The organism is Bradyrhizobium sp. (genome assembly GCF_027307225.1).
Classification (GTDB): Bacteria; Pseudomonadota; Alphaproteobacteria; order Rhizobiales; family Xanthobacteraceae; genus Bradyrhizobium.
Map to the genome: position 1 here is coordinate 1 of NZ_DAHUXJ010000101.1, position 54,411 is coordinate 54,411.

Consider the following 54,411-nt stretch of genomic DNA (forward strand, 5'->3'; position numbering starts at 1 on the left):
GTGATGGTGCCGGCCACCAGGCTCAGCAGCGAGGAATTGTTCGACCCGTTCGGGTCGTAGACCATCTCGTTCAGCACCATGCGCGCATTCGACGACAGGCCGAACACGGTGCCGTCGATGAAGGTGATGCCGAGCGTCGAAGCCGATCCGGAACTGACCACGTCGCCTTTTTCGACGTTATCGCCGTTGTTGAGGATGATCGAGACGCCGTTGCGGATCGCGGTCGCCGTCCCGACCAGCTTGGTCACATGGCCGATGACCTTGTGGACGTCGGCATTGCCGTCGGCCTGCGCAACCTGGACTTCGCCGGCAAGCGCGGTGACGATGTTACCGGTGAGGTGCGCACCGTCGGGCGAGGCCAGCGGCGCGTGCTTTTCGCCCTTGAAGTAGTCGTGCACAACGAACTCCCGGCCATCGCCGGAGAGAACCAGGTCAACGCCGGTGCGCTTGAATTCCGCGCTGAAAAGCAATTGCGCGTCGGGAACGACGATGGCGTCGGAGGGGACGTGGTGTACGTGGACGGTTTCGGAATAAAGATGCGCGCTCGGATGCTGGCCAAGCGCGTCGGAAACCTTGGCACCCAATTTGCCGAAGTAATTCACCCCGGTCACCGCAATGGTTAATAAAAATATAAACTTAAATGTCTAAGCTCCTTATCATCGGCGGGTGGTTCGCGGAACCATCTGCTGCTTGCAAATATTCTTTTCGAACCCCACCGATGTGGATTTTATTTGCGAATTCGGGGCGGTCTCGTCGTATAAAATGATGTAAAAAGCCAGACCAGTTGCGTGTTTATAATGTAATAAATGTTATAATTGACCAATACTTTTGCCAAACTAGGTATATATTATTGAAGATATACGATCTATAGCCTCGTCCGATCTCGTCCCTAGAGATAGAGCGTCAATTTCTTCGTTGAGACTGCGAGCTGGATTGCAAAACGGGCAACTTTCGACAAAAAGTTGACCGGGCACGCCGCGGGCACGATTTCCTCAGCATTTTCACGAAAGCGGTAAGGCGTCCTTCAGCCTGTTCGGGACATTCCCGCTGCGGATGCCCACCCTTAAGCAGAATAAAAGCACCCCCTCCCATCATCCCCACAAAACGACCCGATCACGCGCACCTGAGAGGTGTGGCGATGCCCGGGCGAAAAGGGGCGTCGGATGGGTTACTTCAGCAACGGGCATGCTTGGCGTGCCGTCATTCTTGCGTGGGCCTTGGTCGGAATGGGACCTGCGGCCAATGCCGGCAGTTTGATTTCACCGGGCTCGCTGGATTTGATCCGGAAATCGGCCGAACCTTTCGGGCTGTTTGCGACCAAGCTGTCCGGCGGCGGTTTGCTGGACAAATGGAACGGCGTCGAGCGCAAGCTCGAAGACGACATGGTGCAGCTTGCGCTTTGCGATGGCGACCGCGAGCGTTGCGTATCGCCGGCCGCCCTGAAGCTTCTTGCCATCGTTGATACCGCGCGAGCCCGCGAAGGCCGCGCCCGGTTTGGCGAGATCAATCGTGCGATCAACCTGGCGATCAGGGCGATGAGCGATATGGCCCAATATGGCCAGATCGACGTCTGGAGCCCGCCGCTCGACACCTTTGCAACCGGCGCAGGCGATTGCGAGGATTATGCCATCGCCAAGTTCGCCGCCTTGCGCATGGCCGGCGTCTCGCCTGAAGACATCAGGATCGTCGTCCTGCGCGATCAGACGCGTGGCGAGGATCATGCGGCGGTGATGGCGCGGCTCGAAGGCCATTGGTTGATGCTGGACAACCGGCGCATGGCAATGGTCGAAGACGTTGATGTCCGCCATCACCGGCCGCTATTCGTCATCGATGACAGCGGCATCATGCGTTACGACCCGGCGCCTTCTTTGGCGAGCACGACGCCTCAGGACTCGACGCCTGTCATCGCGGTTCATCTCGCCACTTCGGCGGATCCTCTGTCCCACTGATCGCCGGCAATCCGCAACGTCCGGTCGCAGACAAATGCAGGCTCCGGCCCGTGATTCGGGCAGGCTAGCCTCGCTTGTCGAGAAACATCACTTGTCGAGGCACGCATTGACATAGGCGGCGTGATCCCTGTGATTCACTTTCGCCTCGTCGGCTTTCTTCGAGCACTGGAGCTGCTTGAGCTGTTCTGCGCGGCGCTTCTCGGCCGCGGCTCGATATTCCGGCGCTACCGTGTTTGGATCGACGAGCTTCTGGGCACGCGCGTCCGACACCAGCGCAAAGGCTGACAGGAGACCGAGTTGCAAGATACAACCGACGAGCAATCCGCGCGGCAATGCACCAGGCCAGAACGTCATAATTTCAAATCTCATTCTCAAAAAAAGCGGATCCAGACCTGGGCAATGCGGGAATACCGGTCCCACAACTCGACAATTTTGCCACGGTATCATTGGCGGCGGCCGACATCAAATTCGCACCGAATACAACGGCTGGCGGCCGACAATTTTGATTTCGCTGCAACGGCCGACAAGCTACGATAGTCGGGGTAATCGTCGTGCTTTTCCGTTCGGGGATCGGGATGTGGGCTTTGGGGCTGACAATTGTGGCCATCGGGATCGGCCTGGCGCAGCCGGCGCATGCCGATGATCCGGAGACTTCCAACCGGCCGATCACCGACATCCTGCCGCTATTCGCCAAGAACCACTGCGACCAAATCAACGCGCCGGCAGACCAGATTTTCTGCGGCGACGCTGCGCTCAGCGCCATTGGCGACAAGCTCAGCCGCGCAATCGCCGAACGCCTGAGCAGGCTTCCCAACCGCCGCCTCGCCATCGAGGATAATGCCGAATGGATCCGGGACCGCAATTCCAGTTGCGGCATTCTCGGACGGCAGCCGATCAGAGCGGAGAACATCGGCTCGGTCAGGGACTGCCTGTCGCAGGAGACCGAAGAGCGGATCGCAATCCTGACCGACCCGAATTTCGACTGTCTCGCGGTCCATACGGCAGCCGGCGCCTTGATCTGCAGCGATCCGACGCTGGCGCTCGCCAAGGAAGATCTCAACGAGAAGGCGGTGCGGCTGATCACCAAACTCGGGGATGACGAAACGCGGGATGCGTCTGAGGAATTCGAGCGCTGGACCAGGGAGCGCGACCGCAAATGCGGGCTTGACAACAAGGAGAACGTTCCGCTGAAGGAGCTTCCTTCTTCCGAGGGCTGCCTGTCGGAATATTTCGATCGCAAGATCGCAGAAGTCGTTGCAGCCGGCGGTGATCCGAAAAAGCTGTTCGGAAGACAGCATGCCTCGCCGGCACCGAATGCGGACGCGGTCGACCTCTGCGTCTCGCAGATCCATTTGGCCGGCGCGTGCGGCAATTTCGTCGCGGTGAACCGCGTCTTTCAGATCGACGGCAAGAAGAGCGAGGACAGTGCGGAGGTCACCAGCGCCATCGAGATGGTTGTTCTCTCGCCTTTCACCGCTTGTAGTCGGATCGCATCGGGATGTACCGGCACCTGCTGGGATTTGAAGTCAGGCAGACCGAAGGCCACGCCCGGAAGCCGCGAGCAATTCCGGGTCGGCTATCGTTTGCGCATCGAAAAGTCGTTCGCCTTCCAAAAGAAGGAAGACGGCTGGCGCTGCAGCTCGACGGCCATGCAGCCCGTGGAAGTCGGCTTCGCGACCAGCGGGCCGTGAGCGCCACTTGTTTGGCGTGACAATTTCGGTTCCCCGATTCACCGCGCCGAAACGGTTTCCGGTCCATGGTCGTCGATAGTTGTATCAGCAACCAGGATTGCCGACATCATGGCTTCCGACCAATCGGCCCTCGCACTGCGAGGGTTAACAAAGCGTTTTGACCGTCCGGCGGTCGATGCGCTCGATCTCACCGTCAGATCTGGCGAATTCTATGCCCTGCTCGGTCCCAACGGCGCCGGCAAGACGACGACGCTGTGCATGGTGGCCGGTCTGTTGCAGCCCGATGCAGGGTCGATCTCCATCGCGGGCATCGATGCGCTGAGGGATCCGGTCGCGGCCAAGCAGATCACGGCGTGGGTCTCTGACGAGCCGATGATCTACGACAAGCTGACGCCGGTCGAATATCTCGAATTCGTCGCAGGCCTCTGGGGCATCGACCCGGCCGCCGCCGAACGTTCGGCGCGCGAACTGCTTGTCTCGCTTGGCCTCGAGGCCAACATGAACGAACGCTGCGAGGGATTCTCCAAAGGCATGCGCCAGAAGGTCGCGCTCGCGGGCGCGCTGGTGCACGATCCGCGCTTGATCATTCTCGACGAGCCCTTGACCGGCCTCGATGCCCTTTCCGCCCGCCACGTCAAGGGCCTGCTCGGCGAACGCGTGCGCGGCGGATGCACCGTCATCATGACGACGCATATTCTGGAAGTCGCCGAACGCATGGCCGATCGCATCGGCGTGATCTCTGCGGGAAGACTTGTCGCGGAAGGGACGCTGGCCGAACTTCGCCAGCAGAACGGCAGAACCGACACCAGCCTCGAAGACATGTTCATCGCGTTGGTCGACCACGAGGCCGCGGCGGCATGACAACCGCATTGGCGAACGTCAAAACCGTCCCACTCAGCTGGTTCGCCAGCCACGAAATCCGCCTGGCATGGCGCGAATGGCTGGCGATGATGACGGGCGGCCGCCAGCGCAGGCGGCGCGCCGCGATCATTGGCCTTCTGGTTTTCGGCGCGCTCCTGCACATCCCGGCCTACGCCGTGATCGGGCGGTACGCCACGCTTCGCTCGCCGCTCGACAAATCGGCAATGATCGTCATCACTGCCTCGACCTTCCTCGCCTGGGCCTTGATGTTGTCGCAGGCGGTCGAATCGGTGACACGGGTGTTCTACTCACGCGCCGATCTCGATCTGATCATGTCGTCGCCGGTCGCGCTCGACCATGTCTTCTCGATACGGCTCGCGGCCATCGCGCTGACGGTCACCGCGATGGCGATGTTGCTCGCGACGCCCTTTATCGACGTCCTGATGCTCGGCGGGGGGCTGCGCTGGCTCGCGGTCTATGGGGTGGTCATCGCGATCGGCCTTTCCGCCGCGGCCGTCGCAATTGCCGTCACCATCTTGCTGTTCCGCACAATCGGTCCGCGCCGGACCCGGTTCGTCGCCCAGATTCTCGCCGCCGTGATCGGCGCCGGTTTTGTCATCGCGCTGCAGATTGCCGCGATCCTGTCTTACGGCACGCTGTCGCGCTTTGCGGTCCTTACCTCGGACGCCGCCGCAGCCTATGCGCCAGGCCCCGACAGTGTCGTCTGGTGGCCTGTCCGCGCAGCGTTCGGCGATGGCGAAGCCCTCTTGCTCCTGCTCGCATCCGCGTTTCTTCTGCTGGGCGCGGTGATGGTGAGCTTTTCGGCCAGCTTTGCGGATACGGCCGCTCGCGCCTCGGCCAGTGGCGCCTCGGCCCGCCGCGGCTCACGCGCACGATCGTTCCGAACCGGATCTCGGCAACAGGCGCTACGACGGAAGGAACTCACGCTGCTGCGCCGCGACCCATGGCTTCTGTCGCAAAGCCTGATGCAGTTGCTGTATCTGGCGCCACCCGCCGTATTGTTGTGGCGAAGTTTCAGCGATAGCTCGCTGGCCATTGTCTTGATCACGCCCGTGATCGTGATGGCGGCGGGACAACTCGCCGGCGGTCTCGGCTGGTTGACCATCTCCGGCGAGGATGCGCCCGATCTCGTGAAGACCGCGCCGCTGCCGCCGTCGCGGTTGATCCGCGCCAAGATCGAGGTGGTGCTGCTCGTGATTGCCGTTCTGTTCGCGCCGCTCGTCATCGCCCTGATGTTTGCTTCGCCACGACAGGCGGCCGTTACAGCGATCGGCGTCATGATCGCGGCCGTCTCCGCCACGGCGATCCAGCTCTGGTTCCGCGTCCAGGCCCGCCGCAGCCAATTCCGCCGCCGCCAGACATCGTCACGATTGGCCACCTTTGCGGAAGCTTTCTCTTCGATCGGATGGGCGGCGACCTCGGCGCTGGCGCTCTCGCTTCCCGTCGCCGCGCTGGTTACGGGATTGATGACCACAAGTCTTCTCGCGGCGACCTGGAAATTCAGCCCGCGGCGCGATTAGGTAAATTTTCCTTCCGCTCACGCCTTGATCACGTCCATCACGGCGGCGGCAAAGGCTTCCGGCTCTTCCTGCGGAAGGTTGTGCCCGGCGTGCGGGATCACGCGATGGGCAAGGCGCCGGCCGAATTTTTTGGCGTGTGCCGAGCCATCGGTCGCCGGATTGACGCCGTCCGCATCGCCATCGAGCGTGACGGCGGGGGCTGCGATCGCCGGCTGCGCTGCGAGGCGGCGTTCCAGTGCCGCGTAACGCGGATCGCCCTCGGCGAGGCCATAGCGGTGGCGATAGCTGTGAATCACGACATCGACGTAATCCGGGTTATCGAACGCAGACGCGGTCCGCGCGAAGGTCGCGTCGTCGAAGTGCCAGTTTGGCGACCATTGCCGCCACAGGATGTGCGCGATCTCGCGCCGGTTGACGGAAAGACCCGCGCGGCCACGCTCGATCTGGAAATAATACTGATACCAATACGCGACTTCCCGCTGCGGCGTTGCCGGCACCATCGCGCGCGCAATGTCCTGGATCAGATAACCGTTTACACTCACTAGGCCCGCGCAACGCTCCGGCCACAGCGCCGCAGCGACGCAGGCTGCGCGGCCGCCCCAATCGTAGCCCGCGAAGATCGCACGCTGGATTTTGAGTGCATCGATCAGTGCGATCAGATCGTCGCCGACGGCCGCCTGTTCGCCCGAACGCGGCGTTCTGGGGTCGAGAAACCGCGTCGGACCGTAACCGCGCAAATAAGGCACGATGACGCGACAGCCTTTGGCGGCCAGTTGCGGGGCGACATCGACATAGCAGTGAATGTCATAGGGAAAGCCGTGCAAGAGAACGACCACAGGGCCGTCGACGGGACCTGCTTCATAATAGGAGATATTGAGGACACCGGCATCGACCGAACGGAGCGGCTCCAGCCGATGCGATGAGGTTGCGCGTTGCGGGGCCGCGGTCTGTGCAACGCTATCTGCTGGGCGGGGTTGGCTAAACTCCATCGCAAATCCTCCCGTCGCGACCGCGCCGAACATCAGCATATGACGGCGATAGCGGTCGATGGGTTCTGGCATGGAACTCCGGGATCGTCTTGTGACCGTGGCGTTCCCATCGACTCTAACCAGAAAGTGCGACAAGCGGTAATTCAAATCACCGCGTCACATCTGCGCCATCAGCCCAGACATGCGCGATCACGACCGTGACCTCGCTCGACTTCGAAGATAAGATAGCGCGTCGCCAATGTCCCGGTTCTGACCCCCTTCATGATGCGGGTTGCTGCGCTCGTCCTCAGTTTCTTTGGCCTTTCGGTCTCGCCCGCGTTCGCGCAGGAAGCTCCGCGCAACAGCGAATGCCTTGCCATGGCGCAGACGCCGCCTCGCGTGACGCCGGTGTCGTTGCGCCGGACGACGGCCAAGATCGAGGACGTCACGATCACCTATGCCGGCCACTCAACCTATTATATCGACTCGCCCGACGGTGTGCGGATCGCCACCGACTTCAGCGGCGCCTACACCACCGGCCGCTTGCCCGACGTCGTCACCATGAACCGGGCGCACAGCACCCACTACACGCTATTCCCCGACCCCCGCATTCCCCATGTCCTGCACGGCTGGAACGACGACGGCAGTCCGGCCCGGATCAACGAGCGTATCGGCGACGTCCTCATTCGCAACGTGACCACCGATATTCGCCGCTATTTCATGGGCGACTCCAGCAGCGAGATGATCAAGGACGGCAACTCCATCTTCATCTTCGAGGTCGCCGGCCTCTGCATCGGCCATCTCGGTCATCTGCACCAGAAGCTCGATGACAGCCGCTTCGCCGCGATCGGCCGGCTCGACATCGTGATGGTGCCGATCGACGGCACCTTCACCGTGTCGCTCGACGGCATCTCCGAAATCACGCGACGGTTGCGCGCTTCGGTGGTGCTGCCGATGCACCGTTTCGCGACGCCGCTCGACGAATTCATGCGCCGGATCGGGCGGCAATTCGCGATTGACGAGCGAAACGAGCGCAGCCTGACGATATCGCGTGACAGCTTGCCTGCGACGCCGACGGTCATAATCCTTCGCGGCGTCTAGGCTAAATTCCGGGAGACAAGACGAATGGCCGACGGTACATTGCCCCCCACGAGAAGCGGCCTTTACGCCGATCCGCGGCCCGACTGGCTTGCCTTGCGAGAAGAGGCAGTGCTCGACCCGGCTCGCTTGATTGTCGATCCTCACCATCATCTATGGGATCGCGGCGGCCAGCGCTACCTTGTCGACGACATCACTTCCGATATCGCCTCCGGCCACAATGTTATCGCAACCGTCTACGTCGAAGCGCGTTCGATGTACCGCGCGAAAGGACCGGAAGCGTTTCGTCCCGTCGGCGAGATCGAGTTCGCCAATGGCACTGCTGCGATGAGCGCGAGCGGCGGCTATGGACCCGCCGCGGTTTGCGCCGGCATCGTCGGGCACGTAAATCTGCTCCTGGGCGATGATGCGCGCCCGGTGCTGGAAGCGGAGATATCCGCGGCCCAGGGCCGCCTTCGCGGCATCCGGCATTCGTCGGCCTGGGATTCCGATCCGGACGTGGCGCACATGTATGCGACACGGCCGGAGAGGCTCCTGCTGGATTGGACGTTCCGCAAGGGCTTTGCGCATCTGGCGCCGCTCGGCCTGAGCTACGATGCGTGGTTATTCCATCCGCAGATCGGCGAACTCACCCATCTCGCCCGGGCCTTTCCGGAGACGCGGATCGTACTCGACCATTGCGGCGGGCCCGCCGGCACCGGCCGATATGCCAACCGCCGTCAGGAAATTTTCACAACCTGGAAGGCTTCGATCCGCGAGATCGCAAAGTGTCCGAATGTCGCGGTGAAGCTCGGCGGGCTGGCGATGTGCCTGCTCGGCTATGATTTTCATGAGCGGCCGATACCGCCCTCGTCGGAGGAACTGGCCGCGGCATGGCGCCCCTATGTCGAGACCTGCATCGAGGCGTTCGGACCTCAGCGCGCGATGTTCGAGAGCAATTTTCCGCCCGACAAGGGACAGTGCAGCTATCAGGTGATCTTCAATGCGTTCAAACGCATTTCCGCCTCCATGACTGAAGCGGAAAAGAATGCGCTTTTTTCGGGGACGGCAACGAACGTCTATCGGCTGAAGCTCGACCGAGGATAAGGCATCGCTGAAGGCGAATCGGCGTCAGGTAGCGGCGAGGCTCGCCCCGCCGCGCTTCTCTGACAGAAACATGATGCGCTTGATCTTGTTGAACGCGCGCAAGGCGAAGCCTAGCACGTAGGGCTGGGTCGTCGGCAGAAGGCGAGCTTGCGAACGCGCCCTTCGACGTGCCACCTCGCGTGCGCACCGTGGCGGAAGAAAACCACGTCGCCGGGACCGTAACGGGTCGGAGGCATCGTTTCGTTTTCGAGCACGATCGACCCTTCCAGGATCAGGATCGTTTCGTCGAAATCGTAGGACCAGTTGAACTTGCCTTCACTGCATTCCCACACGATGGTGGAAGCAAGCCCATCGGCGCTTTGCGAAAGCACGCAGGACTGGGCGACCGGATTGCCTTCGATGATCCAGGACGGCTCGATCGGCCTCGACGCCAGGTTGACGACGAGGTTGGTCGTTTCAATCAATGCCATCTCTGCCCCTCAAAAACGCCGAAAAACTTGCCTAAAATGCAACACGCATCAGCCCGGCGACATCGGCCGCCAAGCTAATAACAATCTTTTAAGCTTTCCTTAGCGGCTTCGATAACAATCGCCCGTTGCAACTTTAGCAGCGGGCGTTATCGGATCGTTCAGGCCCACTCGCCCTTGCGGAACACCGGTACCCGGCGGCCGTCGGCGTAAAGACCGTCAATGTCGATCTTGTCCGAACCGATCATCCAGTCGATGTGAATCAGGCTGGAATTGCCGCCTTGCGCCGCGATCTGGTCCGGCGGCAGTTGCGTCCCGTCGACAAAGCATTTCGAGTAGCACTGTCCGAGTGCAATGTGACAGGCGGCATTTTCGTCGAACAAGGTGTTGAAGAACAGCAATCCGCTCTTCGAGATCGGCGAAGAATGCGGCACCAGGGCGACCTCGCCGAGACGGCGCGCGCCTTCGTCGGTATCGAGCACCTTGTTGAGAACTTGCTCGCCGCGCGTTGCCTTGGCCTCGATAATGCGCCCTTCCTCGAAGCGCACCGCGATGTTCTCGATCAGCGAGCCCTGGTACGATAGCGGCTTGGTGCTGACGACATGGCCGTCGACCCGCCGGGCATGCGGCGTGGTAAAGACCTCTTCGGTCGGAATATTGGCGTTGCAGGTGATTCCGTTCTTTGCCGTGGAACCGCCGCCCTGCCACTCATGTCCGTCCGCAAGCCCAACCGTGAGATCGGTGCCGGGTCCCGAGAAGTGCAGCGCCCCGAATCTCTGTGCGTTCAGCCACGCCCTCCGGCCGCGCAAGATCTCGTTGTGCGCGTGCCAGGCTGCAACGGCGTCATCCCTGTCGACCCGGGATGCCGAGAAGATGGCGTCCGCGAGCTTTTCGACCGCCACATTTTCCTCGTCCTTGGGAAAGACGAGCTTGGCCCATGACGGCGACGGATAGGCGACGATGTTCCAGTTGATATCAAAATTGACGATGCGCTCCAGGGCCGGCTTGTAGGCAATGGAGTTGGCTTTGTTGGCGCGCGCCACCTTCGCCGGATCCTCGCCCGACAGGAGCATCGGGTTGTCGGCAACGATGGCAAGCCGCGCGGTGTTGGTGGCAAATGCCTTCGACATTCCTTCATAGAGCCAATTGGCGGCGCGGTCGAAGCTCTCGTCCGGCGCGAACCGGTAACGCATCAGGGTGATGGCCTCATCCGACAGAATCGGAGTCACGAGACCCGCACCGGCCTTGTAAGCATGCTCGGCGATCTTGCGGACCAAAGGCAGTGCGACCGTCGGCGCCGTCACCAGAAGATTCTGTCCGCGATCGAGTCTCAAGCCGACCTTGATGGCGACTTCCGCCAGCCGGTCGAGCTTGACGGGATCGATTAGCGCAGCAGAGTTCCGTTCGGAAGCATTCATATTGAATCGCCTGTTTGGTCGCCTGTGTCATTGTCTCGCGACGATTATATCAGTTTTGCAGGCGGCACAGCGAAACAATGCCGCATGCATCAGCGTCGCACGCACAGAATATTTATCAATTGTCAGAGATCGAATGACGATCAGTTGAACAGAATCAGCGCGAGATTTCTTCCAGGGGCAAATTTCGCGTCTCGATCATGCGGGTTGCGGCTATCAATCCGACAGTCGGAAAGATCATTTCTTACGGAAGAAAAAAGGTTGCGGCCGAGGGCTTCCGAGAACTCGCAGGAAAGTGAAGCAGCGGGCGCGAGCGCAATTTGACAAATTGACTATGATTGTCAAAATTGTCGGATGGATTCTTCGGATCGCATTCTGTCGGCGGCGGAAAACATCTTCGCGAGGTTCGGCTTCCGCCGCGCATCGATGAGCCAGATCGCGGAGGAAGCGGGCCTCACGCGGCAGGCGCTCTACCATCATCACGAAAGCAAGGAAGCGCTGTTTCGGGCGGTGGTCGAACAGCTGCATGAATATGCTTATGAAGCGGAGGCCACGGCCGGTCTGGAGCAGGAACAGGCCGGTGGCGGGTTGGCCGACATTCTGGCGGCGCAAATCGGCGCGCGCTTTCGCTATCTGATCCAATGCGTCGAGGACTCGCCGCAAGCCGACGAATTGATGTCGGAGCATCAGCTCCAGACCCGCGATCTCTACCAGAGTTTTGTCGAACACAATGCCGATTTGCGCGCGGAAACCATCGATCGCGTCTGCGCCAGGCAAGGCCTCGCGTTGCAGAACCGCATGACCTCGCGCGATCTCGCCCACTGCATTCAGACCGCCATCCGCGGCTTCAACAATCGGCGGCTCGAAACGAGGCTCTTGCGTGAACTCGACCGGATGGTCCGCCTTCTCGTGGCCGGCGCGATTGCGCCCGCCGTATCCCAATCCCGTGCCAAAAGGAGATCGCGATGAGAAGTGTGACGATCAATGGCCGCATCGAAACCTTGCCGGATGATCCGGATGCGCTTCTCACCGATGTGCTTCGCGATCAGTTGGGCCTGACCGGAACCAAGCTCGTCTGCGGCGCCGGTGTCTGCGGCGCCTGCACAGTGCTGCTCGACGGCGTTCCGGTTGCGAGCTGCCTGATGCCGGCAACATCCGCCGCGGGCCGGGCCATCACCACGGTTGAGGGAATCGCGGCTGCGACGCTGCACCCGATTCAGCGCGCGTTCATGGCGCTCGACGCCTTGCAGTGCGGCTTCTGCACGCCCGGATTCATTGTCGAAGCGGCCGCATTCCATGACAACTGGCGCAAGGCACAGGGCACGACGCCTCCGTCGCGCGAGGAGATCGGTGCGGCGCTTTCGGGGCATCTGTGCCGATGTGGCGCCTATGACAATATTCTTCGCGCCGTGGCGGACGCTTGCAGCGGCCGCTTCGACAGCGAGACAGCTGCCGCGCCCCGCGTCGAGGCCCGCGACAAGGTGACGGGCGATGCCAAATACACCGTGGACATCCGTCACGAAGGGCAGCTCGATGGCCTGATCGTTCGCTCAGCCATTGCACACGGCAAGATCACCGCACTCGATCTTGCGCCGGCGCGCGCGCTGCCCGGCGTCATGGCGGCGATTTCACTGCTCGCCGACGACGGGATTGTGCGCTACGTCGGCGAGCCGATTGCCGCCGTCGCCGCACGGGATCACGCCACCGCGAAACTAGCCGCGGCTGCGATCGGCATTGCCTGCGAGCCATTGCCTTTCGTCGTCGGGCTCGACGCCGCGCGCAAGCCGGATGCGCCGCTGGTGTTCGAAAGATCAAGCCGCAAGAAAGCCGCCAACGTTTCGGAGGGCTCGCCGGCACCCGCGTCGTGGAAGCAGAATGTACGCGGGCCGTCCGCCGCCTTCTCGCACAAGACGAAGATGGTACGCGGCGAGGTCGCAAATGCGACCGCGGCGAATGATCCGCTGCTGATCAAGGATGTGTTTCGTACCGCAGGCCAGTCACATAGCTGCCTCGAACCGCATGCCACGGTTGCCCGCTTCGACGGCGATCACCTGACGCTCCACGTCTCCACGCAAGCTGTCTTTCACGTGATGGAATTGATTGCCAGGCGCTACAAGATCGGCCATGACAAGGTTCGCGTAATCGCCGACCATGTCGGCGGCGGGTTCGGCTCCAAGGGCAGCCTCGGCATCGACACCATCGCCGCAATCGAACTGGCGCGCGCCGCCAAGGCGCCGGTTCGCGTCGCGCTCGACCGCCACGACGAACTCTCCGTCACCGGACATCGTCCCGGCACCGAGCTCGACATCGCGCTGCTACCTTCACGGGACGGCAAGCTCAAGGCACTGTCGCTGACGGCCTGGTCCGACAACGGCGCCGGCGTCAATTCCACGATCGCCGCACTCGCGCGCCTGATCTATCCCGCGGAGGCCAAGGCGTTGACCGACTTCGACGTCATCAGCAACCTGCCGCCGGGTGCGCCATTTCGCGGGCCCGGCGGGCCTCCGATGGCCTTTGCGCTTGAACAGGCCGTCGACGAAGCCGCGCTTCGCTTGCAACTCGACCCGATCAAGCTTCGCCAACGCTGGGACACCGATCCGAATCGCCAGCGGCTCTATGACTGGGCTGCCGGACTGGAGACGTGGCGCAACGCCAAGCCGGCCTCGTCAAAGAGCGGACGCTATCGCCGCGGCGTCGGCGTGGCGAGCGGCTACTGGCTTTATCTGTGGCAACCCGGCTCGAAGGTTGAACTGGCGATCAAGGCAGGGCGATTGATCGCAAGCACTGCAATCCAGGACATTGGCACCGGCAGCCGATCCGTGATCGCCAACACGGTCGCACGCGAATTCGGACTGGATCCACAGGAGGTCGAGGTTCGGATCGGGGATTCGATCCTTCCCGTAGGACCCGGCTCCGGCGGCAGCCGAACCACCGCCTCGGTCGTGCCGCCGACGCTGCTTGCGATCCATCAACTCAAAGCCATCATCGAAAGCCGTGCAAAACAGAAGCCCTTGCCGGGCTCCAATGCACCCTGGCGCGAACTGATCGCGGCGTCCGCCGACATCAAGGTGTCGGCAACGCGCCCCGAAGACAGCCGCAATCTGGCGCCAGGTGTCCGCTCGCCGCTGAAGCAGGCCGGTTTCATGGGAGCCGTGTTTGGGTGGATGTTACGGCGTTTCTCGAACCTTGCCGTCGGCTCCGGCGTGCCAAGCTCGGTACAGGTGATCGAAGTAGAGGTCGACACCTGGCTTGGGCACGTGCGCGTGCTCAATGTCCACACCGGCATTGCAGTCGGCAAGCTCGCCGCGCCGGCGCTGGCGCGCAGCCAGGCTGCGGGTTCGGTGATCCAAGGCATCGGCTACGCGCTGTACGAGGGACGCGAGGTCGATCCGCTACGTGGACGGATCCTCACGGCGGGCCTTGAGGATTATCGCATTCCCGGTATCGCCGACACGCCCAACATTGATGTTCATTTCGACGAGGCCGGTTTCGATCATGTGCTCGGCGGCAGCGTCGGTATCGGCGAGGTCGCGACCGTACCGACGTCGCCGGCGATTGCGAACGCCGTCCGCAACGCCATCGGCGTGCGTGCCACCGAATTGCCGATCCGGCCCGACCGGCTGGTGGCTCTGCTCAGTCAGAGGAGCGTGGCATGACCGACAGCGCAACGTCCGCAGCCATATCGCCCACCGAATTCCGCGCCGCCGGGACCGATCTCTCCGAGCGGCGGCGCAGCGGCGTTTCGCGCGGCCCATTGATCGATCTGGTCCGCCCGGCAGGTGCGCCCGACATCACATGGAATGAAAATGGGGCCGCGCGGATCAGCGCCTTCACAACGATCGCAACGCTGGCTGCGGACGCAAAGCTCGCCGCCGCCTATCCCGGACTGGCCGCGGCCGCCGCGGGACTTGCAACGCCACAGATCAGGCATATGGCAACGCTCGGCGGCAACCTCGCGCAGCGCTCGCGCTGCTGGTATTTCCGCGATCCGCATATTGCCTGCCTCAAGAAGGGAGGCGATGCCTGCCCGGCGCGCAACGGCAATCATCTCTATGGCGTCGCCTTCGATCTCGGCCCATGCATCGCGCCGCATCCTTCCACGATGGCCGCGGCTCTCTTGGCCTATGACGCGACCGTGACGACCAACCAGCGTCAGCATCTTGGCATCGCCGCCTTGCTGGGCGATGGCTCGAATGGCCATGCCGATAATCTTCTCGCGCCCGGCGAAGTCATCGAGAGCGTCGATCTCGACGTCCCCGCCGCCGGTGAGCGCGCACTTTATCGTCGCGCGATCAGCCGCAGCCATGCGGAGTGGCCGCTGGCGGAAGTTGTCGTCCGCGCGGTGATCGCGGATGGAACGTTCAAGCTTGCCCGCGTCGCGGCCGGCGGAATTGCACCGGTGCCGCTTCAGCTCGAGGCGGCGGAATCTGTCCTGCGAGGCGCTGCGGCGAATGCCGCGACCATCGACAAGGCGGTCGCGCAATCCACCGTCGGCGCCAACCCGTTGCCCATGACCGGCTACAAGCTCGACCTGCTTCGGGGGCTGATGCGCGACCTGCTTGAGAGGATCATCGCCTAGCGATCCTCACAACATGATGACGTCGCTGCGGCGGCGCTCGGCTGCTTTCGCCACCGCTTCGGTTCGGGTGCGCGCACTGAGCTTCCTGAACAGCGATTCAACGTGAAATTTCACGGTGTGCAACGAAATGTCCAGGCGGCGCGCGATCGCCTTGTTGGTCATGCCCTCCGCCAGCGCTGCGAGCACTTCAAGCTCGCGCGGGGTCAGCAAGGCATGACCGTCGGCCTCGCGCATCGCGCCAAAACCATTGTCGCGCGATGGCGGCGCGCGGACGACGAGCCCGGCGGCCACCGCACGAATGGCCGCATCGATCTGCCGCGCATCGGCATCACGCGGCAGCGCGCCGCGCAGACGGTCATCGGCGATGCCAAGTCCGACGACGTTGCGAACCTCTTCCGGCGGTCGGCCGCCGTCGGCGAGCACGATATCGGCGGCATCATGCTCGTCGACAATCACATGGCCCGCTTCCGTCACCGACTTGCACAGCACGTTGCGGCGTAGCGGATCATCGGCCCGGACAGCCACCCGTAACCGCTCCGCAAAACCGATATCGTTCGCCGCTTCGCTCATGCAGCTTGCCGTTCTGCAATGGTGGTCTGGACCGTGACGACCGCACCGCCGCGGATCAGGCGAACATCCGCCCTGCGCCCAATGCTGTCGCTGCCGAAATAGCGCGCGAGTTTTCTGAACCGCTGCGCGGCTATCCCATCGACACTGAGAATAATGTCGCCGGCCACAATGCCTGCCTGTGCGGCCGGTCCGTTTTCGACCACCGACATCACCATCATGCCGCTGTTCTGATCGGCGCTCTCGCGGAGCGCATCGGGAACGGCGACGGCGTGCAACGCGACGCCGAGCCAGCCGCGTGCGACATGACCTTCCCTGATGAGCTGCGGCACCACGCGGGCCAGCGTCGCGTGCGGAATGACGATGACCTGGCCGCGCGGCCCGAAGGTCGACATGCCCAAGCAGCCGCCGGCGGCATCGAACACAGGTCCGCCCTCTTCGCGGGACGCAAGCTCGATATCAAGAACGATGCGCCGGTCGATCAGGCCGCCGCGGCGGGAATGCCATTCACCGCCAACGAAATTGACGATGCCGAGCCGCGCGCTGGCGCTGCCTTCGCCGTCGGCGCCGAACGCGAGCGCCAGCGTCCCCATCTGCGCTTCCGCGGCCGCAAAGGACGGCGCGGTCATCGAACCCGCCGTCTTCAGAATGGCGATGTTCGTACTGGCGTCGCGCCCGGCGAGTTTGGCCGTGAGAGTCGAACCTCCGGGCACGACCAGTTCGAATTCATCCTTGCGCGGCAAGGACTGTTCGGAAACGACAACAACATCCGCTTGCCAGATCATTCCGGTCAGATGCCGGTCTTCGCCAAGACGAACGGCGGCGACGGCATTTTTCGCAATCCCCGCACGCGCGGAGATCGCAGCAGATAACTCGGTGAGTGCGTCCGGTGAAAAGGACATGGGTTACTCCTATCGATCAAGATAGGAACGAATTTGCGAATTACAGCCTCGTCATACTATCGGCCGAACGGCCGGGAATATCCCGGCCGTATAACCGGGCAGAACAATTCATTCGCACCGGCAGGGCCCTATTGCCGTTCCGCACGACGACGCACGTTCCCGCGGCACTATTCGCGCCCGGGTTTTGAGAAGTTCACCACCCTCGCGAGATAAGGGCGCAGGGAAAGCCGGATGCTTTGCGCACCCGCAGCCTCGTATGCAAATGAAGAAAGCATACGAGTTAGTCACCACAGGTACGCCGGAGCGATCCGGCCTTCCCTGCGCGACAGTTTACGGCTTACTCCGTGCTCTCTCTGGTGATCGGGCTTTCTTGTCACCATCGCCAGCGCGATTGCCAAGGGCAATCGTCGCCAACTTAACGCCAGCGTCGAGGCGTCAAGACCACACGACTTCACCGTCCGCCACATCGTCACTCGTCAGCTGACGATACAGCGTCCATCGCATCCCGCGCCCAACGTTCGTGACGATCGCGAAACGCCCCTGATCGGGCGTGGGACGGGCGGGCTTCTAAAGGTGATTTGCCCGACGGCGCAAGGGATTTTTCTCACCAGGAAGGAACTGCGGTATTATGGCGCAAACGCCACAAGCGTTTCGCCGTGACGCCGACCGCCTAAAAGGAGTGGTCTATGCGCGGTCTAGTTTGGCGGTTTTTGGCCGCATTCTACTTCATCGTTTCCACCCTCATGGGGGGCCAACCTGCCGACGGTTTTCCCCTTCTTTTGAAGGATGGAGTTCGGATGCCCACCGCCGCAAAAGTATCGGTAAGTTTGCAAGTAGTTCCGTCCGAAAGCGTCGGTGTAATAAATTTCGCCATACACGAAGAGGGTTGCCTTCCCGGCGATTATGTCGGCTTTGATGGCAAAAGGTACATCTCCAGATTCTGTTCTGCCAAATTCGCCGTCTGGAAGAATTTGCGCTTTTCTGATCGAATTGGGATCGCGGGCTGGCGCGGGAATATCTTTGGGACGCGGTTCATACCGAACGGACATCCCGCCCCAAGTGCGCAGCTTATAAGCTGGAGTCTGACCGGCGTTTCGAAAAATGAGATCGGCCCGAAGTTCATCGATGTTATCAAGATTGACCACTTCGCCCTTTTGAAGACCGACGTAGGCACGCAACTGGCGTCGCGAAGCGTCCTCAGTTTTTTTTACGAGGCGAACCGTAGCGAGCCAAAGCATCCACGTCGCGATTCCGAGAAGCCATTCACCGGGCTTGATACCGAGGAAGATGAACTCGGAAGCGTTCTCGCCAGCGTGCTTTGCTTGCTGTTCGCTAGCAGTCTCTATTGGAGAGGATGGTCTTTCGTTGGCGGCGCGGTCGCGGCCTACGCGATTTTCGGTTTTCTCTTGAGAATGGATATTTGGAGCTTCGCGGTAGGGATATTTTGATGGCCACAGTGCAACTATTGCAATCGTGAGCGATACGATGATCGCCCAAAGCAACTCACGCGGTACTGACCAACGCAACCTAAGCCCCCTAAATTTCCTCCAACGCTACCCCGTCCAGTTCCATTGCTGCAATGCAAGCAAGAAAGAAACCGGATTGCGGCGCTGGCGATGAAGCGCGGCAAGTCGGTTGACTTCACCGGCTATTGGCAGCGGCACGTTCAAGCTTCCTAAAACGGCTTGTTTCCAACAACAAGAAACGATTGATTGCCGCCTACATCCTTCCGCGTATCCGGCCCCATCGTCACAGTTAAACCCGTGGTGGCTTCAATGGAGTTTTTCAGGGAAACAGTTGCTGCCTCGTTTGGGTTTATTTGAATGCCGGTGACGCCGGTTATATCTAAGCCTCCCCGATGCAAAATTTCGACCTTCCAACCGGGGACAGTTTTCAATGCATTGGCTAGGCCATCTGCCAAATCCCGGCAATTTACCGTCTCGCACGCAACAACAATGTGCTCTGGCGGGATGCCTTGGGCTCGTGCCCGGAAGGCAGCTATTTCACTAGTCGTGAGTGCGGGCCATTTTGCTTCGTTATTTTTATCAGCTTGGGTCACACGATCATTCGATGCCCGCATCTCAACCTTCGCCCCATGATAGGCGATATAATTAGCCATCAAAAAAGCTAGGATTGCCGCAATGCGCGTCAATTGCCTTCGATGATCAGCGGTTAGGTAGCCCGTTGCCCAAGCGTCGTATCCGGGCCAAAACCAACGCACGACCGGCTCTATCGCAAGCACGATGCCGATTGAAACTGTCCAGAAATTCCACAGCAAATCGCCGACAAATTGCGGAATATCTTGCATTGGCTGCGGAGAAGTGGCGAGTGAATATGATCCATGCTGACAAGCGCTCCCGTTTCGTCTAAAGTGACCTCAGACGACGTCCAACGTTATCAATGAGGATGGAATCGGGGTGCCAGCCCCGACCATCAACTTCTATCCATATCAGATTGCAGGCTTAGCCGCCACCGCGCCGGTCCCGTCCTATCCCCCGGTGCGATCTCAACACCTTTACCATCGTGATTTCGCAGCGCGGCTAGAATCGCCGCCTGTATGTCTATCTCTTGCTTCCGGGTCGCTTCCGGCTGCTTGCCGTCCAGCACGGCCATTGCCAGTTCGCGCGCCATTATAGGCTTCTCCGCCCGCCGCAGCGTATCCACGGCAGCCCTATAAAGCGTCCCGCGCTTGAACCAGGGATTGCCTTGGTTGCGCCGTTTGACGGCGATGGCCCGGAGGTTCACTTCCGGGTTGAGCATCTTCATGACGGCCTCGACTTGCATCATCTGCATTCGAAGCTTGTCACCGTGCTTGCGGTTGCCTTCGATCTTCCCGGCTAGCTCGGCGTGGAGTTGAGTCAGTGTGTGAAGCGCTTGCTTAGATAGGATGGTCCCGAGGGGCATTGGTGTCTCCGATGTTTGCGGAGACATGGTTGGGGTCGTCCAAAATTCTTGTGGCGTTTGCGCCATAATACCGTAAAGCCGTTCAGCTTTCCGACCTGACGATTTACCGTTGCCTTCAATCGCGGCCATCATAATTCCTCGGCTCAAAGTGCGGCAGTTGGAGGTATATATCCTAACCGAGGCTACTGATGAACGCTGTACAAGACGGCCACGTGCGCTTCCCTTTGCGGAGACGTTGCGTGGAGACCGCATGCCAAGCGTCGCATCACCGCTTCCCCGGCCCCATATAACCGAACAGGAACCCCGCCACCTTCCGCTTCTGGATTTCCTCGCTACCCTCGGTGATGCGGTAGCGGCGGTGATGGCGGTAGATGTGCTCGAACGGCTTGTGGCGCGAATAGCCCATGCCGCCATGCACCTGCATCGCGGTGTCAGCCGCCTCGCAGCACAGGCGGTTGGCCCAGAAGTTACACATCGACACCTTGTCCGAGAGCGTCTCTTCGACTTGCGCCTGTGTCATCCGGTCCATCTCCCAGGCCGTCTTGCGGATCAATAGCCGCAGCATCTCGGCCTGGGTCGCGAGCTCGACCAGGGGCCACTGGATCGCCTGGTTTTCCGAAAGCGCCTGGCCGAATGGCTTTCGCTCCCGCGCATATTTCACGCTTTCGTCGATGCAATAGACGGCGGCGCCCAACGAACTCGCAGCCTGGCGGATGCGGTTCTCATGGACAAAGCACTGCGCGAGCGAAAGACCCTTGCCCACTTCGCCGAAAACGGCGCTCTCCGGCACGAAGACCTCCGTAAAGCTGACGCGCGGGTGATCGGTCGGCATGTTGAAGGTCCACATGTATTCTTCCACCTTCACACCTTCCGATCTTGCCGGCACCAGGAAGCAGGTGATGCCGCGTGCGTCGCCATCGTCGCCCGAGGTGCGCGCAAACAGCGCGCAGTGGGTGGCGACATGCATGCCGGTGGTCCACATCTTCTCGCCATCGATCAGCCAACCCCTGACGTTGTCGCGCGTGGCGGCCACGGCGCGGGTTTCCATGTGGGTGGCGTCCGAACCATGACGGGGCTCCGTGAGGCCGAAGGTGATGCGATATTTCCCGGTCATCGAGCCTTCGATCATGCTCTTCTGCTCGCCGCTGCCGTAGCGGTCGAGCATGGTAACGATGGGGAAATTGCCGACGATGGAATGCTCGTTCTGCAGATCGTTGTGCAGGCCAAGCCCCTTTGAGGCAAAGTGCTCGCGGATCACCGCCATCCAGAGGTTGGAGCCGTCCCTGCCGCCGTAGCGCTTCGGTATAGCAAAGCGCAGGTGCCCCGCGGCGTCGGCACGGTCCTTGGCGTTGCGGAGCAGCGCTTCCCATTCAGCCCGCGGCAAGCCGCCGTGATCGAAATCGGTGCGCGCCCACTCTCGACGATGGTCGAAGAAACGAATGTTGTCGTCTTCGTCCTCGAGCGGCTCGATCTCGCGAGCGATGAAGCGATCGAGCTCGTCGAGATAGGCGACGAGATCGGCAGGCAAAGCAAAATCCACGGCGCGGCTCCTTCACTTTGTTGTCGTTGCGGCTTTCGATCTTTCCAATTCCCGCCGATAGGCCGTATAGGCCGGCTGATCGACCGCAAGCTTGTCCATCGTGGTCTGCCAGAGATGTTCGGCCACCCCTGGCGTCCGCAGGTCCACTTCGCCTTTGGCGATCTTGTCTGCGAGCGCGCGGTTGAGCTCAAAGAGCGAGCCCTGCACGGCGAGCAATCCGCGCAATCGCTCCTCTTCCGCGGCATCGCTCAAAGCTTCCAGCGCCAATTGCCGCGTCACCAGATCGAGCATGTTGATCGCCACGCGCAGCTTGAACGCGTTTTGGCCCGACACCAGCGGCGCGATGTCCTCACGCAGGAAATCCGCAACGGCCTTCGTCAACTCGGTCGGTCCCGGCTCATCTTGCATCACTAGTGCTCCGATTCCGAAGTTCGTATCATATTGCGGCTCCACGTTTACGAACTTCGGAATCAAAGGAGCACTAGCCAATTATATGATTCTAGTGCGGTTTAGAATTTGAAGTTCCTACGACGAGGTTACCGCGAAACTGATAGGAACTTCAAATTCACCGCACTAGAGCTCCGATTCTGAAGTTCGCACGACATCGCGGCATCCTCTGATGCGAACTTCAGAATCAAAGGAGCTCTAGCAACTTATTATTTCTAGTGCGGCTTTTGAATTTGAAGTTCCTATGACGAACTCACGGCAAAACTGATAGGAACTTCAAATTCGCCGCACTAGCTCCTGTTTTTGGGCATGATCCGATCCGATTCATCCCCGTGGCGCCAACAGCCGCAGCAGATCGATCTCCGTTTCCGATGCACGACGCCCGATCATGGCGCGCTCCATCGAGTGATCGGGCTGCATGCGAAAGCGCTGCATCATGCCGCCGCACATCACGCCCCAGCGCAAAGTGCCCATAACTTCGTAGAATGCCACCCGCGCGGCGTCGACCTTGCCGCCGGCGGCCTCATAGCCGGCAAACAATTCTTCCCGCGCTCCAAAGCCGCCGACCGGCTTGTCGATCTCGCCAAAGCGCCAGGAATTGACGCAGATCCAGCCCAGGTCCTCCATGGGATCGCCGAGATGGGCAAGTTCCCAATCGAGGACCGCGCGAACGCCTTCCGCGCCGATGATGAGGTTGCCGTTGCGGAAATCGCCATGCACCAGAGTCACCTCCTCAGGCGGCCCGGGATCATGGTCGCGCAGCCAGCGGAGCGCGAGTTCGAAGACCGGCTTCGGCCAATTGAGGCTGCGATATTCGCGCGCGAGTTCGCCGATCTCCCCGCTCGCGGTGCGCTGCGCGAGCTGCGGCAGCTTTGCGCGCGGCAAGCCATGAATGCCGGCTGCGATCCGGCCGAGCTGATGCGCGAGCTTTGGGCGCGCGTCCGCGAATTGCGCATCACGCAGGATCTTGCGTGCGATGGTCTCCCCTTCGACGCGCTGCATGATGAAGCCGGGGCCGAGATCGTCGTTGGCGTCAAGGACATGCAGCACACGCGGCGAGGGCAGGCCGGCCTGATGAGCGAGCTGCATCAACGCTGCCTCGGCGTCGAGTCCCGCCGCGCGCGAGGGCGCCGCACCGTATCCCTTCGGCGCGCGGCGCAGGATGGCGCCGACATTGCCGGCAGGGGTCACGATCTCGAACGACCAGGTCTCCTGGCTGGCGCCGCCGGACAGCTTAAGTGTGCCGGCAACGCCGGTCGCGCCCGGATACCAGGCGGGCAGCGAACGCGTGAGGTCCTCCTCAATCATTTTCCTGCAAATTTCGCCGGCCGCTTTTCGAGAAAGGCCGTGACGCCTTCGCGAAAATCCTCCGAGCTGCCGGCCATGCGCTGCGATTGGCATTCGAGATTGAGCTGGTCCTCGAAGGAATTTTCCGGGCTCTCCCAGTAGAGCTTGCGGATCAGGGACAGCGCGACCGTCGGTCCGCCCGCCAGCTCGCGCGCGAGCTTCATCGCCTCCTCCATCAGGACCGCGTCGTCATGGAGGCGGTTGACCAGCCCCCATTCCAGCGCCTTTTCCGCCGGCAGCCGCTCGCCCATCAGCGAAAGCTCGATCGCGCGCGCCTTGCCGACGAGGCGCGGCAGCAGCCAGGTCGAGCCACAATCCGGCACCAGGCCGATGCGGCGGAAGGCCTGCAGGAAATAGGCCGAGCGCGCGCAGACGACCATGTCGCCCATCAGCGCAAGACTCATGCCGGCGCCGGCCGCCGGGCCATTGACGGCGGTGACCAGCGGGCAGTGCAGGTTGCGGATGCGCCGCAGGAAAGGATGGAAGGCGGTCTCCAGCGCCGCGCCGGCATTGCTGCGGCCCGGCTTCTGTTGCTGGTTGCCGCGGCCCTGCAGGTTGGCCCCGGTGCAAAAGGCGCGGCCCGCGCCGGTCAGCACGACGCAGCGGACCTCGGCTCTGCGTGCCTCGATCTCATCGAGCGCTTCCGTGAGGCCGCCCAGCATGTCCATGGAAACGGCGTTCATGACCTCCTGATGATCCATCCTGAGGACGGCGACCGGTCCGTCGATTTCGAGCGTGCAGTGCTTGAATTGCATGGTTTCCTCTCGATGCATCTCGTGGAATTCAGGATTTGACATTCGCTTTCAGAACTTGCGGCTGAGTGGGTAGCGAATGTCAAATCCACTCCACTAGTCCGCATTTTCCGTGGCGCGGATTTGAGTAGTCTCGCGCCACATATTTGATTTTTGCCGCGCGGTTGTCCATGCTCAGGGGCAAACATCGATCTCCCTTGGCCGCACGGCAGCCGTGCGAAGCAGGAATCGCTCCATGAAGATGTTCGACCTCGGCGGCCGCGTCGCCGTCGTTACCGGAGGTAATGCCGGCATAGGCCTTGGCATTGCGCAGGCACTTGTATCTGCAGGCTGCAACGTCTCGATCTGGGGCCGCAATGCGGACAAGAACAAGGCGGCAGCCGCGTCCATGGCAACCGGCCCGGGCAAGGTGGATATCCGCGTTTGCGACGTCACCGATTCAGCCTCCGTATCTGACGCCATGAAGGCAACGCTGGACACTTTTGGCCGCCTCGACGGCTGCTTTGCGAACGCCGGGATCGGTGGCGGCGGCCGGCGCGCCTTCATCGATCGCACCGGAGAGGAATGGCGCGCGATGTTTGCGACCAATCTCGACGGCGTGTTCCATGTGTTCCAGGCTGCTGCGCGCCACATGACCGAGCGCGCCAATACCGGCGACAGGTTCGGGCGCCTGGTCGCCACATCCAGCCTCGCTTCGCTGTTTGGAACCGCGCGGAACGAACATTATGCGGCGACCAAGGCGGCCATCAACGCACTGGTGCGCGCGCTTGCAGTGGAACTCGCGCGCCATGGCGTCACCGCCAACGCCATCCTGCCCGGCTGGATCAGGAGCGAGATGACCGCAAAGATCATGTCTGACGAAAAATTCGTGAGCAATGTGATGCCGCGCATTCCGATACGCCGCTTCGGCGAGCCGGGCGATTTCGGCGGCATCGCCGTGTACCTGATGAGCGGCGCGTCATCTTACCACACCGCGGATTGCTTCGTGATCGACGGTGGGTATACGGCGTTTTGAAAAAATCATCGGCACGAATCGTGCCATCCAAGGGGAGGACGAGGAATGTTAGATCATCTGTCCAGGCGTGATTTCTGCGCCACCGCGATTGCGTCGATCCTCGCATCCACTTCTTCCGCGAGGGCGGGAGAGAAGAAATACGATCCCGGCGCGAGCGACACCGCAATCAAGCTCGGACAGACCGTGCCGCATAGCGGCCCGGGTTCGCTCTACGGCGTGTTGGGTCGCGTTGGCGAAGCCTACTTCCAAATGATCAACGAGCAGGGCGGCATCAACGGACGCAAGGTCACGTTCTTGACGCTGGACGACGCCTACAGCGCGCCGAAGTGCGTCGAGGCGACGAGGCGGCTGGTGGAGCAGGAAGAGGTGCTGGCGCTGTTCGGCTCGCTCGGCACTGCGCCGCAGACGGCGGTGCATAAATATCTCAACGCCAAGGGCGTGCCGCAGTTGTTGCTCAACACCGGTGCGTCGAAGTGGAACGATCCCAAGAACTACAAATGGACCATGGCAGGTCTACCGCTCTATCCGACCGAAGCGCGGATCCTCGCCAAACATGTCCTGAGCGTAAAGCCCGACGCCAAGGTCGGCATCCTCTACCAGAACGACGATTTCGGCCGGGACTTCCTTGGCCCCTTCAAGAAGGTGCTGGCGGACGCCGGCGGCACGGCCAAGGTCATTACGGAGCAGACCTACGATTTGTCCGATCCGACCGTCGATTCCCAATTGGTCAATCTCTCGAACTCAGGCGCGGACGTCTTCTACAACATCAGCACCGGGAAGGCCTCATCGCAATCGATCCGCAAAGCGGCCGAACTCGGCTGGAAGCCGCTGCAACTATTGTCCGCCGGCTCGACCGGCCGCTCCATCCTCAAGGCCGCCGGCTTCGAGAACGCAAAGGATATTGTCGCGATCCGCTATGCCAAAGAGGCCGGACCCGGACGCTGGGAGAAGGACAAAGACGTGATGGCGTTCGAGACGTTGCGTGCGAAGTATCTGCCGAATGTGGATCCCGACAATACCATCGCCTATGCCGGCTATGGTCAGGCGGCGACGATGGCCGAAATCCTGCGCCGCTGCGGAGACGATCTCACGCGTGGCAACGTCCTGAGGCAAGCCTCGACCCTGGCTGGCTTCCATTCGCCATTTTTCCTGGACGACATCAATTACGGCTACACGCCCGACGACTACTCGCCGATCAAGACACTCTACATCTCGATCTTCGACGGCAAGGACTGGCAAGTTACCGACAAACGGTTCACGGAGTAGCTTCTGAGTATCCATCGGCCTTGGTGATGCGGAGAGCGCGAGACCTCTGTCTCATCGCCCTGTTTTCGAGATATACCAGCCCGTTCGGTGCACGATCGTTGATGAATTCAGCGACAAAGGCGCGGCCGATATCGTCCTGCTCAATCGTGCCAAATGGGCCCGGAATGAGACGTCCCAACCATGCCGCGTAGCTCGGCGTGTGCGCATTGCCTGCGATAATTCCCGGACGAAAGACCGCAAGGCGCTGGAAGCCGATCCCCTGAACCGTCTCTTCCTTCAGTCCCATGATCCGCGCATAGCGAATTCTGCTTTTCACGCTGCTTCCCGCAGCCGAGAGCAGCGAAAACCGCGTGATGCCGCCAGCTCGACAACCCCGGGCAAAGCCTCCAACCACGCCAATTTCGAGGACCTTTAATTGCTCCACACTCCACTTCATGCTGCCTTTACCGACGCCAACACAGGATGCTCCATAGACAGGATCGCCTTGCGCAACCATGCGCTGCGCAAGCCTGGTCACTTCGGCCGGAAACTGATCGGCAGCCGTATCCAGTGTCACCGCCCGCACACGGGGATCGGCGGTCTGGGAAATCGCCTTGCGATTGACCATCACGACTTCAGCGCAGGACGGCTCTGCGGCCAGCGCGCGCACCACCGCAGCGCCCACCTGCCCCGTGCCACCAATGATCAAGACACGAAATACCATTTCAAGTTCCTTTTCCGACCGCTCGCGTGGTTCGCTTGTCAGGACAACGACGAGAATCCACCACCCCAGGGCTCACCACACGAACGGCACGATCATTTTCGTCCACCGCATCTACTCCGGATATTGCGCGGGAAACTGCTCGCGTATCAATTCCTCCTCGCGCCGCGCGCTGTAGACGAAATACGGAACGAATACGATGAGCAGCACCCACCCGGAGCACGCGGCCAGCTTCTTGGCGGTGGATTCGATCAGCCGGCCGCCAAGCTGCGCGAGCTTTCCACCGATCTGGGCGTCAACCTGGTAAGACAGAATGGTCGCGTCCGGGCCTTCCTCGCTTAACGTCGCCGCCGCACTGCCTTCGGCAAACCCGGCGATGCCGCCGCTCCCCGATCGCGCTGTCCGCGCCGGCGTTCGATCGTGATTTCGGCGAGGATCGACATCGCGATCTCTTCAGGCGTGATGGCGCCGAGATCGAGTCCGGCCGGCGCCCTGACGCGATCGATCGCGGCGGGATCGAGCCCGCTAGCGGCCAGTTTGTCGCGAAGCGCCGCCATCTTGCGCTTGCTGCCGACAAAGGCGTGATAACCAGCCTCGATCGCGAGCGCCTGCTTGAGCGCAGCCTCGTCGCCTTTTCCTTGCGTCGATACGACTACGAAGCGGCGGGCATTGTTGAGATGGCGGGGTTCGAAGCCATCGACGATAACATGGGCATCAGGCTCGGCGGTGAGGTCGGAAGCCGGCGCAGCAAACGTGACGTGATAGCCGAGCCTGCGCGCTTGCGTGGCCAGCGACAGCGCGACCGGACTTGCACCGAGAATGACGAGCGAGGGATGCGGCAAGACCGGCTCCACGAAAATATCCATCGTGCCCTTGCTCGGGCACATGTTCGAGGCGAAGCGCACGCCTTCCCTGGTGTCGCCGGGCTTGACGCCAAGGTCGGCCAGCAGGTTTTCCGGTTGAACCGAAACCATGCGCGGCTCGCCGTCGGCGAGCGCCTCGCGCGCCGCTTTCAGCACCGCACCTTTGGCGCAGCCACCACCGATCCATCCGGCAACGATGCTGCCGTCGGGCCGGATGATAGCTTTCGCGCCGGCCTTGGCCGCGGTCACCGAAACGGTGCGCACCACCGTCGCCAGCACGAAGGCCTCCTCAGCGGCCTTCATCTGCGTAACCAGGTCCGTCACCTCGACATGCGCGCCCATCTCAAAGCCTCGACAGATAAGGTTCGAGCGCGGTCAAGCTCTGCAGCGTGTTCGCCGGCGCGTAGAGATCGATATAAGGCAACGCCGCCTTGATACCGCGCGCTTCGGGTGCGTAACCCTGCCAACCCATCATCGGGTTGAGCCAGACAATACGGCGGCAGCGGCGACCGAGCGCCGCCATCTCGCGGCCAAGCAAGTCGGCGTCACCGGTCTCGTAGCCATCGGAAACGATCATCACGCAGGTGCGCGAATGGATCACGCGCGCGGCATACCAGCGATTGAACGTTCGCAAGCTCTCGCCGATCCGCGTTCCGCCACCGGCGCCCTGGGCCATGATCGAGAGACGATCCAGCGCCCGGCCGGCGTCCCGCTCTTTCATGGCGTCCGAGACGTGCGCCAGCCTGGTATGGAACAGGAACGCCTCGGCTTCACGAAATTCGTCGATGACGCCGTGAATGAAGCGCAGGAACGCGCCGGTATACATGCTCATCGAACCGGAGGCGTCGAGCATCACCACGAGCCGCAAGGGCTTCTGCTTGCGCTGTCGCCGGACGAGGCTGATCGGCACGCCGCCGCGGCTGATATTGCCATGGATGGTACGGCGCAGATCGATCCGGTAGCCGCGCCGTCGCGCCAGATCGCGCCGCGTCAGTCGCGTACGCATCGCGCGGGCCAATCGCGCCGCGGCCAGATGCGCTTGCGCGATCTGCTCGGGGTCGGCCATGTTGCGAAAATCAGTCTCGCCAAGGTTTTCCGCGCGCGAGGCGCCTTCCATGCGTCCCTCACCGGAACGATCGGCGTCGGCGCCATCAGTGGAAGGAATCTGATCGGTCGCCGCATTGCTGCCGGCACGGGGCTCGGCGGGGTGGCCCGGCAGATTTTTCAGCGACGGGTTGTTCGCCGCCTTGGCCGCGCCTGACGTCACCGAACGAGACCGTACCCGCTTGCCAAGCCAGAACGCGTCAAAAATGCCGTCGAACTTTTCCCAGTCGGATTTTCGCGCCGAGAACAAATGTTTGAAGGCCGAACGAAGCAGGCCTGGCCACGCCGTGTAGCCCGCGGCCATCAAGGCGGCTGCATCCTGGCCCTCGGCAAGACCGACGGCGAAACCGGCCTCACGCAGGGTCCGCAGGAACGCCGCAAGCTTGCTTGAGATCAGATGGGACAGCTCAGTGACGTCCTCGATGTCAGGAGATACGCCGCAACAGCTCATGCGACCCTCCCCAACAGACGCTCGCTGACCTCGCGCGTCACCCTCACCCGGTCTTCCTGCGTCTTGAGCAGGCACATCAGCGTCTCGTGAACGGTCTCGGGCGCATCATGAAGATCCCTGACGTCGAGCCCGACCAGCGCGGCAGCCCAATCGAGCGTCTCCGCAACGCCCGGCACCTTGCGCAACTCTTCCTTGCGGATGCCCTCGACCATCCGCGCGATCTGCAAGGACAGCGAAGCGCCAATGCCTTCGATGCGCGCCATGATGATACGCGCCTCGCGCTCGGTGTCGGGATAGTCGACATAATGATAGAGGCAACGACGGCGTAATGCGTCCGACAGCTCCCGCGTACCGTTCGACGTCAGCACGACATGGGGGATGGACGTCGCCTTGACGGTGCCGAGTTCCGGTATCGAGACCTGAAAATCCGACAACAGCTCCAGCAGAAACGCCTCGAATTCGTCATCGGCGCGGTCGATCTCGTCAATCAGCAGCACCGGAGCCTTGTCGCGGCGGATCGCCGCGAGCAGCGGCCGTTCCAGGAGATATTTCTCCGAGAAGATCCGGTCCTCGACCGTATCCGCATCGGCGCCATGATGCGCCTGGATCGAGAGCAACTGGCGCTGGTAGTTCCATTCATAGAGCGCCGCCGACTGGTCGAGCCCTTCGTAGCATTGCAGGCGGATCAATTCGGTCGCGTGCACCGTGGCGAGCGCCTTGGCCACTTCGGTCTTGCCGACACCCGCTTCGCCTTCCAGCAAAAGCGGGCGCCGCAACATCTGCATCAACGAGATCGCCGTCGCCAGTTCGGCATCGGCCACGTAGCCAGCCGCGCCCAGCGCTTGTGCGATCTCGTCACGCGTCTTCATCAGGCAGCCAGCACACCGAGGTTCTTGGCTGCCGCCCAGTTGCGCCAGTAGTCATGCGGCATCTGGATATGCGTCGAGCCCAGAAACGAGAACGCATCGTTGACCGCATTGGAGAAAGCGGGCACGCCGCCGACATTCGGGCTCTCGCCGACGCCCTTGGCGCCGATCGGATGATGCGGCGACGGCGTGACGGTGAAATCGGTTTCCCAATGCGGCGTCTCCACGGCGGTCGGCATGAAGAAGTCCATGAACGATCCGGTGACGACGTTACCTTCGGCGTCGTAGCGAATCTCCTGGCCCATCGCGATGGCGAAGGCTTCAGTCAGTCCGCCATGCACCTGACCTTCGATGATCATCGGATTGATCCGCGTGCCGCAGTCGTCGAGCGCATAGAAGCGCTTGACCTTGTAGACACCGGTATCGACGTCGATGGTCATCACGCAGATATAGGCGCCGAACGGATAGGTCATGTTGGGCGGATCGTAATAGCTGACCGCCTCCAGTCCCGGCTCCATTCCGGGCGGAACGGAATTATAGGCCGCCCAGCAGATATCCTTCATCGACATGAACTTCTCCGGCAAGCCCTTGACGCGGAAGCCGTCGATGTCGAATTCGAGATCGTCTTCGTGGACCTCGAGCTTGTAGGCGGCGATCATTTGCGCCTTGGCCTTGATCTTGCGAGCCGCCATCGCAATCGCGGCGCCGGCGACCGGCGTCGAGCGCGAGCCGTAAGTGCCGAGACCATAGGGCGCGGTATCGGTATTGCCTTCCTCGACCATGATGTTGTCGGCGGGAATGCCGATCTCGGTGGCGATGATCTGCGCCCAGGTGGTCTCGTGTCCCTGACCCTGGCTCTTGCTACCAACCCGGGCGATGCCAGCGCCCGTCGGGTGCATACGGATCTCGCAGGAATCGAACATCGCGATGCCGAGAATGTCGCAATTCTTCGACGGCCCGGCGCCGACAATCTCGGTGAAGAAGGAAACGCCGATGCCCATGATCTCGCGCGTCTCGCCGCGCTTGAATGCGGCGCGCATCGCCGCCTGCTCCTTGCGGAGTTCGGCGTATTTCACCTTCTCCATCGCCTTGCGCATGGCCGTGCCGTAGTTGCCGGAATCGTATTCCCATCCCAGCGCCGAGTGATAGGGAAACTGCTCCGGCTTGATGAAGTTCTTCAGCCGCAGTTCGGCGGGGTCCATGCCGAGCTTTTGCGCCAGAATGTCCATCGCGCGCTCGATGCAGTAGGCAGCTTCAGTGACGCGGAACGAGCAGCGATAGGCAACGCCGCCCGGCGCCTTGTTGGTGTAGACGCCGTCGACGGCGAGATGCGCGACCGGGAAGTCGTAGGAGCCGGTGACGATGTTGAAGAAGCCGGCCGGCCACTTCGATGGATCGGCGCATGCATCGAACGCCCCGTGATCGGCGAGCACATGGACGCGTAACCCCGTCACCTTGCCGTCCTTGGTCGCGGCAATTTCGGTCGTCATGTGGTAATCGCGCGCGAATGACGTCGCCGTCAGGTTTTCGATCCGGTCTTCGACCCATTTGACCGGCTTGCCGGTGACGATGGACGCCACGGCGGCGCAGATGTAGCCGGGATACGCGCCGACCTTGTTGCCGAAGCCGCCGCCGATATCGGGCGAGATGACGTGGATCTTCTGTTCGGGAAGTTTCGCGATCAGCGACACCACGGTGCGGATGACATGCGGCGCCTGGAAGGTGCCCCAGATCGTCAGTTCGCCCTTGATCTTGTCAAAGGAGCAGACGCACTGGCAGGTCTCGAGCGGGGACGGATGGGTGCGGTGATAGGAGATCATCTCCTTGATCGTCACCTCGGCCTTGCTGAAGGCCGCGTTCGTCAGGTCCTTGTCGCCGACCGTCCACTCGAAGATATGGTTGTGATGCTTGCGCGGACCATGGGCGCCACTGGTCTTGCCGGCGAGGTCTTCGCGCAGCACAGGCGCGTCTGCATCCATCGACTTGAACGGATCGATCAGTGGCGCAAGCGCCTCATACTCGACCTTGACCTTGTTGATGCCGTCGTCGGCGGCATAGCGATCGGTCGCGACGACGAAAGCAACCTCCTGATTCTGGAACAGCACCTTGCCGTCGGCGAGCACCATCTGCACGTCGCCCGCAAGCGTCGGCATCCAGGCGAGGTTGACGGTCTTCAGCGTCTCCGCGGTGATGACGGCGAGCACGCCCGGGACCTTGAGTGCCTCGGAATCGTCGATCGACTTGACGCGCGCATGGGCATGCGGCGAGCGGACGAAATCGCCATGCAGCATGCCGGGCAATTTGACGTCATCGACGTAATTGCCTTTTCCTTGCGTGAAGCGAATGTCTTCGACGCGCTTGCGCTTGCAGCCCATGCCTTCAAGGGCAGCGCTGCGTTCTTCCCGCGTGGGAGTCATGTCGTTCATTCTGCGGCCTCCCGGAATTCCACGCCGTTGATCTTGGCTGCGGCGTATTGAATGGCTTTGACGATGTTCTGGTAACCGGTGCACCGGCAGATGTTGCCGGAGATGCCGATGCGGATCTCTTCCTCGGAAGGCTTTGGATTTTCCTTCAGAAGCCGCTGCGCGCGCATGATCATGCCCGGCGTGCAGAAGCCGCACTGCAGTCCGTGCATCATGCGGAAGCCTTCCTGCAGGGCGGAAAGCGAACCGTCGGCATTGGCCACGCCTTCTATGGTCGTGATGTCAGAGCCGTTGGCCTGCACCGCAAACATGGTGCAGGATTTGACCGACATGCCGTCGATATCGACGGTGCAGGCGCCGCAATGCGTCGTTTCGCAGCCGATATGGGTGCCGGTCATCTGCAGGTTTTCGCGGATGAAATGCACCAGAAGCGTGCGTGGCTCGACGAGGCCTTCGACCTCTGCGCCATTCACCTTCATCGTGACGTGCGTCTTTGCCATGTGATCTCTCCCCTTATGCGGCTTTCGCGGCGGCGCGCTGCAGCGCGCGCATCACCATGATCCCGCCGACGTGCTTGCGGTATTCGACCGGACCGCGTGCGTCCGCGGCCGGCGCCATGATTGCCTGGGCCGCGGCGGCCGCCTTCTTCAAACTCGCCGCATCCAGGCTGGTGCCGATCACCGCCTTGGCGGCGGCATCGGCAAGCAGCGGCGTTTCCGAAAGATTGGTGAGGCCGATCGCGCAGGTCTCGACCTTGCCGCCGGACATCGTGAGCACCACGGCGGCCGCGGCCGTGGCGTAATCGCCGACTTTCCGTTTCAATTTTTCATAGGCATGGCCGTGGCCGGCCGCGGGCACCGGGATCGAGATTGAGGTCAGTATCTCGCCGGCTTCGATCGCCGTGAAATAGGCGCCCTGATAATAGTCGGCGGCCGCTACCTTGCGGACGCCGTTCGGTCCCTCGAGACGGTATGCTGCACCCAGCGTCAGCATCAGCGCCGGCATATCGTTGCCGGGATCGCCATTGGCGACATTGCCGCCCACCGTGCCACGGTAGCGCACCTGCGGATCGGCGATCAGAAGCGCCGCCTCGTGCAGGACCGGGATCGACTTCGCGATGACCTCGGAGGCCAGCAGTTCGTGCTGCGTGGTCATGGCGCCGATAAGGACATTGTTACCGTCGCGGGTAACGCCTTTCAGTCCCGCGATGTCATGCAGGTCGATCAGGTGCTCAGGCGTCGCCAGCCGGAGCTTCATCATCGGAACCAGGCTATGGCCGCCGGCGAGCGGGCGGGCGTCATCGCCCAGGGTCGAGAGCAATTTCACCGCATCGGCCACCGTGGTCGGCCGGTGGTAACTGAACGGACCAGGGATCATCGTCTCCTCCATGTCGTCCTGTCTGGCCCTTCACGGGGCGTGCGGACGTTGGAGGAATGCTCTCGCCGGGTCGGTCGCCCCGCAACAAAAGGGGCACGGAAGCCAGAAATTCGCACGAGATGCGGCTTGTCACGCATGAAATGCGTCAGTGGCCATTCCCCAATCCGTTCACTGGATTTAGACCGTCCGGTGGGCCAGACCTAGTCGGGCTTTCACTTCCGCGATCTTGGCGCGGCTGACCGGAACGCGGTGCGGCGCCGGACCGTCAAGCTCGATAATCGCGCCATCGCCTTCCTTTCGGACCAGGCTCACGTGCGAAATCGCAACGATATGGCTGCGATGTACCCTGAGGAACAGGCCCGGATCGAGCTGCGCCTCGGCCTCGGAGATCGACCATGGGCACATCCGCTCGCGGGTCCCATCGTGGACCTTTGTATAATGAGCGTCGGCCCGCACGCTGCGGACTTCGGCCGTATCGATAAAATGGGTACCGTCAGCGCCTTCGACCGGCAATCGCGGCACCGGCGCGGCGCGCGGCGGCTGGCCGACGCCGCCGAGCGGAGCGGGCCGCAACCTCGGCGCGGTCGAAACCACCGCAGCATCGGCGATTGGCGCTTCAGCGGCGTGCGCGGCAATCACGGACGCCTCCTTCCGCGAGTCCGGGACCAGCGAAAGCAGAAATCCCGCCGCAATCACGAAACAGAAGACCGCAACGACCAATGAAAGCGTCTGCGGCGACGCCACCAGACCCTCCATATGATGGTGGCCGCCCTGGACGAGCGGGACGACCGTCATGCCCTCCATCGCGGTATAGTGCATGCCCGACACAGCAACGCCAAACGCGACGGCGCTGAGGACCAACTGCACGCCGCCCTGCCGCGCCAGGAACGCCCGCAACCCGCCATAGGCCGCCGCGATCGCGATCACAGCGGAGAGCGCGACCATCCCGGTCGCATGGGTCATCGCAAAGTCACCTGCGAGACCGTGCATGCCGACATAATGCATGCTGACGATGCCGAGACCCAGTAATACGGCCGACGAGACCACACGCAACGTCGAGGCCGTGCCGATGCTGACAAAAAACAGCGAGATTCCCACGACGAGCACGCAAATCAGAAACGAGACGATCGTCGGAAGCACCAGATAAACGGAATCGACCGGCAACGGCGCCGCCAGCACGCCGACGAAATGCATTGTCCAGATACCGAGGGAAAGAAAGAATGCCGCACCGGCGAGCAGCAAACGATGACTGGTGTTCGGCGCGCCGCGAATACGCGCAGCAAGACCGAAACCGGTATAACCTCCCAGGATCGCGATCACCACCGAGAGCGCGACGAGATAGGGATCGTGTCCTTCGAACATGATCTTCTCGGCCATCCGTCTCCACGAAATGGCCTCCTCCCGGTGCGAGCTTATACGGCGGTTCGCAAAAATGACAATCCACCGGGAGCCCAAGTTGGAGCCCACGTCGAATGAATACGACGGGTGTGATCTGGCCGCAGTTTCTACGGGCTCAACGTACAACGAGGTCGGCTTCGGGGCCGACAGGGAAGCTTGCCGTTCCCCTCTTCCAGATCCGCTCCAGGTCTGGTCGCACCATTTCCGTGTGCGTCAGCGCAAGCTGGCAACCGATCAAGCCGGTCTCGCGCCTGGGCTTGGCCTGATAATGTCAGGCCAGGCGCTGCGCGTTCAACGTGGCCAGCACGCCAGCGACCTCACTGGCTTGAATTGGCTTGCTGTATAGATACCCCTGAACCTCGACGCAGCCTTCGAGATTGAGACAGTGCATCTGGTCCTCTGTCTCGACACCCTCGGCGGTGGTCGTAATGCCAAAACTGACGCCGAGCCCGGCGATTGCACGAACGATGGCAAGGCTGCCTTCGTCGACAAGCAGGTCACGCACGAACGACTGATCGATCTTGATCTTGTCGAACGGGAAGCTGCGCAAATAGCCGATGCTGGAATAACCCGTGCCAAAATCATCCATCGAGATGCGGACACCCAATTCGCGCAGCTGGTTCAAGATCGAAATATTGCGGTCCGACTTTTCCAGCAATACCGACTCCGTGATCTCCAGTTCCAGACGCGAGGCCGCAAGACCGGAGGAAGCCAGCGCGCTGACAACGGTGGACACCAGGTTTCCCTTGGAAAACTGCAGCGGCGACAGATTGACCGAAATGCGGATGTCTTCCGGCCACGCGCTTGCCTCCGTACAGGCGCACCGCAGGGCCCACTCCCCAAGTTGCACGATCAGTCCGATATCTTCCGCGACGGGGATGAATTCCGATGGCGGAACGGCTCCCCTGTCCTTGTGATTCCAGCGCATCAGGGCTTCGAAGGCCGTTACCTGCTTGGTCTGCAAATTGACCAACGGCTGGTAATAGAGTTCGAAGTCGCCCTGCGCGAGCGCGGTCCGCATGTCGCGCTCCATCGAGCGGCGCGTCTGAACCATCGCGTCCATCTGCGGGTCAAAGATGCGGTAAGTTCCCCGGCCCTCCGATTTGGCGCTGTACATGGCGAGGTCGGCGCTCTTCAGCAGGCTCTCCGTGCTCATGCCGCCGGGACGGGCAATCGCAATACCGATGCTGGCACCGACCGTCACGTCGTGACCGTCGATTTCGTGCGCCTCAGCCACGATTTCGATAATCCGCTGGGCGAAATGAACCGAGGATGTCGGCTGCGCGTTCGACACCTGCAAAATTGCAAATTCGTCGCCGCCGAGCCGGGCAATCCGATCCGTTGAAGAAATCAGGTCGCGCAATTTGGTCCCAACGGACTTCAGGAGCAGGTCGCCGACGGAATGTCCAAGCGTATCGTTGACCGCCTTGAATCCGTCGAGATCGATAAAAAGGACCGCCAGCGGATGAGGCGTTTCCGAGACGTCCTTGAGAGCCTCGTCAAGCTGTTCCTTGAAAAGAAGGCGGTTACCGAGACCGGTCAGCGAGTCGTGGTAGGCAAGATATTGCGACTTCGCCTGGAGCTCTTCGCGGTCAGCGATTTCTTCCTTCAGCCTTTGGTTGGCGTCGATCAGGCGCCTGGTGCGTTCTTCAACGCGGCGTTCGAGATCCTCATTTGCCTTGCGGAGCCCTTCATTCGCCAGGACCACCTGCCGTTCCGCGCGCCTGCGGCTAAGCTGTGTATTCACGCGCGCCAGCGCCACCGCAAAATCAACCGGCTTCGTGACGTAATCGTTCGCGCCATGCTCAAGCGCATCCACGATATTGTCACTCTCCGATTTCGCCGTGACCATGATGACCGGCAAGCTGGACGCAGACTTTCGGCTGCGAATGCGCTTCAGCGTCTCCATCCCGTCGATACCGGGCATCATCACGTCGAGGAGAACGAGATCGAACGGACTCTGGTCGATCAGGTCGATCGCAATCAGGCCGGATTCGGCTTCCGTGACTTCGAAACCGCGGCGCTCGAAACGGCGTTTCAGAATGCTGCGATTGTCGCTGAGGTCGTCGACGATCAAAAGACGCGGCTGCCCCTCGGGAGCTTCGGCGGCATGGTCGGGAGGCGAAAAGGCCTCTGCGATAATGGTTGCGGAACTGGACATTATTTACACTGCTGCTGAATGTGCGAAATTCAATACGGTTGCGGTGGTGTCTTGGGCGTCATGCTGCTCGGTCATCCAGGCAAGCACGCGAATGGAAAAGATCGAGCCCTGTCCGACCTCGCTCTTGACGGAGATGGCGCCCCCCATCAGCGCGCAAAGCTTCTGACTGAGCGCCAGCCCAAGGCCGGTGCCGCCATATTTGCTTGCGGTCGAACGATTGGCCTGGCCGAAATTCTGGAACAGCCGGCCGATCTCGTCTTCGGCGATACCGATGCCGGTGTCATGGACCTGGATCTCGATCCAGTCTCCCGCCTGCCGTTTCCGGCGCTGGACGCCCAGCGTGACCGTTCCATTCTGGGTGAATTTCGCCGCGTTACTCAAAAGATTGAGCGCTGCCTGCCGGAGCTTGGTCGGATCGGTCGAGACGATGCCGAGGTCCGGAGGACACTTGACGACGAGCTTGTTGTTGTTCTCGACCACCATCGGCTCGACGGTGGCGACGACTTCGCGCACCATCTCGTTGAGATCGAACTTCTCGATCTTCAGGTCGATATGGTTGGATTCGATTTTCGAGAGATCGAGAACGTCCGTCACCAACGACAACAGATGCTTGCCGGCAGAATTGATGCGTTGAAGATCCGCCTTCTTCCGGCTGTCCTTGCCGTCAAACTCGACGTCGTCGAGCAGGATTTCGGAAAAGCCGATCACCGCGTTGAGCGGCGTGCGAAGTTCATGGCTCATCTTGGCAAGGAAGATCGATTTCGCGCGGTTGGCATGATCGGCCATGTCCTTGGCCTCGCGCAGACGGATCGAGGTTTCGCGATGCCGCTCGGCCTCGCGCTCGAGGTCGGAGCGCATCGTAATCATGTTGGCGTAGTAGATCGCCATCCATGACATGTAAATCGTGGCCGAAAGGATCGAAATCCAGCCGACCATTGAAAGCTGCTCGTGGGAAAGCAGGTCGGGAAAGCCGTAAGCGAGGTAGGCGGCCGAAAAGCCTGCAATGTTGCAGGTGAAAAGTCCGACCACCAGGATCGGGCGCTCCGACAGATAGAAAAATCCGAGCAGAAGGCTGACGAGCATCCACGGCAGGAAGGGCGAACTGACGCCGCCATAGAAGTAAGCGCCGAACAGCGACGTGAAGGCGAGCAGCTCCACCGACATCAGCGCCGACAGCTGTAGATTGCCGGTGCGCTTGTAGACGAAGGGCAGCGCCCAGAAGAGCCAGATGCAAACGATGACGGTCCAGCACGCGAAGCCGGGATGGGGGTCGCTGAGATAGAGGAATACGCTGATGGCCTGCGAAAGCGCGGGCCCCGCCAGATGGGTAAAGACGAAGTTATGCGCCAGCCCACGCTCGGAGCGTTCCAGCTTGGCTTCAGCCGGAATGAACCAGTCGATGAACCTGACTATGCGGCCCCAGATCTGCATGACTATGCGCCCCGCTGGACTTCTGTCACCGCGGAAGTTAGCGCGGCCGCCTTTAAAATTCGGTTTAGCTATGCCTTTTCAGGCATTAACGCGGTTTTAAGCGGAGCCTGAAAATGTTAGCGGTGGGCAGTTATGCGTGCCTGCCCGCAATGCGTCATCGATTCTGACGCGGTCACAACAGACAAAATCATTTGCAGAAGGCGGCGCGATTTTCATGAAAGCCAAACTTGCAGCGGCGATTACCGCCCTCGATCGTCTGGTTAATTATTTCATTCCCCCCGCTATTGCGGCCGATCGGGATACCAGAAACCGGGCCCACGTCTTCCTCGTCAGCCATATCCTTGGCCCGTTCATCGGAAGCGTCGTTCCGATCACCATCTTTGTGCTGGATCCCGCGCCCGGCTACGACGTCGCCGTGCTGGCGACATCGATCATCGCGTTCTGGGCGTTCCCCTTCGTTCTGCGCGCCGGCGTGCCTTACAATCCGCTGGCGCTGATCTCGATCGAGAACCTGATCTTCTGCATTCTGTGGAGCTGCTATTTCTACGGCGGCGTCACCTCGCCGACGCTTGCCTGGGTGCTCGTCATCCCGCTGCTTGCGTTCTTCTATCTCGGCTCGTCGAGCAAGCTGCGGCTGATCGTCGAGGCGATGTTCGCCGTCAACGTCGCCATCTTCGGCGTCTTTTATTTCTTTGGTTTCCACATCAATAACAGCCTGCCGGTTGCGGCCATGCAAGGCCTCGGCCTGGTATCGACGACGGCCGCGGCGCTCTACGTCGCCATGATGGCGCTCTATTATGCGCAGGTTCAGGCCTCGCACAGCGAACTGGAAGGCGAGATGCGCCAGCATATGGCAACGGCGACCGCATTGCGCGCGGCCACCGAGGAAGCCGAGCGGGCCGGCGCCGCAAAAGCCGCGTTCCTGGCCAAGATGAGTCACGAACTGCGCACCCCCCTCAATGCCGTGATCGGTTACAGCCAGATCCTGCTCGAGGACGCCGAGATCGAAGGCGACCGCGCCAGTGTGGCGGATCTGGCCAAGATTCACCTCGCCGGCCAACATCTCCTGAAGCTCGTCAATGAGATTCTCGATCTATCGAAGATCGAGGCAGGCAAGATGGAGCTCGACCTGGAAGAGGTCGACATGTGCGCGCTGATCGCGGAGGTCGCCGAAGGCGGAAGGTCTGCCGCGGCCGGCAACAAAAACGAGTTCACCTGCCGGATCGCGCCTGATCTTGGCTTTTCCCTTTGCGACGCCGGCAGATTCAAGAATATGGCCGGTCAGTTGCTCGATAATGCCGCGAAATTTACCCAAAACGGCAAGGTCGAGATCATCGCCAATCGCGTTGCCGGCGAGGACTGCGACCAGCTCGTGGTCGACATCATCGATACCGGCATTGGCATTGCGCCCGACCAGATCACGCATCTTTTCGAAAAATTCACCGTCGCCGACGATTCCAGCACCAGCAAGTACGGCGGGACGGGGCTCGGATTGGCCCTTAGCCAGAAGCTCTGCAAATTGATGGGCGGAGAAATTTCGGTCGAAAGCACGCCCGGCAACGGCAGCCGCTTCACGATACGGATGCCGCTGGTGGCCGGCCGGCGGCGGACCGACGCGCACGCCGCCGCGACACTTGTGCCGGACGCTTCGGACCATTCGATCTTGGCTGCCGCGGAAGCCTACCATGCATAAGATCCTGCTGGTCGAAGACAATGAAATGAACCAGGACATGCTGACCCGGCGGCTGCAACGCCATGGCTTCTCCGTTTGCTGCGCTCATGACGGAGCCGCCGCTGTGGCCATGGCCGCAAGCGAAACTCCGGACCTGATCCTGATGGATGTGGCCTTGGGCGAGATGGACGGCTGGGAGGCGACGCAGCTGATCAGGGCCAATCCCGCGACTGCGGCGATCCCGATCATTGCGCTGACGGCGCACGCGCTGGCGAGCGATCGGACGAAGAGCGTGGAAGTCGGCTGCTCCGATTTCGATACCAAACCGGTCGACCTGCAGCGGCTGCTCGGCAAGATGCGAGCGCTGCTGCCCGAAGCCAAACAGCCCAGCGCCGCGGTCGCCTGAAGCAACAGACGCCGTTTCCGGCGCCTGTGAAGGCAGCGATTGCAAAAGCAGGAGCGCTCGACCTGACCATGGAAGATACCCGGTAGGTCAACAGCCGCTTCGGACATCCGAAGTACTTCCTCGGTGCTCCCTGGCCAAAACGCAACTCGATTACTGCCGTTACGGCTAATTTTCCGCTAAATGAATAAACTGCTAAGCCGGCAGAAGAAAACGGAGGGAGCCGTTTCAGTCGTCGCCAACCAATTATTCAAGATATCGCCAAGAATCCTATTAAAACTCGTCAAACACGGGTGACGTTAATCTCAAGCTGGCATCGTGCCCACATCGGCAAAAAGCAAAAATCCGATTTGCCGAACGGGGATGATGATGAACGGCGATTCTTATGCCCAGGTGCCTCCTTCAGCTCTAACAGGAAGCATGCGCGATTTTCGCGTGCCGGGTGGCGCTGACCTTTTGGGCCGTACCGAAGGCTTTTATCGCTGGCAGGATCTCCGTCGGCAAAGCGGTCTCTGGCCTTTTTCCCGTGCGACCGAAGACGGGCCGAAAACGATCTGCGCCGCGCAGGACGACAGCGGCAACAAGATGCGCGGCGTCAACTTTGCGTCGCAAGACTATTTGAGCCTGGCCTCGCACCCCGACATCAAGGCGACCGCCATCGAGACCATCGAACGTTGCGGAGTCCACAGCGCGGGTTCGCCTGCGCTCGTCGGCAACACCTCGCACTCGGTTGCACTCGAACACAAGATTTCCGAATTCCTCGCCATGGAGCACGTCGTGCTCTATCCGACCGGATGGGGCGCCGGGTTCGGCGTCGTGAAAGGCCTGGTTCGCTCCGCCGATCACATCGTGATGGACATGCTCGCTCATTCCTGCCTTCAGGAAGGCGCGAACGCCGCCACCAACAACATCCATCTGTTCCGGCATCTCGACAACAACTATTGCCGCAACATCCTCACCAAGATCCGCGGCAAGGACAAACAGAACGGCATTCTGGTGATCACCGAAGGCCTGTTCTCGATGGACTCGGACACGCCGCAGCTTCTCGAGCTTCAGACGCTCTGCCACGAATTCAACGCCACGCTCGTCGTCGACGTCGCGCACGATCTCGGCTCCCTTGGCAAGGAGGGCCGCGGCCATATCGGCCTGCAGGACATGCTGGGCAAGATCGACGTGGTGATGGGAAGTTTTTCGAAGACGTTCGCCTCGAATGGCGGCTTCGTCGCCAGCAATAGCCGCGCTGTGAAGGAATATCTGCGCTTCTACAGCGCACCGGCCACGTTCTCCAATGCGCTATCGCCAGCCCAGGCGGCAACCGTGCTGAAGGCGTTCGACATCGTCGACTCGTTCGAAGGGCGCGTGTTGCGGCTCGAGCTGCTCGCCAACGTCATGACGCTTCGCCGCGAACTGACCGAGGCCGGCCTCGAATATTACGGCGATCCTTCCGCGATCGTTTGCGTCAAGATGGGATCGGAAGGCCTTGCTCGCCTGGTATCCCGCCGTCTGCCCGATCTCGGCCTGGTGGCCAACCTGGTGGAATTTCCCGCCGTGCCGAAGGGCGCTGCACGTATCCGCATGCAGGTCATGGCGCATCACAGCGAGCAGAACATCTCCGATGCAGTCGAAATCCTGAAGACGGCCAAAGCCGAGGCACAGCAGGAATTCGAAATATTTGGTCAGGAAGCGGCGCCTGGCAAACGAATCGCCGCTTAACGGCCTTCCCGGATTGGAATTACAAAGCAGCAAAGGAATTCCGGCTATGCAAATCTGGTCATTTGCCAAGCACGCATTCATGACCTTCTGGTATGGATACGTCAAAATGCTGAATCTGATTTTGCCCTCGATCGTCGTTCAGGGAAAGCGGCTCGTCGTATTTCCTGACGTTTACAAGCCGCTGGAGAACGAATACGCCTGCGCCGATTATTGTCGCGTTGGCGACCGGGTGCTGGACCTCGGTTGCGGGAGCGGCGTTGGAGCCGTTTTCTGCGCGCCGAAGGCACGCGAGCTGCTCGCCGTCGACATCAACCCGTCAGCGGTCAAGAACACGGAAGAGAATTGCCGCCTCAACGGTTTGAACAATGTCCGGGTCAGGCAGAGCGACATGTTCTCCGGCGTCCAGGGCAAGTTCGATCTCATCATCGCCAACCCGCCCTATCTCGAGGCAGAGTTCGACAACGAGGCGCACCAGTTCGCCACATCTGTGCGCTACCTGCCCATGCTCTTCGCGCAAGTCGGTGAACATCTCGCCGATGACGGCCGGCTTCTCATTCAATACCCGATGTGGTTTCGCGGGTTGATCGAGCGACTTGGAGCGGAGCGCGGTCTGAAGCTGACGGAGGTGCGGCGCATGCCGCTTAAATCTCCGGGGCTCCTTCTCCTCAGCCTGCTCTATATGCAATTCGGCTTCCGCTCGGCCTTCTACCTGCTTGAGCCGGTGGGTAGGCCCATCACGACGCGGCTCGCCGCCTAGCGTCGGTCCATGGAAAGCAGAGTTCAACGCCGCCGCTCGTTTAAGGCCGGAACGATCGGGTTCGGAGAGGGTCGGATCGACTGCATCGTCAAGAACGTCTCTGACGCCGGCGCCGGACTTGAAGTCTCCACTCCGCTTTACATCCCCGAACAGTTTACACTGTTTGTCTCCAGCGACGATTTCAAGCGACCCTGCCAGGTTGTCTGGCGTCGAGCAAACCGGATCGGTGTCGTCTTCAAATAGGCCAAAAGCAGATGTCCAGCTTGCGAGACGCCTCAATGTTCGACCCGGTACAGGCGCCATCGCCCCGGCACGCCTTTGAGCTGGTGGAGGCCGCGATCCTTGAAACGGATTGCGGTCTGCGGCATCAGATCCTTGACCGCGCTTGAGACCAGAATTTCGCCGGCACGGGCTTTTGCGGCGACGCGCGCGCCGATGTGAAATGCGAGACCAACCACGTCCGCCCCGCCCACCTTGTATTCGCCGGCGTGCAACCCCACCCTGATCTCCAGTCCCAACGTGCGCACGGCCGCGAGGATTGCGGACGCGCAACGGATCCCGGCGGCCGGCACGCCGAACGTCGCCAGCATTCCGTCGCCCGTCGTCACGACTTCTTTTCCGCGCAACGTCTTCAGCTCTCGGCGGACGGCGGCGTAGTAATGATTCATCACCACTGTCCAACGCGAATCGCCGAGCCGCGCGGCTTTTTCGGTGGACCGAACGATATCGACAAAGAGGATGGTGCCGAGCGCTTGTCCGAGCCCGGCGTCACGCGCTGCGGTTCGGCGCCGAGTCGCAATATTTCCAGCCAGCGGTTCATAGCGATGATTGCGTCGTCGCGCGATTGCGGCTTTTGCATAGTCCTTGGCACGCTGCACCGTGCCGCAACGAACTGTTTTCACCCTCGGTGGAAGCGTCCAGTAAACCTTTCGTCCATCGCCGACGCCAAGGACTTCCACCGCGCCCCACTTCAGAGAAATCGCCGAGCCAACCCGTCGAATACACCATGCCTTTGAGGTGTATCCGGAAACGTTGGACTGATGGACTCCGATGCGAAGGAATTTGGGCATGAACGCGCGGCCGATCGAAGGCTAATTAAGGCAAAGCGTATTCATACATTCCCGCATTGGCAACGGCACTTGCGGTCGAAAAATTGCCGACGCCTCTCGTATCATTCGCGTTGACGATCAACCCTGCGAGAGCACCATGGCGACAAGGGTTCCGCCGTCCTGTCGAGCGAGCCCGTTCAGCGAAAGCAGAGCAAGAAAAGAGAAGAGCTCGGCCATATGGCACAGCCCTCACGTTTTTGAGGCGCGTTCAGGCGTCCTCGGGTACCTGACCAGGTCTGCCTTGTGCCCGCTCGAGGCGAGAACGCTCCCAAGGGGCAAGGTTGGCGGCGGCTTCGTACGTGCTTTGCAAGAAGACCAAGAGTGCCGTGTCGGGATCTGCGCTGGAGCGAACCGCGTCGTAAGACAACAGGAATTCTCCAAGCTGAACATCGAACATGGCGGCGTCAGGCTCAACCCTGGCTAGGTTGAAGCCGGCTGGCACGGGATAGGCGTAGCTGTAGAAGGTGGGACGCTCGACACCAGGCCAAAAGCCCGCGCTTGACACCTCCCTGCAATATGCTTCGCGAGCCACGGCGTTCGGCACGTGAGGCATGCCGCCCGGGTGCGGCGGAGCATCGCGCCCCGAGAAGCGGGTCACCGCCAAATCAAAGCTGCCCCAGAACAGGTGAATGGGGCTGCATTTGCCGATAAAGCGCGAGCGAAATAGCAGGAAGACCCGCTGCACCTGCAGCATGGCGCGCCAATACGCTCTTGCGGCCTCGGGATCGTAAGCACGCAGCGCACGATCCTCGTCGAAGGCAATCGCGTCTGGAATTTCGCAGGGCATCAGATGGACGTCAACCGCCAACCCAAGCTCGGCAAGCGCCGTCATCGTCGCATCGTAGAAAGCGGCAACACTCAGCGCTTCCAATTTCACGCGCCTCGTCTCGCCGGCGGCGGTGTCGATCCGCAAGACGTCGCTCAATAAATCAAACTCGATTTCAAAAGCGCGACCGCCCGCATAGATCGGTCCGGTGGCGAAGCCGCGGCCCGACAGGTAAAAGGTCGCCTGCCAGCTATGATTGATCCAAGGTGTCAGCATCAGCCGCACCTTGCCGACCACTTGGCTCCAGAGATGAAGAACATCGGTCGTCGGCCGAAGATTTAACGCCGCCAAGTCGGGCCACGAATTGTTGGACGTCCTGGACATCATGAACACCTCCCTGCAGAAGCTGACATCATTCGATCACGCGCGCAGCCATTGGCCGCTTCCTCCGTAAGCTCGCAAACGCATCGACAGGAGTTCGGCTTCAGCCTTACGAATCGGACGACGCTCTTCTCAGATCACGAAGAAACCGTGCGTGCCGTCGCGCTTGAGCTGTTCGACCAGACCGTATTCCCAATCGAAATAGGCTTGCATCGCGTCGCTCGACGCTTCGGTGCCTTCGTAAGGACGCCGGTAGCGATGCAATGGATCAGCCTTCGGCAGAGCCGGCGGAGGTCCAACTTCGAGGGCGCGATCGTAGCTGCCCTCGAGCACATAAACCTCGAAAGCCATCTGCGCGAGCCATGACGCGGTCATGTCGGCGCGTACGCCCTTGTCGTCGGTCAGAACGATGCGCGCGCCGCGCACCGGCGCGGCCATGTCGATCTCCTGCACAAGCTGGCCGCCTGGATAGTGACGAAAGCCCGGAATATGCCCGGCCGCGTAATCTTCGAGGGGACGAACGTCGAGGCGATACAGCGTTCGCGTTCGATCCCGTTCGAGCGCCGCAACATGACCCGGATCGAGGTGCCGGACGCCGGCGCGGTAGGCGACTTCGCGCGCCCTATCTCTCGCGCCCTCGAACAGGCCGATGCCGCCGCGCCGGTCAGCGCCGTGCTCGAGCGGCTGGTTGGCGAGTGTCCAGCCCATCGTGCCATTGCGAAGCGCGACCACCCGGTTTGCGACACCGGCATTGATCAGCGATTGCGTGCCGATGATCGATCGGGTGCGGCCTGCGCAGTTCACGACAATGGTGGTCGCGGGATCGGGCGCGACGTGGCCTGCACGAAGCACCAATTCCGCGCCGGGTACGCTGAGCGAGCCCGGGATGTTCATATTGGCGTATTCATCGGGCCGCCGAACATCGAGAATCCGGACATCGGCGTGGCTCGCCAGCAGGGAGGCGACTTCTTCGGCCGACAATGACGGCGTATGGCGGCGCGACTCCACCAGTTCGCCAAAGGCCTTGGCGTACGAATTGACGTCGATGAAAATTTCAAAACCTGCCTTCCGCCAGGCTTCGAGCCCCCCATCAAGATGACGAATGTCGGTATACCCCAGGGCCTTGAGACGAGCCGCGGCCTCGGCCACGAGACCTTCGCCGGCGTCATAGACCACGATCGGCACGTCCTTGCGCGGCAGCCGTGCCCCGGCCTCGAGCGCAATCTGCCCCACAGCCATGTTGGCGGCAAACAGCGGATGGCCGGTGGCAGAGTCTGCCTCATGGCGCAGATCGAGCAGCGCGATTTCCTGGCGCAACAGCAGCATGCTGCGCACTTGCAAGGGGGTAACAGGTGGAATGTTCATGGACACGCAGCTTTAAAGAAGGGAAGTTTAGCCTTGCACGGCCGCTTGCCCAATTTCAACCGGCCGGCCGGATCGGCCGCCATATCGTGCCAGGCATATTGGAACTTCCAGTTAGGTCAGGCGTTTATCTCGGTTAAATCGATGTCTTCCTGGCAAGTGGGGGATCTGCGTGGAGCGTACGGAACGGTTAGAGGCCTCGGAATCAAACGAAGGCCGCTTCCGCCTGCTCATTGATGCGATCACCGATTACGCCATTTACATGCTCGATCCGGACGGGACAATCACCAGCTGGAATCCCGGCGCCAGGCGTTTCAAGGGATACGAGGAATCCGAAATCATCGGCGAGAATTTCTCGCGTTTCTATTCGCCGGAAGACCGCAAGGCCGGGCTTCCGGAGCATGCCCTTGATATCGCCGCGCGCGAGGGCCGCTTCGAAAGCGAGGGCTGGCGCGTCCGCAAGGACGGCACCAAATTCTGGGCATTGGCGATCATCGATCCGATCCGAGACAATGCCGGCGACCTGATCGGCTTCGCCAAGATCACGCGTGACCTGACCGAGCGACGGAAGGCCGAAGCCACGTTGCGCAACAGCCAGGAGCAGTTTCGCCTCCTGGTGCAAGGCGTCACCGACTATGCGATCTTCATGTTGAGCCCCGAAGGATGCGTTTCAAGCTGGAATCCCGGAGCCCAGCGCATCAAGGGCTATAGCCCCGAGGAAATCATCGGCCGGCACTTCTCGCGCTTCTATACCGAGGAGGATCGGCAAGCCGGCCGCCCGGAAGAAGCGCTCGCTATTGCCGCAAGAGAAGGACGCGTCGAAAGAGAGGGGTGGCGGGTTCGCAAGGACGGGACGAAATTCTTTGCTCACGTCGTCATCGATGCGATTTACAGCCCCGACGGATCGCTGCTCGGCTTCGCCAAGATCACCCGCGACATCACCGAGCGAAGAAATGCGGCACGCGCACTGGAGGAGACCCGCGAGGCGCTGCTGCAATCGCAGAAGATGGAAGCGATCGGTCACTTGACCGGCGGCATCGCGCACGACTTCAACAATCTGCTGATGGCCATTCAAGGCAGCCTGGAGCTTTTGCAAAGACGGTTGCCCGGGCACGATCCGAAAATCGCGCGGCTGATCGACAACGCCGTTCAAGGAACGCGGCGCGGCGCCGCGCTGACGCAGCGGATGCTGGCCTTTGCCCGGCGTCAGGAACTGAAGCTCGTACCGCTCGACGTGCGCGATGTGGTGCAGCAAATGACCAATCTCTTGCAGGGTTCGCTCGGTCCGTCGGTTCGGGTCGAAACGCGTTTTCCTCCCGAGCTCCCGAAAGTGGCGGCTGACGCCACCCAACTCGAACTCGCGCTGCTCAACCTCGCGATCAATGGGCGCGACGCAATGCCCAATGGCGGCGCCATCACGATCGGCGCGACCGAACGAGCCGATGTGCCGGGCCTGAAAGCGGGAAATTATCTCTGTGTGAGCGTGACCGACACCGGCACCGGCATGGACGAAGAAACACTCAAGCGCGCCATGGAGCCGTTTTTCACGACCAAAGGCGTCGGCAAGGGGACGGGCCTTGGACTGCCAATGGTCCACGGAATGGCCGAACAATCCGGCGGGAAACTGCTCCTGAAAAGCACGCCTGGCAAGGGAACGGCGGCCGAACTCTATCTCCGGGTCGCACCAAACGAGAAGGCCCTGCCGGCGCAAAGCGCCGAGACCCCTGCTCCCTCGCCGGTCAACAAGAGCCTTGCAATTCTCACGGTCGACGATGACCCGCTGGTCGCGCTCAACACCTCGGCCCTGCTCGAAGAGCTCGGCCATACGGTTTACAGCGCGCCTTCTGCCCTGGACGCGCTCGACATCATGCACCGGGAAAAGAACATCGATCTGATGATCACCGATCAGCTGATGCCCGACATGACCGGCTCTGAGCTCGCCGCGAGGATCCGGGCGGAGAACGCGCATATTCCGATCATTCTGGCGACCGGATACGCCGAACTCGCGCCGGGAGAAGGCGAAGGACTGCCACGGCTCGCAAAACCGTTCAGCCAGCGCGAATTGGCGGAAGCGATCGCCCGCGCCGTGACGTCTTGAAATCGATCGCATATCCGGCCATCTCTCCGATCTGCCGAACGCGACTCGCGAGAGCCGTTTGACCGCGGCTGTCGAGGCGCTAAGATTTGCCGGAAACGGAGAAGAAACATGGAGGATATCACGGCTCAGCGTGCGGCTGAATGGCTCGTGGCCGAACACCGGGCCGGCCGCCGCTTTGTGACGTTGGAACCGCCGGCTGCACCTGCCACCATTTCGGATGCCTACGATATTCAGGACAGATATGTCGCGCTGCTGCGCCGTGAGAACGGAGGTCCGGTCGGCTACAAGGTTGGGCTGACGTCGGCGACGATGCAAGCGTTTTGCCGGATCGATCACCCGATCGCCGGCGTCGTGCTTGCTTCGCGCCTGCATCGTTCGGGCAGCAGGGTGCCGCGAGCAGATTTTGGGCGGCTCGGCCTTGAATTTGAAATCGCGGTCCGCATCAAGTCGGATATCCCGGCAACTGCGGCGGGGCATACCGTGGAGACGATCGCCCCCCACATTGACGGCGTTTGCGCCGCGATCGAACTGGTCGACGACCGCGCTGCGGATTATGCGAGCATCGATGTGCGCTCACTGGTGGCGGATAATTCCTGGAATGCCGGCATTGTACTTTCGGACTTCAAACCGGCCTGGCCCGATCTTGCGCCCCTGCCCGGGCGCGCGACGAAGGACGGCGATCTGATCGGCGAGGGATGCGGGCGAGATATCCTCGGGCATCCCTTCAATTCGGTGGCCTGGCTTGCCGCTCAGTTGGCTTCACGCGGCGGCGCACTGAAGGCAGGTGAGGTCGTGATGACCGGAAGCGTCATGAAAACCGTCTTCCCCGAGCAGGACGCGCATTATCGTTTCGACCTCGAGGGACTGGGCTTCGTCGAGGTACAAGTTTCCTAATCGAGTTCAGTTAAGTTCGGAGTGGATGTTGTTTCCGAGATTTTCTGCCTTGCTCCCGATGCCGTCAACAGGATGCTGCGCGACTTCTTCGGCTGAATGACCGGCGGATCCGCCTTGACCATCACCCGGCGGCAAGACCTGTCCGCTGCCAATGAGCCGGGCCGCCACGGATAAACCGTCTTCGGCCCGCCAAAGTCGACTGCCTAAAATCATTGGGAGGACGGTTGGCTGGAGCGGACAAGTGCGCTTAATCCGTGATAATTCCGAATCAGGCCGTTACCCCGTGACCAGCAGGCTGTAGACATCGTGAGCGTCCCCGGAACCCGCCCGTCAGCCATCGCGCGCATCCGGGCCCTTTTAAGTCAGCCCGCCCACCATTACCGCCCGGCCACCACGGTTTTTCTCGACCTGAACGTCGATCGCGTCGCCGACGAATTCGGCTTGGCCACCCTTGGAACCGAGCGTGGCGCCGAGAACCGTCCGACCTCCGACGCCCAGACGATGGACGACGTCGAGCACAAGATCGTCGAGCGCATCGAGGCCCACAAGCAGGACGCGAACGTCATCTATCTCGAGCAGTTGCACACCTATGACGAGCGACTGAACGCGCTGTCGTTCGAGGAGCGCTTTGCCACCATCCAGCAGGCCGCGCCGGAGGCGGTCGGCGATTTTCGCGCCGAAGCGACCGTTGGCCGCGACGAGCTTTTCGTTTTGCGCCGGCGCCTGAACGAGTCCGAAATCGAGCGCGAGCAGTTTCGCAAACATCACCGCATCGAACGCCCGGCGCGGCTGGCGAGCCCCGGCAAGGTCATCCTGAAGATCGGCGTTCTTGCGATCCTGTTGATCATCGAGGTCGTGATCAACGGAAGCTTTCTCGCCAAGGCCAATCTCGGCGGCCTGCTGGGCGGAGCCGTGCAGGCCGTGGCCTTCGCGGCGCTCAACATCATTGCCAGCTTCTTCTGGGGCATGGTGCTGATCCGCCTGGTCAATCGTCGGAACTATCTCTTGAAGCTGGTCGGCGTCGTGTCTTTCCTGGCCTATCTCGCCTTCGCGGCCGCACTGAATCTCACGCTGTCGCATTTGCGCGAAATTCCGCCTGCGGTCGCCCTGAGCGACAATGTCGGGCAGGAAGTGCTGCATCGCCTGCTGACCACACCTTACGGCCTCACCGACATCAATTCGTGGTTGCTGTTCGCGCTTGGCTTTGTCTTTTCGCTGATCGCAATGGCGGACGGCTTGTTGTTCTTCGATCCCTACATGGGCTATGTCGGGCTTGAGCGGCGCTGGATCGAGGCGACCCGCCAGTTTGCCGATGCGCGCGGCGAACTGATCGAGCGGCTTCGGGATATTCGCGAAGACGCCACCGAGGCCATGAACGAGGCGGCACGCGATCTGTCGGTTCGGCGCAGCGAATACGATTCGCTGCTGCAGGGCAGGCAGCGGCTGGCGCAACGCTTCGACCAGCATCAAAACCAGATCGAACAGACCGCGCGTGCCTTGCTCGAAATCTACCGCGAAGCGAACCGCAAGGTCCGTTCGACGCCAACTCCCCCCTATTTTGCCAAGCCCTACGGCATGGAACGGATCAGCTATGCAGGCGGGGAACCGAGCGCCAGCGCTCGCGATAATTTGCGTACCATGATCGCCGAGACCCAGGCGTTGCTGAGCCAACAGATCAAGGCAATCCACGAAGCATTCGACCGGGCGGTGCGCACCTATCGCGAGATCGACGAATTGCTGCCGGAGAAGGCGAGTGGCTAGTGGAGTGGATTTGACATTCGCGACCCACCCGGCCGCGAATTCGCAAAGCGAATGTCAAATCCTAAACTCCACTAGAATCATATATTTGCTAGTGGTCCTTTGATTCTAACATTCGCAAAAGTGCACGCTGAGAAGGGATGCGAATGTTAGAATCGGACCACTAGTGCGGCGAATTTGAAGTTCCTATCGTTTCGCCGCGAGTTGGCCATAGGAACTTCAAATTCAAAAGCCGCACTAGTGTAGTGGATTTTACAATCGCTCCCCCCAAGCAGCGAGTCCGGAAAGCGAATGTCAAATCCTAAACTACACTAGAATCTAATATTTCTAGTGATCCTATGATTCTAACATTCGCAAAGTGCACGCTGAGGGGGGATGCGAATGTTAGAATCGGATCACTAGCATCAATAAAGTTGCTAGAGCTCGTTCGATTCCGAAGTTCGCATTAGAGGTTGCCGCGATGTCATACGAACTTCGGAATCGGAGCTCTAGACGCCGTCCGAGGCAACGCAGTTCAGCGGCGCTCGGCTGGTCAGGCTTCGGCGGCGCCCTGCTCTTGCTGCTCGCGATCGGCTGCGGCGGCGCGCTGGCCTATTTCTATTTCTCGGCCCCCGAACGGCCGGTGCTCGACGCGCAAACGCTTTGTCCGGTCAATGGCCCGAAGGGAATAACCGTGGTGCTGGTCGACACCTCGGACGACCTGCCGGAGACGACGCGGCGCGAAGTATTGGGTCAGCTCGACGACATGATCACGACGCTGCCGCCCTATTACAAGCTGGATATCCGCGTTCTCGATATCGCCGGCGTGCGAAGCCGTTCACTGTTCGCGAAATGCAACCCCGGTGACGGCGCCGGCCTGAGCGAATGGACCGACAACCCGCGGATCGCGCGGCTGCGCTGGATCGCGGATTTTCGAAAACCCGCTGCCGAAGCCGTCAAGAGCAGCGTTTCCGCGGCCAAAGCGAACAGTTCACCGATCATGGCCGCGATCCAGGACATCGCCATCAGCGAATTCTCCAGTGCAGCGCGGGAAAATGCCCGCAAAACACTCTATGTTATTTCCGACATGATCGAGTACACCAAGGACTACAGCCAGTATCCGCGCGCGGGGGATCTGTCGTTCCAGCGCTACAAGCAATCGCCGGCCTACCTGAAGTTCCGCACCGACCTGCATGGCGCCACCGTCATCCTGCGCTACGTGACCCGGCAGACCGGCCACCAGCAGATTGTCGACAGCACCAAGCACATGGAATTCTGGAAAGCCTGGATTGAAGACAACCGCGGCACGTTCGGCGGCGTCAAACGGCTGCAGGGAGCCTAGAGCTCCGATTCCGAAGTTCGCAAGCTGTCGGGTCAGACTCTGGTGCGAACTTCGGAATCAAAGGAGCTCTAGCAAACTTTATTGTTTTTGAGTAGCGGCTTTGCATTTGAAGTTCCTATAACGAATCCCCGGCAAAACTGATAGGAACTTCAAATCCGCCGCACTAGTGGAGTGGATTTGACATTCGCTACCCACCTGGCCGCGAATTCGGAAAGCGAATGTCAAATCCTAACTCCACTAGAAACATATATTTGGTAGTGGTCCTTTAATTCTGACATTCGCAAAGAGGGCCGCTGAGAAGGGATGCGAATGTTAGAATTGGACCACTAGCGTCATGGCGGACTACGAGTTCAAGCCCAATCTGCCGCCCGGCCTCGTCAACGGACTGTTGTTCTTTGCCGTCGTCGTCGCCGGCAGCGGTTACATCATTTTCTCGAAGCTGAACGATTTTGGCGCGATGGCGGTCACCGCCGTTCCGGTCATGATCATGACCGGCTACGCGGGCCTGCTTGGAGCGCGCCGGTTCCGCCTGCGCGACGACCAGTCGGGCGACAATCTCTACTACATGGGATTTCTGTTCACGCTGACGAGCCTTGCCGTTTCGCTGTATCAGTTTTCGGCGGCCGGCTCAGCGGAACAAATCGTGCAGAATTTCGGTATCGCCATCGCCTCGACGATTGCCGGCATCACCTTGCGGATCATGTTCAACCAGATGCGGCGCGATCCGATCGAAACCGAAGCAACGTCCCGGCTCGAACTGGCCGAAGCCGCGCGGCGGGTGAAGCGTGAACTCGAGAGTTCGATTCTCGAGTTCGGCTATTTCCGCCGCATGACCCAGCAGTCCATCGCCGATGCGATGGATGAGATGCGGGAAAGCGTTGGCAAGGCGCACCGGCAATTTGCCGGAGAGCTGGAGAAGCTTGCGACCAGCGCAAGCGTGCCGTTCGAGCAATCGTCGAAGGTCTCCGGCGCTACCCTGGCGAGCCTGAACAAGCGGACGGTCGAAGT

Annotated in this window: 45 protein-coding genes and 4 pseudogenes; 21 read left to right on the plus strand and 28 right to left on the minus strand. The window is 61.2% G+C overall.

From position 1 onward, the window contains the following. A pseudogene (locus M6D32_RS17680) lies at nucleotides 1-602 on the minus strand (hypothetical protein); the annotation flags it as partial. 561 nt (nucleotides 603-1,163) lie between these two features. On the opposite strand from M6D32_RS17680, the gene M6D32_RS17685 reads away from it, so the two are divergent. Next, a complete protein-coding gene (locus tag M6D32_RS17685; protein WP_298258497.1) occupies nucleotides 1,164-1,949 on the plus strand; it encodes a transglutaminase-like cysteine peptidase in 786 nt (261 codons plus the stop codon). An 87-nt stretch (nucleotides 1,950-2,036) separates the two neighbouring features. Here M6D32_RS17685 and M6D32_RS17690 read toward each other — a convergent pair whose 3' ends face one another. Next, a complete protein-coding gene (locus tag M6D32_RS17690) occupies nucleotides 2,037-2,318 on the minus strand; it encodes a hypothetical protein (RefSeq protein ID WP_366145843.1) in 282 nt (93 codons plus the stop codon). Between the two features lie 182 nt (nucleotides 2,319-2,500). Between M6D32_RS17690 and M6D32_RS17695 the strand changes: the two genes are divergently transcribed. The 3 genes from M6D32_RS17695 to M6D32_RS17705 all read left to right on the plus strand — a co-directional run bounded on the left by M6D32_RS17695 (nucleotide 2,501) and on the right by M6D32_RS17705 (nucleotide 6,042). After that, the gene (locus M6D32_RS17695; protein ID WP_298258499.1) at nucleotides 2,501-3,640 is read left to right on the plus strand and encodes a hypothetical protein; all 1,140 of its coding nucleotides are present in this window, start codon (nucleotides 2,501-2,503) and stop codon (nucleotides 3,638-3,640) included. A gap of 108 nt (nucleotides 3,641-3,748) precedes the next feature. Beyond that, a complete protein-coding gene (locus M6D32_RS17700; RefSeq protein ID WP_298258501.1) occupies nucleotides 3,749-4,501 on the plus strand; it encodes an ABC transporter ATP-binding protein in 753 nt (250 codons plus the stop codon). Next, on the plus strand, nucleotides 4,498-6,042 hold the full coding sequence (locus tag M6D32_RS17705; protein WP_298258503.1) for a permease: 1,545 nt from the start codon (nucleotides 4,498-4,500) through the stop codon (nucleotides 6,040-6,042). The genes M6D32_RS17700 and M6D32_RS17705 overlap by 4 nt, the downstream gene beginning before the upstream one ends. Nucleotides 6,043-6,059: 17 nt before the next feature. On the opposite strand, the gene M6D32_RS17710 is transcribed toward M6D32_RS17705, so the two are convergent. Further along, on the minus strand, nucleotides 6,060-7,103 hold the full coding sequence (locus M6D32_RS17710) for an alpha/beta hydrolase (protein WP_298258505.1): 1,044 nt from the start codon (nucleotides 7,101-7,103) through the stop codon (nucleotides 6,060-6,062). 189 nt (nucleotides 7,104-7,292) lie between these two features. Here M6D32_RS17710 and M6D32_RS17715 point away from each other — a divergent pair, with 189 nt between their 5' ends. Then, complete coding sequence (locus tag M6D32_RS17715) at nucleotides 7,293-8,111, plus strand: MBL fold metallo-hydrolase (protein WP_298258507.1); 819 nt, start codon at nucleotides 7,293-7,295, stop codon at nucleotides 8,109-8,111. Nucleotides 8,112-8,135: 24 nt separating this feature from the next. Continuing rightward, nucleotides 8,136-9,194 (plus strand): amidohydrolase family protein, encoded by a 1,059-nt coding sequence (locus M6D32_RS17720; RefSeq protein ID WP_298258509.1) that lies wholly within the window; start codon nucleotides 8,136-8,138, stop codon nucleotides 9,192-9,194. Between the two features lie 24 nt (nucleotides 9,195-9,218). Here the strand turns inward: M6D32_RS17720 and M6D32_RS17725 are convergent. Further along, nucleotides 9,219-9,664 (minus strand): annotated as a pseudogene (locus tag M6D32_RS17725) (cupin domain-containing protein). Nucleotides 9,665-9,822: 158 nt separating this feature from the next. Continuing rightward, complete coding sequence (locus M6D32_RS17730) at nucleotides 9,823-11,079, minus strand: aminopeptidase (RefSeq protein ID WP_298258511.1); 1,257 nt, start codon at nucleotides 11,077-11,079, stop codon at nucleotides 9,823-9,825. 351 nt (nucleotides 11,080-11,430) lie between these two features. Here M6D32_RS17730 and M6D32_RS17735 point away from each other — a divergent pair, with 351 nt between their 5' ends. The 3 genes from M6D32_RS17735 to M6D32_RS17745 are packed head-to-tail and all read left to right on the plus strand — an operon-like array spanning nucleotide 11,431 to nucleotide 15,655. Then, nucleotides 11,431-12,045, plus strand: coding sequence for a TetR/AcrR family transcriptional regulator (locus M6D32_RS17735; protein ID WP_298258513.1), 615 nt, complete (start codon nucleotides 11,431-11,433; stop codon nucleotides 12,043-12,045). Then, the gene (locus M6D32_RS17740; RefSeq protein WP_298258515.1) at nucleotides 12,042-14,732 is read left to right on the plus strand and encodes a molybdopterin-dependent oxidoreductase; all 2,691 of its coding nucleotides are present in this window, start codon (nucleotides 12,042-12,044) and stop codon (nucleotides 14,730-14,732) included. Before M6D32_RS17735 ends, M6D32_RS17740 begins: the two co-directional genes overlap by 4 nt. Beyond that, complete coding sequence (locus M6D32_RS17745) at nucleotides 14,729-15,655, plus strand: FAD binding domain-containing protein (RefSeq protein WP_298258517.1); 927 nt, start codon at nucleotides 14,729-14,731, stop codon at nucleotides 15,653-15,655. The genes M6D32_RS17740 and M6D32_RS17745 overlap by 4 nt, the downstream gene beginning before the upstream one ends. A 6-nt stretch (nucleotides 15,656-15,661) precedes the next feature. On the opposite strand, the gene M6D32_RS17750 is transcribed toward M6D32_RS17745, so the two are convergent. The 9 genes from M6D32_RS17750 to M6D32_RS17790 form a co-directional block, all read right to left on the minus strand. Next, nucleotides 15,662-16,225, minus strand: coding sequence for a response regulator transcription factor (locus M6D32_RS17750; protein ID WP_298258519.1), 564 nt, complete (start codon nucleotides 16,223-16,225; stop codon nucleotides 15,662-15,664). After that, nucleotides 16,222-17,124 (minus strand): S1C family serine protease, encoded by a 903-nt coding sequence (locus M6D32_RS17755; protein WP_298258520.1) that lies wholly within the window; start codon nucleotides 17,122-17,124, stop codon nucleotides 16,222-16,224. Before M6D32_RS17755 ends, M6D32_RS17750 begins: the two co-directional genes overlap by 4 nt. Nucleotides 17,125-17,819: 695 nt before the next feature. Next, nucleotides 17,820-18,626 (minus strand): hypothetical protein, encoded by an 807-nt coding sequence (locus M6D32_RS17760; protein ID WP_298258522.1) that lies wholly within the window; start codon nucleotides 18,624-18,626, stop codon nucleotides 17,820-17,822. A gap of 173 nt (nucleotides 18,627-18,799) precedes the next feature. Further along, the gene (locus tag M6D32_RS17765) at nucleotides 18,800-19,432 is read right to left on the minus strand and encodes a hypothetical protein (RefSeq protein ID WP_298258524.1); all 633 of its coding nucleotides are present in this window, start codon (nucleotides 19,430-19,432) and stop codon (nucleotides 18,800-18,802) included. A 125-nt stretch (nucleotides 19,433-19,557) separates the two neighbouring features. Next, complete coding sequence (locus tag M6D32_RS17770; RefSeq protein ID WP_298258526.1) at nucleotides 19,558-20,157, minus strand: hypothetical protein; 600 nt, start codon at nucleotides 20,155-20,157, stop codon at nucleotides 19,558-19,560. 136 nt (nucleotides 20,158-20,293) lie between these two features. Then, nucleotides 20,294-21,568: an acyl-CoA dehydrogenase family protein gene (locus tag M6D32_RS17775; protein WP_298258528.1), complete on the minus strand. Its 1,275-nt coding sequence runs from the start codon at nucleotides 21,566-21,568 to the stop codon at nucleotides 20,294-20,296. A 12-nt stretch (nucleotides 21,569-21,580) separates the two neighbouring features. Continuing rightward, on the minus strand, nucleotides 21,581-21,976 hold the full coding sequence (locus M6D32_RS17780) for a DUF6285 domain-containing protein (RefSeq protein ID WP_298258530.1): 396 nt from the start codon (nucleotides 21,974-21,976) through the stop codon (nucleotides 21,581-21,583). A 363-nt stretch (nucleotides 21,977-22,339) separates the two neighbouring features. Beyond that, complete coding sequence (locus tag M6D32_RS17785) at nucleotides 22,340-23,323, minus strand: phosphotransferase family protein (protein ID WP_298258532.1); 984 nt, start codon at nucleotides 23,321-23,323, stop codon at nucleotides 22,340-22,342. Then, nucleotides 23,320-24,117, minus strand: coding sequence for an enoyl-CoA hydratase/isomerase (locus M6D32_RS17790; protein ID WP_298258534.1), 798 nt, complete (start codon nucleotides 24,115-24,117; stop codon nucleotides 23,320-23,322). Before M6D32_RS17790 ends, M6D32_RS17785 begins: the two co-directional genes overlap by 4 nt. Before the next feature lie 232 nt (nucleotides 24,118-24,349). Between M6D32_RS17790 and M6D32_RS17795 the strand changes: the two genes are divergently transcribed. Together M6D32_RS17795 and M6D32_RS17800 are read left to right on the plus strand one after the other, a co-directional pair. Continuing rightward, on the plus strand, nucleotides 24,350-25,129 hold the full coding sequence (locus M6D32_RS17795; protein WP_298258536.1) for an SDR family oxidoreductase: 780 nt from the start codon (nucleotides 24,350-24,352) through the stop codon (nucleotides 25,127-25,129). A gap of 45 nt (nucleotides 25,130-25,174) precedes the next feature. Beyond that, nucleotides 25,175-26,395 (plus strand): ABC transporter substrate-binding protein, encoded by a 1,221-nt coding sequence (locus tag M6D32_RS17800; RefSeq protein WP_298258538.1) that lies wholly within the window; start codon nucleotides 25,175-25,177, stop codon nucleotides 26,393-26,395. Here M6D32_RS17800 and M6D32_RS17805 read toward each other — a convergent pair. The 11 genes and pseudogenes from M6D32_RS17805 to M6D32_RS17855 form a co-directional block, all read right to left on the minus strand. Next, the gene (locus M6D32_RS17805) at nucleotides 26,385-26,891 is read right to left on the minus strand and encodes a hypothetical protein (RefSeq protein WP_298258540.1); all 507 of its coding nucleotides are present in this window, start codon (nucleotides 26,889-26,891) and stop codon (nucleotides 26,385-26,387) included. The genes M6D32_RS17800 and M6D32_RS17805 overlap by 11 nt on opposite strands. A gap of 318 nt (nucleotides 26,892-27,209) precedes the next feature. Next, nucleotides 27,210-27,485 (minus strand): annotated as a pseudogene (locus M6D32_RS17810) (SRPBCC domain-containing protein); the annotation flags it as partial. After that, nucleotides 27,434-28,300: an XdhC/CoxI family protein gene (locus tag M6D32_RS17815; RefSeq protein WP_298258543.1), complete on the minus strand. Its 867-nt coding sequence runs from the start codon at nucleotides 28,298-28,300 to the stop codon at nucleotides 27,434-27,436. The pseudogene M6D32_RS17810 and the gene M6D32_RS17815, both read right to left, overlap by 52 nt. 1 nt (nucleotide 28,301) lies before the next feature. After that, nucleotides 28,302-29,513 carry a VWA domain-containing protein gene (locus tag M6D32_RS17820; protein WP_298258545.1) on the minus strand — a complete coding sequence of 404 codons (1,212 nt, stop codon included), beginning with the start codon at nucleotides 29,511-29,513 and terminating at the stop codon, nucleotides 28,302-28,304. Next, the gene (locus M6D32_RS17825; protein WP_298258547.1) at nucleotides 29,510-30,382 is read right to left on the minus strand and encodes a MoxR family ATPase; all 873 of its coding nucleotides are present in this window, start codon (nucleotides 30,380-30,382) and stop codon (nucleotides 29,510-29,512) included. The genes M6D32_RS17820 and M6D32_RS17825 overlap by 4 nt, the downstream gene beginning before the upstream one ends. After that, nucleotides 30,382-32,805 carry an aerobic carbon-monoxide dehydrogenase large subunit gene (locus tag M6D32_RS17830; protein ID WP_298258549.1) on the minus strand — a complete coding sequence of 808 codons (2,424 nt, stop codon included), beginning with the start codon at nucleotides 32,803-32,805 and terminating at the stop codon, nucleotides 30,382-30,384. The genes M6D32_RS17825 and M6D32_RS17830 overlap by 1 nt, the downstream gene beginning before the upstream one ends. Beyond that, entirely contained in the window at nucleotides 32,802-33,302 is a 501-nt protein-coding gene (locus M6D32_RS17835) for a (2Fe-2S)-binding protein (protein WP_298258551.1), read from the minus strand. Before M6D32_RS17835 ends, M6D32_RS17830 begins: the two co-directional genes overlap by 4 nt. 13 nt (nucleotides 33,303-33,315) lie before the next feature. Next, complete coding sequence (locus M6D32_RS17840; RefSeq protein WP_298258553.1) at nucleotides 33,316-34,179, minus strand: xanthine dehydrogenase family protein subunit M; 864 nt, start codon at nucleotides 34,177-34,179, stop codon at nucleotides 33,316-33,318. 177 nt (nucleotides 34,180-34,356) lie between these two features. Next, entirely contained in the window at nucleotides 34,357-35,541 is a 1,185-nt protein-coding gene (locus M6D32_RS17845; protein ID WP_298258584.1) for an MHYT domain-containing protein, read from the minus strand. A gap of 307 nt (nucleotides 35,542-35,848) precedes the next feature. Next, nucleotides 35,849-37,738 carry an EAL domain-containing protein gene (locus tag M6D32_RS17850; protein ID WP_298258555.1) on the minus strand — a complete coding sequence of 630 codons (1,890 nt, stop codon included), beginning with the start codon at nucleotides 37,736-37,738 and terminating at the stop codon, nucleotides 35,849-35,851. Between the two features lie 3 nt (nucleotides 37,739-37,741). Continuing rightward, on the minus strand, nucleotides 37,742-39,169 hold the full coding sequence (locus tag M6D32_RS17855; protein ID WP_298258557.1) for an ATP-binding protein: 1,428 nt from the start codon (nucleotides 39,167-39,169) through the stop codon (nucleotides 37,742-37,744). Between the two features lie 214 nt (nucleotides 39,170-39,383). Here M6D32_RS17855 and M6D32_RS17860 point away from each other — a divergent pair, with 214 nt between their 5' ends. The 5 genes from M6D32_RS17860 (at nucleotide 39,384) to M6D32_RS17880 (ending at nucleotide 43,957) form a co-directional block, all read left to right on the plus strand. Further along, complete coding sequence (locus M6D32_RS17860) at nucleotides 39,384-40,862, plus strand: HAMP domain-containing sensor histidine kinase (protein ID WP_298258559.1); 1,479 nt, start codon at nucleotides 39,384-39,386, stop codon at nucleotides 40,860-40,862. Beyond that, on the plus strand, nucleotides 40,855-41,247 hold the full coding sequence (locus M6D32_RS17865) for a response regulator (protein ID WP_298258561.1): 393 nt from the start codon (nucleotides 40,855-40,857) through the stop codon (nucleotides 41,245-41,247). Before M6D32_RS17860 ends, M6D32_RS17865 begins: the two co-directional genes overlap by 8 nt. A gap of 417 nt (nucleotides 41,248-41,664) precedes the next feature. After that, nucleotides 41,665-42,957 carry an aminotransferase class I/II-fold pyridoxal phosphate-dependent enzyme gene (locus M6D32_RS17870; protein ID WP_298258563.1) on the plus strand — a complete coding sequence of 431 codons (1,293 nt, stop codon included), beginning with the start codon at nucleotides 41,665-41,667 and terminating at the stop codon, nucleotides 42,955-42,957. Nucleotides 42,958-43,063: 106 nt separating this feature from the next. Next, complete coding sequence (locus M6D32_RS17875) at nucleotides 43,064-43,714, plus strand: methyltransferase (RefSeq protein WP_298258565.1); 651 nt, start codon at nucleotides 43,064-43,066, stop codon at nucleotides 43,712-43,714. Nucleotides 43,715-43,723: 9 nt separating this feature from the next. Next, entirely contained in the window at nucleotides 43,724-43,957 is a 234-nt protein-coding gene (locus M6D32_RS17880; protein ID WP_298258567.1) for a PilZ domain-containing protein, read from the plus strand. A gap of 32 nt (nucleotides 43,958-43,989) precedes the next feature. On the opposite strand, the gene M6D32_RS17885 is transcribed toward M6D32_RS17880, so the two are convergent. The 3 genes from M6D32_RS17885 to M6D32_RS17895 all read right to left on the minus strand — a co-directional run bounded on the left by M6D32_RS17885 (nucleotide 43,990) and on the right by M6D32_RS17895 (nucleotide 47,335). After that, entirely contained in the window at nucleotides 43,990-44,784 is a 795-nt protein-coding gene (locus tag M6D32_RS17885) for an adenylate/guanylate cyclase domain-containing protein (protein ID WP_298258569.1), read from the minus strand. 247 nt (nucleotides 44,785-45,031) lie between these two features. Further along, complete coding sequence (locus tag M6D32_RS17890; protein WP_298258571.1) at nucleotides 45,032-45,973, minus strand: DUF5996 family protein; 942 nt, start codon at nucleotides 45,971-45,973, stop codon at nucleotides 45,032-45,034. Between the two features lie 129 nt (nucleotides 45,974-46,102). Further along, a complete protein-coding gene (locus M6D32_RS17895) occupies nucleotides 46,103-47,335 on the minus strand; it encodes a rhodanese-like domain-containing protein (protein WP_298258573.1) in 1,233 nt (410 codons plus the stop codon). Between the two features lie 169 nt (nucleotides 47,336-47,504). Between M6D32_RS17895 and M6D32_RS17900 the strand changes: the two genes are divergently transcribed. The 5 genes and pseudogenes from M6D32_RS17900 to M6D32_RS17920 form a co-directional block, all read left to right on the plus strand. Further along, nucleotides 47,505-49,430 (plus strand): PAS domain-containing sensor histidine kinase, encoded by a 1,926-nt coding sequence (locus M6D32_RS17900; RefSeq protein ID WP_298258574.1) that lies wholly within the window; start codon nucleotides 47,505-47,507, stop codon nucleotides 49,428-49,430. 108 nt (nucleotides 49,431-49,538) lie between these two features. Then, entirely contained in the window at nucleotides 49,539-50,324 is a 786-nt protein-coding gene (locus M6D32_RS17905; protein WP_298258576.1) for a fumarylacetoacetate hydrolase family protein, read from the plus strand. Nucleotides 50,325-50,630: 306 nt separating this feature from the next. Beyond that, nucleotides 50,631-52,085, plus strand: a complete 1,455-nt coding sequence (locus M6D32_RS17910; protein WP_298258578.1) for a hypothetical protein — start codon at nucleotides 50,631-50,633, stop codon at nucleotides 52,083-52,085. Nucleotides 52,086-52,638: 553 nt separating this feature from the next. After that, nucleotides 52,639-53,403, plus strand: coding sequence for a hypothetical protein (locus M6D32_RS17915; RefSeq protein WP_298258580.1), 765 nt, complete (start codon nucleotides 52,639-52,641; stop codon nucleotides 53,401-53,403). Between the two features lie 334 nt (nucleotides 53,404-53,737). Then, a pseudogene (locus tag M6D32_RS17920) lies at nucleotides 53,738-54,411 on the plus strand (hypothetical protein); the annotation flags it as partial.

Excerpts from the sequence above, each read along its gene's own strand:
- M6D32_RS17685 (WP_298258497.1), top strand. The coding sequence starts at position 1,164 with ATGGGTTACTTCAGCAACGGGCATGCTTGGCGTGCCGTCATTCTTGCG.
- M6D32_RS17690 (WP_366145843.1), bottom strand. The coding sequence starts at position 2,318 with ATGAGATTTGAAATTATGACGTTCTGGCCTGGTGCATTGCCGCGCGGA.
- M6D32_RS17700 (WP_298258501.1), top strand. The coding sequence starts at position 3,749 with ATGGCTTCCGACCAATCGGCCCTCGCACTGCGAGGGTTAACAAAGCGT.
- M6D32_RS17705 (WP_298258503.1), top strand. The coding sequence starts at position 4,498 with ATGACAACCGCATTGGCGAACGTCAAAACCGTCCCACTCAGCTGGTTC.
- M6D32_RS17710 (WP_298258505.1), bottom strand. The coding sequence starts at position 7,103 with ATGCCAGAACCCATCGACCGCTATCGCCGTCATATGCTGATGTTCGGC.
- M6D32_RS17715 (WP_298258507.1), top strand. The coding sequence starts at position 7,293 with ATGATGCGGGTTGCTGCGCTCGTCCTCAGTTTCTTTGGCCTTTCGGTC.
- M6D32_RS17720 (WP_298258509.1), top strand. The coding sequence starts at position 8,136 with ATGGCCGACGGTACATTGCCCCCCACGAGAAGCGGCCTTTACGCCGAT.
- M6D32_RS17730 (WP_298258511.1), bottom strand. The coding sequence starts at position 11,079 with ATGAATGCTTCCGAACGGAACTCTGCTGCGCTAATCGATCCCGTCAAG.
- M6D32_RS17735 (WP_298258513.1), top strand. The coding sequence starts at position 11,431 with ATGGATTCTTCGGATCGCATTCTGTCGGCGGCGGAAAACATCTTCGCG.
- M6D32_RS17740 (WP_298258515.1), top strand. The coding sequence starts at position 12,042 with ATGAGAAGTGTGACGATCAATGGCCGCATCGAAACCTTGCCGGATGAT.
- M6D32_RS17745 (WP_298258517.1), top strand. The coding sequence starts at position 14,729 with ATGACCGACAGCGCAACGTCCGCAGCCATATCGCCCACCGAATTCCGC.
- M6D32_RS17750 (WP_298258519.1), bottom strand. The coding sequence starts at position 16,225 with ATGAGCGAAGCGGCGAACGATATCGGTTTTGCGGAGCGGTTACGGGTG.
- M6D32_RS17755 (WP_298258520.1), bottom strand. The coding sequence starts at position 17,124 with ATGTCCTTTTCACCGGACGCACTCACCGAGTTATCTGCTGCGATCTCC.
- M6D32_RS17765 (WP_298258524.1), bottom strand. The coding sequence starts at position 19,432 with ATGCAAGATATTCCGCAATTTGTCGGCGATTTGCTGTGGAATTTCTGG.
- M6D32_RS17770 (WP_298258526.1), bottom strand. The coding sequence starts at position 20,157 with ATGGCCGCGATTGAAGGCAACGGTAAATCGTCAGGTCGGAAAGCTGAA.
- M6D32_RS17780 (WP_298258530.1), bottom strand. The coding sequence starts at position 21,976 with ATGCAAGATGAGCCGGGACCGACCGAGTTGACGAAGGCCGTTGCGGAT.
- M6D32_RS17785 (WP_298258532.1), bottom strand. The coding sequence starts at position 23,323 with ATGATTGAGGAGGACCTCACGCGTTCGCTGCCCGCCTGGTATCCGGGC.
- M6D32_RS17790 (WP_298258534.1), bottom strand. The coding sequence starts at position 24,117 with ATGCAATTCAAGCACTGCACGCTCGAAATCGACGGACCGGTCGCCGTC.
- M6D32_RS17795 (WP_298258536.1), top strand. The coding sequence starts at position 24,350 with ATGAAGATGTTCGACCTCGGCGGCCGCGTCGCCGTCGTTACCGGAGGT.
- M6D32_RS17800 (WP_298258538.1), top strand. The coding sequence starts at position 25,175 with ATGTTAGATCATCTGTCCAGGCGTGATTTCTGCGCCACCGCGATTGCG.
- M6D32_RS17805 (WP_298258540.1), bottom strand. The coding sequence starts at position 26,891 with ATGGTTGCGCAAGGCGATCCTGTCTATGGAGCATCCTGTGTTGGCGTC.
- M6D32_RS17815 (WP_298258543.1), bottom strand. The coding sequence starts at position 28,300 with ATGGGCGCGCATGTCGAGGTGACGGACCTGGTTACGCAGATGAAGGCC.
- M6D32_RS17820 (WP_298258545.1), bottom strand. The coding sequence starts at position 29,513 with ATGAGCTGTTGCGGCGTATCTCCTGACATCGAGGACGTCACTGAGCTG.
- M6D32_RS17825 (WP_298258547.1), bottom strand. The coding sequence starts at position 30,382 with ATGAAGACGCGTGACGAGATCGCACAAGCGCTGGGCGCGGCTGGCTAC.
- M6D32_RS17830 (WP_298258549.1), bottom strand. The coding sequence starts at position 32,805 with ATGAACGACATGACTCCCACGCGGGAAGAACGCAGCGCTGCCCTTGAA.
- M6D32_RS17835 (WP_298258551.1), bottom strand. The coding sequence starts at position 33,302 with ATGGCAAAGACGCACGTCACGATGAAGGTGAATGGCGCAGAGGTCGAA.
- M6D32_RS17840 (WP_298258553.1), bottom strand. The coding sequence starts at position 34,179 with ATGATCCCTGGTCCGTTCAGTTACCACCGGCCGACCACGGTGGCCGAT.
- M6D32_RS17845 (WP_298258584.1), bottom strand. The coding sequence starts at position 35,541 with ATGTTCGAAGGACACGATCCCTATCTCGTCGCGCTCTCGGTGGTGATC.
- M6D32_RS17850 (WP_298258555.1), bottom strand. The coding sequence starts at position 37,738 with ATGTCCAGTTCCGCAACCATTATCGCAGAGGCCTTTTCGCCTCCCGAC.
- M6D32_RS17855 (WP_298258557.1), bottom strand. The coding sequence starts at position 39,169 with ATGCAGATCTGGGGCCGCATAGTCAGGTTCATCGACTGGTTCATTCCG.
- M6D32_RS17860 (WP_298258559.1), top strand. The coding sequence starts at position 39,384 with ATGAAAGCCAAACTTGCAGCGGCGATTACCGCCCTCGATCGTCTGGTT.
- M6D32_RS17865 (WP_298258561.1), top strand. The coding sequence starts at position 40,855 with ATGCATAAGATCCTGCTGGTCGAAGACAATGAAATGAACCAGGACATG.
- M6D32_RS17870 (WP_298258563.1), top strand. The coding sequence starts at position 41,665 with ATGCGCGATTTTCGCGTGCCGGGTGGCGCTGACCTTTTGGGCCGTACC.
- M6D32_RS17875 (WP_298258565.1), top strand. The coding sequence starts at position 43,064 with ATGCTGAATCTGATTTTGCCCTCGATCGTCGTTCAGGGAAAGCGGCTC.
- M6D32_RS17880 (WP_298258567.1), top strand. The coding sequence starts at position 43,724 with ATGGAAAGCAGAGTTCAACGCCGCCGCTCGTTTAAGGCCGGAACGATC.
- M6D32_RS17885 (WP_298258569.1), bottom strand. The coding sequence starts at position 44,784 with ATGCCCAAATTCCTTCGCATCGGAGTCCATCAGTCCAACGTTTCCGGA.
- M6D32_RS17890 (WP_298258571.1), bottom strand. The coding sequence starts at position 45,973 with ATGTCCAGGACGTCCAACAATTCGTGGCCCGACTTGGCGGCGTTAAAT.
- M6D32_RS17895 (WP_298258573.1), bottom strand. The coding sequence starts at position 47,335 with ATGAACATTCCACCTGTTACCCCCTTGCAAGTGCGCAGCATGCTGCTG.
- M6D32_RS17905 (WP_298258576.1), top strand. The coding sequence starts at position 49,539 with ATGGAGGATATCACGGCTCAGCGTGCGGCTGAATGGCTCGTGGCCGAA.